The 55,029-nt window shown below is 65.3% G+C and carries 55 protein-coding genes and 1 tRNA gene (1 of these 56 running past the window's edge); 24 read left to right on the top strand and 32 right to left on the bottom strand.

The features are described from left to right. From ACWIGM_RS30700 to ACWIGM_RS30680, 5 genes are all read left to right on the top strand, one after another. On the top strand, positions 1-222 hold the end of the coding sequence (locus ACWIGM_RS30700; protein WP_454029776.1) for a decarboxylase. 2,541 nt of this gene lie to the left of the window's left edge; only the last 222 of its 2,763 coding nucleotides appear in the window; its start codon lies off the left edge, out of view; its stop codon occupies positions 220-222. 39 nt (positions 223-261) lie between these two features. Then, on the top strand, positions 262-1,953 hold the full coding sequence (gene aspT / locus ACWIGM_RS30695; RefSeq protein ID WP_454029775.1) for an aspartate-alanine antiporter: 1,692 nt from the start codon (positions 262-264) through the stop codon (positions 1,951-1,953). A 49-nt stretch (positions 1,954-2,002) separates the two neighbouring features. Then, complete coding sequence (locus ACWIGM_RS30690) at positions 2,003-3,628, top strand: bifunctional aspartate transaminase/aspartate 4-decarboxylase (protein ID WP_454029774.1); 1,626 nt, start codon at positions 2,003-2,005, stop codon at positions 3,626-3,628. 119 nt (positions 3,629-3,747) lie between these two features. After that, positions 3,748-5,430 carry an aspartate-alanine antiporter gene (aspT, locus tag ACWIGM_RS30685; RefSeq protein WP_454029773.1) on the top strand — a complete coding sequence of 561 codons (1,683 nt, stop codon included), beginning with the start codon at positions 3,748-3,750 and terminating at the stop codon, positions 5,428-5,430. Between the two features lie 289 nt (positions 5,431-5,719). After that, positions 5,720-7,423: an adenylate cyclase gene (locus ACWIGM_RS30680; protein WP_454029772.1), complete on the top strand. Its 1,704-nt coding sequence runs from the start codon at positions 5,720-5,722 to the stop codon at positions 7,421-7,423. Positions 7,424-8,415: 992 nt separating this feature from the next. Here ACWIGM_RS30680 and ACWIGM_RS30675 read toward each other — a convergent pair. Both ACWIGM_RS30675 and ACWIGM_RS30670 read right to left on the bottom strand, forming a co-directional pair. After that, complete coding sequence (locus tag ACWIGM_RS30675) at positions 8,416-8,820, bottom strand: helix-turn-helix domain-containing protein (RefSeq protein ID WP_454029771.1); 405 nt, start codon at positions 8,818-8,820, stop codon at positions 8,416-8,418. A 226-nt stretch (positions 8,821-9,046) separates the two neighbouring features. After that, entirely contained in the window at positions 9,047-9,967 is a 921-nt protein-coding gene (locus ACWIGM_RS30670) for a LysR family transcriptional regulator (protein WP_454029770.1), read from the bottom strand. Positions 9,968-10,062: 95 nt separating this feature from the next. Here ACWIGM_RS30670 and ACWIGM_RS30665 point away from each other — a divergent pair, with 95 nt between their 5' ends. The 3 genes from ACWIGM_RS30665 to ACWIGM_RS30655 all read left to right on the top strand — a co-directional run bounded on the left by ACWIGM_RS30665 (position 10,063) and on the right by ACWIGM_RS30655 (position 12,032). Beyond that, complete coding sequence (locus ACWIGM_RS30665) at positions 10,063-10,665, top strand: NAD(P)H-dependent oxidoreductase (RefSeq protein WP_454029769.1); 603 nt, start codon at positions 10,063-10,065, stop codon at positions 10,663-10,665. Between the two features lie 28 nt (positions 10,666-10,693). After that, positions 10,694-11,698, top strand: a complete 1,005-nt coding sequence (locus tag ACWIGM_RS30660; protein WP_454029768.1) for an NADP-dependent oxidoreductase — start codon at positions 10,694-10,696, stop codon at positions 11,696-11,698. A gap of 118 nt (positions 11,699-11,816) precedes the next feature. Next, positions 11,817-12,032: a DUF4287 domain-containing protein gene (locus tag ACWIGM_RS30655; protein ID WP_454029767.1), complete on the top strand. Its 216-nt coding sequence runs from the start codon at positions 11,817-11,819 to the stop codon at positions 12,030-12,032. Positions 12,033-12,211: 179 nt separating this feature from the next. On the opposite strand, the gene ACWIGM_RS30650 is transcribed toward ACWIGM_RS30655, so the two are convergent. After that, a tRNA-Leu gene (locus ACWIGM_RS30650) sits at positions 12,212-12,298 on the bottom strand. 181 nt (positions 12,299-12,479) lie between these two features. On the opposite strand from ACWIGM_RS30650, the gene ACWIGM_RS30645 reads away from it, so the two are divergent. Continuing rightward, positions 12,480-13,481 (top strand): complex I NDUFA9 subunit family protein, encoded by a 1,002-nt coding sequence (locus ACWIGM_RS30645; RefSeq protein WP_454029766.1) that lies wholly within the window; start codon positions 12,480-12,482, stop codon positions 13,479-13,481. A gap of 6 nt (positions 13,482-13,487) precedes the next feature. Here ACWIGM_RS30645 and ACWIGM_RS30640 read toward each other — a convergent pair whose 3' ends face one another. After that, positions 13,488-14,477, bottom strand: coding sequence for a quinone oxidoreductase family protein (locus tag ACWIGM_RS30640; RefSeq protein ID WP_454029765.1), 990 nt, complete (start codon positions 14,475-14,477; stop codon positions 13,488-13,490). A gap of 103 nt (positions 14,478-14,580) precedes the next feature. Between ACWIGM_RS30640 and ACWIGM_RS30635 the strand changes: the two genes are divergently transcribed. Then, positions 14,581-14,967 carry a winged helix-turn-helix transcriptional regulator gene (locus ACWIGM_RS30635; RefSeq protein WP_454029764.1) on the top strand — a complete coding sequence of 129 codons (387 nt, stop codon included), beginning with the start codon at positions 14,581-14,583 and terminating at the stop codon, positions 14,965-14,967. A gap of 8 nt (positions 14,968-14,975) precedes the next feature. Here ACWIGM_RS30635 and ACWIGM_RS30630 read toward each other — a convergent pair whose 3' ends face one another. Beyond that, positions 14,976-15,971, bottom strand: coding sequence for a 2-hydroxyacid dehydrogenase (locus ACWIGM_RS30630; RefSeq protein WP_454029763.1), 996 nt, complete (start codon positions 15,969-15,971; stop codon positions 14,976-14,978). Between the two features lie 244 nt (positions 15,972-16,215). On the opposite strand from ACWIGM_RS30630, the gene ACWIGM_RS30625 reads away from it, so the two are divergent. After that, positions 16,216-16,752: an SH3 domain-containing protein gene (locus ACWIGM_RS30625; RefSeq protein ID WP_454029762.1), complete on the top strand. Its 537-nt coding sequence runs from the start codon at positions 16,216-16,218 to the stop codon at positions 16,750-16,752. Positions 16,753-16,803: 51 nt separating this feature from the next. On the opposite strand, the gene irrA is transcribed toward ACWIGM_RS30625, so the two are convergent. Continuing rightward, a complete protein-coding gene (irrA, locus tag ACWIGM_RS30620; RefSeq protein ID WP_454029761.1) occupies positions 16,804-17,265 on the bottom strand; it encodes an iron response transcriptional regulator IrrA in 462 nt (153 codons plus the stop codon). 257 nt (positions 17,266-17,522) lie between these two features. Here irrA and fabA point away from each other — a divergent pair, with 257 nt between their 5' ends. The 5 genes from fabA (at position 17,523) to ACWIGM_RS30595 (ending at position 20,955) form a co-directional block, all read left to right on the top strand. Next, a complete protein-coding gene (gene fabA / locus ACWIGM_RS30615) occupies positions 17,523-18,035 on the top strand; it encodes a 3-hydroxyacyl-[acyl-carrier-protein] dehydratase FabA (protein ID WP_454029760.1) in 513 nt (170 codons plus the stop codon). 117 nt (positions 18,036-18,152) lie between these two features. Next, positions 18,153-19,379 (top strand): beta-ketoacyl-ACP synthase I, encoded by a 1,227-nt coding sequence (gene fabB / locus ACWIGM_RS30610; RefSeq protein ID WP_454029759.1) that lies wholly within the window; start codon positions 18,153-18,155, stop codon positions 19,377-19,379. Between the two features lie 11 nt (positions 19,380-19,390). Next, positions 19,391-19,663: a DUF3303 domain-containing protein gene (locus tag ACWIGM_RS30605; RefSeq protein ID WP_454029758.1), complete on the top strand. Its 273-nt coding sequence runs from the start codon at positions 19,391-19,393 to the stop codon at positions 19,661-19,663. Between the two features lie 108 nt (positions 19,664-19,771). Beyond that, a complete protein-coding gene (gene fabI / locus ACWIGM_RS30600; protein ID WP_454029757.1) occupies positions 19,772-20,605 on the top strand; it encodes an enoyl-ACP reductase FabI in 834 nt (277 codons plus the stop codon). Positions 20,606-20,709: 104 nt separating this feature from the next. Continuing rightward, the gene (locus ACWIGM_RS30595; protein WP_454029756.1) at positions 20,710-20,955 is read left to right on the top strand and encodes a DUF2188 domain-containing protein; all 246 of its coding nucleotides are present in this window, start codon (positions 20,710-20,712) and stop codon (positions 20,953-20,955) included. Between the two features lie 9 nt (positions 20,956-20,964). Here ACWIGM_RS30595 and ACWIGM_RS30590 read toward each other — a convergent pair whose 3' ends face one another. The 6 genes from ACWIGM_RS30590 to ACWIGM_RS30565 form a co-directional block, all read right to left on the bottom strand. After that, positions 20,965-21,330, bottom strand: coding sequence for a hypothetical protein (locus tag ACWIGM_RS30590; protein ID WP_454029755.1), 366 nt, complete (start codon positions 21,328-21,330; stop codon positions 20,965-20,967). Positions 21,331-21,384: 54 nt separating this feature from the next. After that, a complete protein-coding gene (locus ACWIGM_RS30585; RefSeq protein WP_454029754.1) occupies positions 21,385-22,578 on the bottom strand; it encodes an O-succinylhomoserine sulfhydrylase in 1,194 nt (397 codons plus the stop codon). A gap of 137 nt (positions 22,579-22,715) precedes the next feature. Further along, positions 22,716-23,195, bottom strand: coding sequence for an SRPBCC family protein (locus tag ACWIGM_RS30580; RefSeq protein WP_454029753.1), 480 nt, complete (start codon positions 23,193-23,195; stop codon positions 22,716-22,718). 118 nt (positions 23,196-23,313) lie between these two features. Further along, a complete protein-coding gene (arsC, locus tag ACWIGM_RS30575; RefSeq protein ID WP_454029752.1) occupies positions 23,314-23,733 on the bottom strand; it encodes an arsenate reductase (glutaredoxin) in 420 nt (139 codons plus the stop codon). Next, positions 23,730-24,428 carry an aquaporin gene (locus ACWIGM_RS30570; protein ID WP_454029751.1) on the bottom strand — a complete coding sequence of 233 codons (699 nt, stop codon included), beginning with the start codon at positions 24,426-24,428 and terminating at the stop codon, positions 23,730-23,732. The genes arsC and ACWIGM_RS30570 overlap by 4 nt, the downstream gene beginning before the upstream one ends. Continuing rightward, complete coding sequence (locus ACWIGM_RS30565) at positions 24,425-24,772, bottom strand: ArsR/SmtB family transcription factor (RefSeq protein ID WP_454029750.1); 348 nt, start codon at positions 24,770-24,772, stop codon at positions 24,425-24,427. Before ACWIGM_RS30565 ends, ACWIGM_RS30570 begins: the two co-directional genes overlap by 4 nt. A gap of 46 nt (positions 24,773-24,818) precedes the next feature. Here ACWIGM_RS30565 and ACWIGM_RS30560 point away from each other — a divergent pair, with 46 nt between their 5' ends. Beyond that, positions 24,819-25,340, top strand: coding sequence for a DUF6428 family protein (locus ACWIGM_RS30560; RefSeq protein ID WP_454029749.1), 522 nt, complete (start codon positions 24,819-24,821; stop codon positions 25,338-25,340). A gap of 42 nt (positions 25,341-25,382) precedes the next feature. On the opposite strand, the gene ACWIGM_RS30555 is transcribed toward ACWIGM_RS30560, so the two are convergent. From ACWIGM_RS30555 to ACWIGM_RS30540, 4 genes are all read right to left on the bottom strand, one after another. Then, complete coding sequence (locus ACWIGM_RS30555; protein ID WP_454029748.1) at positions 25,383-26,234, bottom strand: DUF4118 domain-containing protein; 852 nt, start codon at positions 26,232-26,234, stop codon at positions 25,383-25,385. Positions 26,235-26,444: 210 nt separating this feature from the next. Further along, on the bottom strand, positions 26,445-27,221 hold the full coding sequence (locus tag ACWIGM_RS30550) for an ABC transporter ATP-binding protein (protein WP_454029747.1): 777 nt from the start codon (positions 27,219-27,221) through the stop codon (positions 26,445-26,447). Beyond that, a complete protein-coding gene (locus ACWIGM_RS30545; RefSeq protein WP_454029746.1) occupies positions 27,197-27,949 on the bottom strand; it encodes an ABC transporter permease in 753 nt (250 codons plus the stop codon). Before ACWIGM_RS30545 ends, ACWIGM_RS30550 begins: the two co-directional genes overlap by 25 nt. Before the next feature lie 13 nt (positions 27,950-27,962). Next, on the bottom strand, positions 27,963-28,997 hold the full coding sequence (locus tag ACWIGM_RS30540; RefSeq protein ID WP_454029745.1) for an ABC transporter substrate-binding protein: 1,035 nt from the start codon (positions 28,995-28,997) through the stop codon (positions 27,963-27,965). Positions 28,998-29,152: 155 nt separating this feature from the next. On the opposite strand from ACWIGM_RS30540, the gene ACWIGM_RS30535 reads away from it, so the two are divergent. From ACWIGM_RS30535 to ACWIGM_RS30525, 3 genes are all read left to right on the top strand, one after another. Continuing rightward, the gene (locus ACWIGM_RS30535; RefSeq protein ID WP_454029744.1) at positions 29,153-29,623 is read left to right on the top strand and encodes an Lrp/AsnC family transcriptional regulator; all 471 of its coding nucleotides are present in this window, start codon (positions 29,153-29,155) and stop codon (positions 29,621-29,623) included. 104 nt (positions 29,624-29,727) lie between these two features. Then, positions 29,728-30,414, top strand: coding sequence for a fumarylacetoacetate hydrolase family protein (locus tag ACWIGM_RS30530; protein WP_454029743.1), 687 nt, complete (start codon positions 29,728-29,730; stop codon positions 30,412-30,414). A gap of 24 nt (positions 30,415-30,438) precedes the next feature. Beyond that, a complete protein-coding gene (locus ACWIGM_RS30525; protein WP_454029742.1) occupies positions 30,439-31,368 on the top strand; it encodes a dihydrodipicolinate synthase family protein in 930 nt (309 codons plus the stop codon). Between the two features lie 87 nt (positions 31,369-31,455). On the opposite strand, the gene ACWIGM_RS30520 is transcribed toward ACWIGM_RS30525, so the two are convergent. From ACWIGM_RS30520 to ACWIGM_RS30490, 7 genes are all read right to left on the bottom strand, one after another. Next, positions 31,456-31,884, bottom strand: coding sequence for an invasion associated locus B family protein (locus ACWIGM_RS30520; protein ID WP_454029741.1), 429 nt, complete (start codon positions 31,882-31,884; stop codon positions 31,456-31,458). 505 nt (positions 31,885-32,389) lie between these two features. Further along, positions 32,390-33,265 (bottom strand): alpha/beta hydrolase family protein, encoded by an 876-nt coding sequence (locus tag ACWIGM_RS30515; RefSeq protein WP_454029740.1) that lies wholly within the window; start codon positions 33,263-33,265, stop codon positions 32,390-32,392. After that, a complete protein-coding gene (locus ACWIGM_RS30510) occupies positions 33,262-34,269 on the bottom strand; it encodes an ABC transporter ATP-binding protein (protein ID WP_454029739.1) in 1,008 nt (335 codons plus the stop codon). Before ACWIGM_RS30510 ends, ACWIGM_RS30515 begins: the two co-directional genes overlap by 4 nt. After that, on the bottom strand, positions 34,266-35,249 hold the full coding sequence (locus ACWIGM_RS30505) for an ABC transporter ATP-binding protein (RefSeq protein WP_454029738.1): 984 nt from the start codon (positions 35,247-35,249) through the stop codon (positions 34,266-34,268). The genes ACWIGM_RS30510 and ACWIGM_RS30505 overlap by 4 nt, the downstream gene beginning before the upstream one ends. Next, positions 35,246-36,154, bottom strand: coding sequence for an ABC transporter permease (locus tag ACWIGM_RS30500; RefSeq protein ID WP_454029737.1), 909 nt, complete (start codon positions 36,152-36,154; stop codon positions 35,246-35,248). Before ACWIGM_RS30500 ends, ACWIGM_RS30505 begins: the two co-directional genes overlap by 4 nt. Next, positions 36,151-37,128 carry an ABC transporter permease gene (locus ACWIGM_RS30495; RefSeq protein ID WP_454029736.1) on the bottom strand — a complete coding sequence of 326 codons (978 nt, stop codon included), beginning with the start codon at positions 37,126-37,128 and terminating at the stop codon, positions 36,151-36,153. The genes ACWIGM_RS30500 and ACWIGM_RS30495 overlap by 4 nt, the downstream gene beginning before the upstream one ends. A 30-nt stretch (positions 37,129-37,158) precedes the next feature. Further along, entirely contained in the window at positions 37,159-38,769 is a 1,611-nt protein-coding gene (locus tag ACWIGM_RS30490; protein ID WP_454029735.1) for an ABC transporter substrate-binding protein, read from the bottom strand. A 97-nt stretch (positions 38,770-38,866) separates the two neighbouring features. Here ACWIGM_RS30490 and ACWIGM_RS30485 point away from each other — a divergent pair, with 97 nt between their 5' ends. After that, positions 38,867-39,739: a MurR/RpiR family transcriptional regulator gene (locus tag ACWIGM_RS30485; RefSeq protein ID WP_454029734.1), complete on the top strand. Its 873-nt coding sequence runs from the start codon at positions 38,867-38,869 to the stop codon at positions 39,737-39,739. 6 nt (positions 39,740-39,745) lie between these two features. Here the strand turns inward: ACWIGM_RS30485 and aroQ are convergent, their stop codons facing one another. Further along, on the bottom strand, positions 39,746-40,195 hold the full coding sequence (gene aroQ, locus ACWIGM_RS30480) for a type II 3-dehydroquinate dehydratase (protein ID WP_454029733.1): 450 nt from the start codon (positions 40,193-40,195) through the stop codon (positions 39,746-39,748). Positions 40,196-40,654: 459 nt separating this feature from the next. Between aroQ and ACWIGM_RS30475 the strand changes: the two genes are divergently transcribed. After that, positions 40,655-42,622, top strand: coding sequence for a TonB-dependent receptor (locus ACWIGM_RS30475; RefSeq protein WP_454029732.1), 1,968 nt, complete (start codon positions 40,655-40,657; stop codon positions 42,620-42,622). Positions 42,623-42,644: 22 nt separating this feature from the next. Here the strand turns inward: ACWIGM_RS30475 and ACWIGM_RS30470 are convergent, their stop codons facing one another. The 7 genes from ACWIGM_RS30470 to ACWIGM_RS30440 all read right to left on the bottom strand — a co-directional run bounded on the left by ACWIGM_RS30470 (position 42,645) and on the right by ACWIGM_RS30440 (position 51,847). After that, positions 42,645-43,610, bottom strand: a complete 966-nt coding sequence (locus tag ACWIGM_RS30470) for a succinylglutamate desuccinylase/aspartoacylase family protein (protein ID WP_454029731.1) — start codon at positions 43,608-43,610, stop codon at positions 42,645-42,647. Positions 43,611-43,637: 27 nt separating this feature from the next. Next, entirely contained in the window at positions 43,638-44,459 is an 822-nt protein-coding gene (locus tag ACWIGM_RS30465; protein ID WP_454029730.1) for an ABC transporter permease, read from the bottom strand. Positions 44,460-44,467: 8 nt separating this feature from the next. Next, complete coding sequence (locus ACWIGM_RS30460) at positions 44,468-45,403, bottom strand: ABC transporter permease (protein ID WP_454029729.1); 936 nt, start codon at positions 45,401-45,403, stop codon at positions 44,468-44,470. Positions 45,404-45,492: 89 nt separating this feature from the next. Then, positions 45,493-47,082 (bottom strand): ABC transporter substrate-binding protein, encoded by a 1,590-nt coding sequence (locus ACWIGM_RS30455; RefSeq protein ID WP_454029831.1) that lies wholly within the window; start codon positions 47,080-47,082, stop codon positions 45,493-45,495. 132 nt (positions 47,083-47,214) lie between these two features. Continuing rightward, positions 47,215-48,843 (bottom strand): amidohydrolase, encoded by a 1,629-nt coding sequence (locus ACWIGM_RS30450; RefSeq protein WP_454029728.1) that lies wholly within the window; start codon positions 48,841-48,843, stop codon positions 47,215-47,217. A 242-nt stretch (positions 48,844-49,085) separates the two neighbouring features. Then, positions 49,086-50,573: a M81 family metallopeptidase gene (locus ACWIGM_RS30445; RefSeq protein ID WP_454029727.1), complete on the bottom strand. Its 1,488-nt coding sequence runs from the start codon at positions 50,571-50,573 to the stop codon at positions 49,086-49,088. Positions 50,574-50,719: 146 nt separating this feature from the next. Continuing rightward, positions 50,720-51,847, bottom strand: a complete 1,128-nt coding sequence (locus ACWIGM_RS30440; protein WP_454029726.1) for a saccharopine dehydrogenase family protein — start codon at positions 51,845-51,847, stop codon at positions 50,720-50,722. 120 nt (positions 51,848-51,967) lie between these two features. Here ACWIGM_RS30440 and ACWIGM_RS30435 point away from each other — a divergent pair, with 120 nt between their 5' ends. Continuing rightward, positions 51,968-52,399, top strand: a complete 432-nt coding sequence (locus ACWIGM_RS30435) for an Lrp/AsnC family transcriptional regulator (RefSeq protein WP_454029725.1) — start codon at positions 51,968-51,970, stop codon at positions 52,397-52,399. 1 nt (position 52,400) lies between these two features. Here ACWIGM_RS30435 and ACWIGM_RS30430 read toward each other — a convergent pair whose 3' ends face one another. After that, the gene (locus ACWIGM_RS30430) at positions 52,401-53,204 is read right to left on the bottom strand and encodes an IclR family transcriptional regulator (protein WP_454029724.1); all 804 of its coding nucleotides are present in this window, start codon (positions 53,202-53,204) and stop codon (positions 52,401-52,403) included. Between the two features lie 178 nt (positions 53,205-53,382). On the opposite strand from ACWIGM_RS30430, the gene ACWIGM_RS30425 reads away from it, so the two are divergent. Further along, complete coding sequence (locus ACWIGM_RS30425; protein ID WP_454029723.1) at positions 53,383-54,939, top strand: ABC transporter substrate-binding protein; 1,557 nt, start codon at positions 53,383-53,385, stop codon at positions 54,937-54,939. Positions 54,940-55,029 lie beyond the last annotated feature (90 nt).

The following is a 55,029-nucleotide window of genomic DNA, read 5'->3' as shown; positions in this document are numbered from 1 at the left end:
ATCTCGGCGAACTTCGTGATCCCCTATCCACCCGGCTTCCCGATCCTGGTGCCGGGGCAGGTGGTTACACACGAAACGATCACCTTCATGCGCAAACTCGATGTGAAGGAGATCCACGGCTACGAGAAGGCAAAAGGTCTCAAGTTGCTGAAGCCGGATGCGCTGCTCAGCAAGAAAAGCCGCGTTACCGGCAACGGCCGAAAGAAATCGCAGGCGGCATAGTCAGCGCGTAGGCCCTGAACACTAAAATGAGGGATCGTCATGTTCGACTGGCTCGTCAGCACGCTGCGCACTTACCCTGAGATTGCGCTCTTCCTCTCGCTCGCCATCGGCTATTACGTCGGCGGCTTCGCCTATAAGGGCTTCAGCCTCGGCGCGGTGACCTCGACGCTCATCGCCGCGGTTATCATTGGTCAGCTCGGCATCACGATCTCCGGGAACGTCAAGTCGACCTTCTTCCTGATGTTCCTGTTCGCGGTCGGCTATGGCGTCGGACCGCAATTCGTCCGCGGCATCGCCAAGGACGGCGCCCCCCAGGCGGTGTTCGCGGTTCTCGTGACTGTGTTCTGCCTTGCGATTCCCGTCATCATCGCAAAATTCGCGGGCTATCATCCAGGCTATGCCGCCGGCCTCTATGCCGGCACGCAGACGATCTCTGCCTCGATGGGTCTGGCGACCGACGCGATCAATCGCCTGGGGCTCTCTGCCGAACAGACCAAGGAATATCTCGACGCCATGCCGGTCGCCTATGCGGTGACCTACATCTTCGGCACCGTCGGCTCTGCCATGGTACTGGCGCTGTTGGGGCCGAAACTCCTTGGCATCGATCTCGTCCAAGCCTGCAAGGACTATGAGGCGAGGCTCGGCGGCGGCAAGGAGATCGGCGGGCCGGGCTCCGCCTGGCGCCGCTTCGAGCTGCGCGCCTTCCGTCTTCGCTCCGGTGCGAAGGTCGCCGGTATGCGCGCCGCAGAAGCTGAGGCCCTGGTGCCCGACGCCCGCGTCTTCGTCGAGCGCATCCGCCGCAACGGCGCGATCGAAGACGCCACCGCCGACACGGTCCTGCAGGAAGGGGATGTCATCGCACTGGCGGGGCCGCGCGAGACCCTCGTCAACCTGATCGGCCAGAACGCCGACGAGGTCGAGGATCCCGAGTTGCTCGATCTGAAGGCCGAGGGCATCGACATCTACGTGACCAGCAAGGACGTCGATGGCAAGACGCTGACCGAGCTGTCGCATTTGCCGACGGCGCGCGGCGTCTTCCTCCGCAAGATCGTCCGTGGTGCGACCGCGGTCAGCATCCCGATCCTGCCGGAGACGGTGATTCACCGCGGCGACATTCTCACCGTCGTCGGCCGCACCCAGGACATAGCCGCGGTCTCCAAGGCTCTTGGGCATGCCGATCGCCCGAGCGATGTGGCGGATGTGGCCTTCATCGGCGGCGCCATCGTGCTCGGCGCCCTGATCGGCGCTATCGTCTTCAAGGTGTCGGGCGTTCCCCTGACGCTGTCGACGGCCGGCGGGGCGCTGATCTCCGGCCTGGTCTTCGGCTGGCTGCGCTCGGTGCGCCCATTCTTCGGCCGCATCCCGAGCTCGACCGTCTGGTTCATGAATTCGGTCGGCCTCAACATGTTCATCGCGGTCGTCGGCATCTCGGCCGGTCCGGGCTTCGTCAAAGGCCTGCAGACCCAGGGCGTCGGCCTCTTCCTCTGGGGCGCGGTCGCCACGACGATCCCGCTGATCCTGGCGATGTTCGCCGGCAAGTACATCTTCCGTTTCGACCCGGCGATCCTGCTCGGCGCCTGCGCCGGCGCCCGCACGACGACGGCTGCACTCGGCATGGTCTGCGAGACCGCCAAGAGCCAGGTTCCGGCCCTCGGCTACACCGTGACCTATGCTGTCGGAAACACGCTGCTCACGATCTGGGGCATGGTGATCATCATGCTCATGACCTAGTCGAGCACGTCATAACTCTTTGAAACAACAAATATTTCGGAGACATGTCATGGACCCCGTCACCCTGCGCAGCTTCGAGAAACTCAGCCCCTTCGAGATCAAGGACGAGCTGATCCGCCTCGCCAAGCTGACTGCCCAGAATTCCTCTATCGCGATGCTCAATGCCGGACGCGGCAATCCGAACTGGGTGGCAATGACGCCGCGCGAAGGCTTCTTCCTGCTCGGCCAGTTCGCGATCACCGAAAGCCGGCGCACGATGAGCAAGCCCGCTGGAATTGGCGGCATGCCAAAGGCCGACGGCATCGCCGCGCGGCTCGACGATTGGCTCGCGGATCACAAGGACGCGCCCGGCGCCAGCTTCCTCAAGGACATGGTCGCCTTCGCGGTCAAGAAGTTCGACTTCAAGCCCGATGCGTTCGTCCATGAACTCGTCGACTCGATCATCGGCGACAATTATCCGGTGCCGGACCGCATGCTCGTCCACAATGAGCGCGTCGTGCACGAATACCTGATGTGGGCGATGTGCGGCGAGCCGCGCCCTTCCGGCCAGTTCGATCTCTACGCCGTCGAGGGCGGCACGGCGGCGATGTGCTACCTCTTCAAGTCGCTGAAGGCCAACCGCCTGCTCAACGCCGGCGACACGATCGCGCTGGCGACGCCGATTTTCACCCCCTATCTCGAAATGCCCCATCTCGAGGATTACGGCCTCGAGGTGATCTCGGTCGCGGCGCCGCAGGAAAACCGCTTCCAGTTCACCGATGCCGAGCTGAAGAAGCTCGAGGACCCGAAGGTGAAGGCCTTCTTCGTGGTGAACCCGGGCAATCCTTATGCGGTCGCGCTCAGCGAGGAGACCATCGGCAAGATCGTCAAGTTGGTCCAGACCAAGCGCCCCGATCTCTTGATCCTGACCGACGACGTCTACGGCACTTTCGTCCCGGGCTTCCGCAGCCTGCTCGGTGCCCTGCCGCGCAACACCATCGGCGTTTATTCATATTCGAAGTATTTCGGCTGCACCGGCTGGCGGCTCGGCGTCATCGCGATCCATCGCGAGAACATCTTCGACAAAGTCATTGCCAACCACCCGGAGAAGACGCTGTCAATACTCGACAAGCGCTATGGGCCACTGACGCTCAAGCCGCGCGAGATGAAGCTGATCGACCGTATCGTCGCCGACAGCCGCGACATCGCGCTCAACCACACCGCCGGGCTGTCGCTGCCCCAGCAGGTGATGATGTCGCTGTTCTCGCTGTCCGAACTGATGGACGAGGCCAAGCTCTATCAGAAGACCTGCATGGGCATCGTAAGGGCAAGGGCGGAGCGGATGATCGAGGGGCTCGGCATCGAGGTACCCGAGAACATGCTGCACGACCGCTATTACGGTCTCGTCGATTTCGAGTTCTGGGCCAACAAATATGTCGGCCCGGAAGTCGTCGCGTATATGAAGAAGAACGTCCATCCGCTCGACATCGTCTTCCGCCTGGCGGAGGACCACGGCATCGTCCTGCTCAACGGCGGCGGCTTCCATGCGCCGGACTGGTCGGTCCGCGTCTCCTTCGCCAATCTCGATGACGAGGTCTATGGCCAGATCGGCCGGGCGACGCGCGCAGTTGCGCGCGGCTATCGCCAGGCTTTCGAGGCCTACAAGCAGGCCCTGTCGGAGAAGGCCAAGGCCTGAGCCTGCAAAGCCGTCGAAGGCGCGTGGACCGGGGCGGATCAGCGGCGGAGCCGCCCCGGCAACGATAGAGGCAGGACCGGCTCCGGTCCGGGGTTCGCCCGCTTCATTGCGAGGGGCCAATGAGCTACGTCGCCTACGCGCTCCGTGAAAGCCCCGATCTCGCAATCTTCCTGACCGTGGCTCTCGGTTTTCTGATCGGGCGGTTGAAATTTGGCAGCTTCAGCCTCGGCATCGTCGTCGGCTGTCTGCTCGCCGGCGTCCTGATCGGGCAGCTCGACATCAAGGTTTCACCACTGGTCAAGGCGGTCTTCTTCGATCTCTTCCTGTTCACCACCGGATACAAGGTCGGCCCGCAATTCTTCCGTGCTCTGAAGCGGGACGCCCTTCCACAAGTGGCGCTCACCGTGGTTCTGTGCGTGTCCTGCCTGTTGACGGCGCTGCTGTTCGCAAAGCTGCTCAGCTACGACATCGGCACAGCCGCCGGCCTGCTTGCCGGAGCATTCTCTGAATCGACGGTGATCGGCACGGCCGGCGAAGCGATCCAGCGCCTTCCCTTGCCGGAGGCGGAGCGAGCAGCGCTCATCAACAATATCCCGGTGGCCTATGCCGTGACCTATCTCGTCGGCACGGCTTCGCTGGTTTGGTTCCTTCCCAAGATCGGCCCCAAGCTGATGGGCGTCGACTTGAAGAAGATCGCCGCCATGCGCTCGCAGTCGACGGCGGCGGCGGCCGAAGCGGAGGGCGTGGTCTCGGCCGCAAGGGTTTTCGATGTCCGGGCCTATCGCATTGCCAATAGCGAGCTCTTCGGGCGAACGGTCGCCGAGCTGGAGGCAATGCCCAAGGCAGGGCGCGCCTATATCCTGCGCATCCGTCGCGGAGAGGCGCTGCTGGAGCCGTCCGCCGACCTCGCCCTTCGCCAGGACGACATCATCGCGGTGATGGCACGGCAGGAAATCCACACCGAGCGTGGCGACGCGATCGGCATTGAGGTCAGCGACCCGGCTCTCCTCGATATGCCGATCGAGTCACTCGACGTGGTCCTGAGCAACCGAGCGCTCGACGGGCGATCGCTGGCCGAGTTGGCGAAGGAGCAATTCGCCCGCGGCGTCTTTCTGTCGCGATTGATGCGCTCAGGCGTCGACATGCCGATCGGCGCCGAGAGCAGGATCAATCGCGGCGACGTGCTGTCGATCGTCGGGCCGCTGCCTAGCGTCGAGCGGGCTGCAGCCGAACTGGGTTATCCGGACCGCCGGACCTCTGCGACCGACATGGTCTTCGTCGGCTTCGGCATCTTTCTCGGCGGGCTCGTCGGCCTGTTGACCGTCGTCGTCGGCAGCGTGCCGCTGACGCTGACCACCAGTGGTGGCGCCCTGATCATGGGCCTCGTCTTCGGCTGGCTGAGGTCGGCCTACCCGTTCTTTGGCCGCATTCCCGAGCCGGCAATCTGGATCTTCGATACGCTCGGGCTGTGCATGTTCATCGGCATCGTCGGCCTGAGCGCTGGCCCGAGTTTCGTATCGGGGTTGAGCACGACCGGGCTCAGCCTCGTCGCGGTCGGCTTGGTGTCCGCGCTGCTGCCACACACGATCGGCATCCTGTTCGGCCGCTATGTCCTGAAGATGGACCCGCTCATCGTCTTGGGCGCTTGCGCCGGGGCTGGCACGATCACCGCCGCGCTCCGGGCGGTTCAGGACGAGGCGCAGAGCAATATTCCGGCGCTCGGCTATACGGTTCCCTATGCGATCGGTAATATCCTGCTGACAGCTTGGGGGCCGGTTCTCGTGGCTCTGATGTCGATCTGACCGAAGCGGTCACGGATCCGCGAATGCGAGCGGGCAATCACGGTCGAATCTTTGATATCGATCAATGCTCGAATGTTGACGATCGTTCATATTCGCCGGCAGCCAAATTGCCTAGAATTGCGCCTCCGGCGCGGACTAATCCTATTGCTCACCCGAATTAGTTAAAATACTTGGATATTTTAGTGAGATCTTATGGTTGCCTAGGTTTTGAGCCAGAAATACTATCCCCCTCATATGAGGGTACAACGTCATGAGAGCCCCTGGAGCGCACCGCGGCGATCATGACGGCGTGGACGCCGACGCGGTTCGAAAGCAGGTCGAGCGGATCTTGAAGAGCGAGGATTTCGCGGCCACAGGGCGGCTGCGGAATTTTCTGACCTTTGTCGTTGAAGAAACCTTGGCCGGGCGAGGCAATCGCCTCAAGGCATACGCGATCGCCAGGGAGGTGTTCGGCCGCGGCGATAATTTCGACACGATGAACGATCCGGTGGTGCGTATCGAAGCGGGGCGCCTCCGCCGCGCCTTGGAGCGATATTACCTGCTGTCCGGCCGCGAAGACCCGATCCGGATCGATATCCCCAAGGGCACGTATATTCCCACGCTGCAATGGACCGGCCGCGAGCTCTCGGTTGAGGCTGACGTTGATCCTGAGGGCATGCCGGCCCCGCCGACACAGACGTTCTGGGCGCGACACTGGCGCATCGGTCAATTTGCGGTCGTCCTGTCGACTGTGTTGCTGCTCATCCTGGCCGTGGTTGGAGGTCGGACTGGCTTGCCGAAGAGGCTTCCCAGCCCGGAAATCACGATAGAGGTTCTCCCGTTTGCAAACCTGTCCGGAGCACCAGGAGCGCTCTATACATCCGGAATCTCCGACGAGTTGCTCACCCAGTTGGCGCGGTTCAGAGATCTGAAGGTCGTCGGAGGCCTTCCGAACGCTCCGGGCCAGGGGGCGAGTGCCACTGATCTGGCGGCAGGCCCTCGGTATCTGCTCGCAGGCGGGGTTCGCGTCGCGGGCGAGCAACTACGCGTCTCAGCCAGGCTGATCGACCGGCAAAGCTGGAGGATCGTCTGGAGCCAGATCTACGACCGAACCTTGAGGGGAGCAGGAAGCTTCGAGATCGAGGCTGACATTGCAGCGAAGGTGGCGGCAGCGGTCGCGCAGCCTTATGGCGCGATCTTCGCGCCCGCTTCGCAGAACGCTTTGACGCAAACCGCGGGGAATGCGGAGGCCTATCTGTGTGTCCTGCGCTTCTATCATTATCGCAAAGTGCTCGACCGCGAGGAGCACGCCGCAACGCGCGATTGCCTGGAAAGGACGGTCGCCGACTACCCCGCCTATTCGACTGGCTGGGCCATGCTGGCGTATCTGTATCTGGACGAGGATCGTTTCGACCTCAATAGACGCGGGCCGTCGCCGGCTGGAACGGATCGCGCGCGCCAGGCCGCGGAGCGCGCGGTCGAGTTGGATGGCACCAACGCCCGAGCGCTCCAGGCACTCATGACAGTGCTGTTCTTCAGCCGGATGCCGGACGCTGCCCTCGAGATCGGCGCGAAAGCGCTGGCACTCAACCCGAACGATACCGAGATACTGGCCGAATTCGGCAGCCGGATTGCTCAGGCTGGCGCTTGGAAACGTGGCGCTGCGATGATGGAAGACGCTTTGGCGAGGAACCCGAGCCAGGCAAGCTATTACATGGGACTTGTCGCCCTTGCATACTACATGATGGGAAACGATCAGCTTGCCGTTGAATGGATCAAGCGAGCAGATCTTCCGCGTTTTTCATTCTATCATTTCGTTGGCGCCATCATTTTCGCTCGGGCCGGCTTGGAAAAAGAGCGCGCTGAGAGCGTCGATCAGTTCCTGAAGATGAGGCCGCGATTCTTCGACAATTTCGCGGCCGAGTTGGCGATGCGGAATTTTACCGCCAGTGACCGAGAGAAACTGACCGAAGCGGCGCGGCGAGCAGGGTTCCCGGTCGGGAAAAGCAACTGAGCGCGTCCGCCCGACACGTTGGATTGTCTGGTTCGGCGAAAGGTCGAGGAGGCGACATTCGCGACTTTGGCGGATGGCTGCCTCAACGGCGCCCAGCGCGATTGACCGGGCCGCCGCGGTTCATCGGGGTGCCCGGCCGCACGCCGACGCCTGGTGCGCCAACACCGGGCGTGGCCACGGCGCGGGCGACCGGCCGGGGGCGCAGGACAACGCCAGGTGTTGCAATACAGCCAACCGGGTAGTTGATGTACTGACAGTAGACTACGGCGCGAACCTCGCCGGCGCCTCCCATGACCAAGCCAATCAGCGCCGCCAACAGAGTGATCGAGAGCCTCATGCGTGCCTCCATCGATCGAGGTGTTATGAGCTTCAGGCGTTGATCCGGAGTCTTCTGCCGCGTCGCTTCAGATTGGCGGGTGGGTCAAGGACTCTGCCGTCGTAAGCTGTTACCAAAAAAATCGGTTTGTTGAGGCGGGCGCCGAACGCTTTCCTGCATGTATCCTGGGCCGTTGGAACTCTGCACCGCACCATCCCGTGGGACACAGGCTGTGGTCAGGATCGTGAAGAGCAGCACAATGAGGCAGTTCCGGATCACATGACCTCCGCAGGCCGGCGCGTCCGCGCGCGAAGCAATGATTTTCCGGTTCGGTTCCCGGAATTGCCTATAGGCTCCCGGTCAGAAACCGATTCCTATTGACCTTTGGGACAGGTTACTGCCGCGGCATTGCCGATACCGCTTCTGCCAGCGGGAGCACCGGATAGCTCCAAACTATGTCCGCGCTGACAGCGCCCGCGATACGTTGCTGGGCGTGAATGTCGCTCCACCTTCATTCCGCACCTGGGCGAACGGCCTCTGCCTAAACGGGCCGGATCCGTGTTCGGTAAAGGTGGCCCAGGCCCCCGCAACCAGATACCCGAACGACATAACCAAAAAGTCCGCAGAGATTAGTCTCGGCGGCCTTTCGACGTTCAAGCCCGTGGGGACGCGCAACTCAACCCTTGGCTTCATCCCTCGCGAAAAGTTCGGTCAGATGTGTCACAGCTTCAAGTTTGTCGAGATCTGAAATGATGGCAGCCGCCTGGCTCAATCGGGAACGCAATGCTTCCGCTGATTGCGGAGCGTAGCGTATCTGCTCCGCGTCAGACAGTCCGGAGGCTGCGATCTTCGTGACCATGCCTTCGTAGAAATAGGCTATTGGCACTGAGAGCGGCTCGAGAAGCTTTACCAGTACGCCTGCGCTGATCCGACTCTTGCCGTCTTCGTATCGGCCGAACTGCTGATAGCTGACTTCAATGCGATCCGCGAGCTCACCTTGGCTGAGCCGCAGTTCCTTGCGTCGCTGCCTAATTCGCTTTCCGATCTCCCGGTCAATGAGGTCGAGTCGCCCGCGTGGCATGGCGCCATTCCTTCTGAGCTATCAATCATAGCGTGCATCATCAGAAGAATGCCCGTCAAGGTGCGGGGCGCAAAGGCAGGCAGCTGGAACGATGCCTGACTAGCTGTGCTGGCAACTGGCTTGCTCGCACGCTGAAGCTGAGCTGATCCTGAGATTTGCGGAACCGGCTGCGGCCGCCAGAGCGTCCGAACAGAGCTATCCCGGCATTGCGACGGGCCTTCGCGCTTTAGCGGGGCGTCGATGACTCGGGCGCAAGTTTCGCGCGCTTCGCCACCTCCCGGATGATCCGGCCAAGTTCGAGCGCGCCGGGGCCGGCCCCGTCCGGGTCCGGATAGACGAGGTAGAGCGCGCCGCTTCGTTCGGCGCCGGTCTGCAGCGGCAAGGGCTTGAGCTGGCCGGAGCGCAGCTCCTCACGTATCCAGTCTTCGGGATACCAGGCGAAACCCATCCCCATGCAGGCGGCGTGGATCGACGTCGCCTTGTTGCTCATGGTCAGGCGCCGTTCGGCCACCTCCCAGACACTGGGCCTCACGCGCCTCGAACCGCTGTCCCGAATGACGAGGTGCCGGTGTCCCGCGAGGTCCTGAATCGCCAGTGGCCGCTGCAGCTGGTGCAGCGGGTGGGAAGGGGCGGCGGCACAGATGGCGCGATAGCTCAGCAGGACATCGCCGGTATGTCCCGCCGGCAGATTGTCGGCGCAGATGGCCAGGTCGACGGCGCCGGCCTGCAGCAACTCGTCGGTCCCGCCCATCACCGTCTCGTAGAGCTCGATCCGGGTTTCAGGATAGGTCTCGGCGAACCTGTCCAGGCATTGCAGAATGAGCCAGGTCGGGAAGAGGGCCTCGACTGCGAGACTGAGCATCTGCTCGCGCCCTTTGGCGAGATTGTGAGCTGCACGCTCGAGCCGCGTCGCCTCGTCGACCAGGGCCTTGCCGCGCCGATACAGAATCTTGCCGTCCAGGGTCAGTGAAGCCTTACGCCCCTCGATCCGGAAGACCGCCAGGCCAAGCTGTTCTTCGATCTGGCGCACGGCGTAGCTGACCGTCGATTGCGATTTGTTCAGCGCTGCCGCGGCTTGCGAGAAGCCGCCGGCTTCCACGACGCTCACGAAGGCCCGCCATTGGTCGAGTGAGATACGGGGTGACATTGATCGATTGCATCGATTAATAGGGGCGAAAAATCGAACTTTTATATCGATCAAAGCGATGGCTGAATAGCCCCATCGAAATCGAGGGGCAGGCCATGAAAGTCCTGATTGTCACAGCCGAGCCGCGCGGCAAGTCTTTTGCGACGAGGTTGGCGGAGCGCTATGTCGACGGTCTGGCGAGCTGCCGGCAGGTCGAGGTGGAATGGTTGGACCTGCTGACGGTGGGCTTCGATCCTCGCCTGCAGGCGGCTGATCTGGCGCTCTATCACGGCGCCGGTCCGGTTCCGGACGATGTCCGGATCGAGCAGCAGCGCATCGAAGCGGCCGATGCCGTGATCCTGGCCTTCCCGGTCTACTGGTGGTCGTTTCCGGCGGTACTGAAAGGGTGGATCGATCGGGTCTTCACCAAGGGCTGGGCCTTCGATTCGAAAGCTGCGCCCAAGCCGCTCGCCGGGAAGATCGTGCGCCTGATCGCCACCGGCGGCGCAGGGCCGCGCGCCTATGACAAGCACGGCCATCGCGCCGCGATCACCGCTCAGATCGAGCATGGAGTGTTCCATTTCAGCGGTATCGACGATGTCGCGACACATCTCTTCCTCGATGTCGAGAGCGGTGATCCCGCAGCCCGTGAGGCCGATCTCGCCGCAGCGTTCGCGCTTGGCGCCTCGCTTTACTGCCGCGCGTCCATCGCGGCTTGATTCTCCTCCAACCCAAAGGTCGAAGACGATGCATACCCGTAGCCGTGAGATTCACCTGAAGAGCCGCCCGTCCGGCGTGCCGACGCGCGATGCCTTTGCTTTCGTCGAAACCGCGCTGCCCGCGCCAGCGGCAGGCCAGGTCCTGGTGCGGAACACCTGGATGTCGGTCGATCCCTATATGCGCGGTCGCATGGTCGACCGCAAAAGTTACATCGCGCCGTTCCAGCTCGATGCAGTTCTGGAGGGCGCCGCGGTTGGCGTGGTCGAGCAAAGCGCCGATCCCGCCCTCGCGGTCGGCGACCAGGTCGTCCACTTTGCCGGCTGGCGTGAGCGCGTCGTGCTGGATGCACGGTTCGCGACGAAGATCACCACCGACGGCATCGCGCCGCAGACCTATCTCGGCGCGCTCGGCTTCCCCGGCCTCACCGCCTATGTCGGGCTCGTCCGGATCGCCGAGGCCAGGGCGGGCGAGACGATCTTCGTCTCGGCGGCGAGCGGTGCGGTCGGCAGCATCGTCGCGCAGATCGCAAAGTTGCTCGGCTTGCGCGTAGTCGCCTCTGTCGGGTCGCACGACAAGGCCGACTGGCTGCTGAACGAGGTCGGCGTCGACGCGGTCATCAATTATCGCGAGGTGCCGGATCTGACCGCCGCTCTGTCGCAGGCCGCGCCCGAAGGCATCGACATCTATTTCGACAATGTCGGCGGCGATCATCTGGAGGCAGCGCTGGCGGTGGCCAATGATCACGCTCGCTTCGTCCTTTGCGGCATGATAGCCGGCTACAATCAGGAGGGTGGGGCAAAAGGGCCGGCGAATGTCTTTCTGGCGATCGAGAAGCGTATCCGTCTGCAGGGCCTGATCGCCTCCGACCATGTCGATGCCTTCCCCGAGCTGATCGCGATGGTCGGCGGCTGGATCAGGGAAGGGAAGATCAAGCTCCGCGAGACCGTCTATGAAGGCCTGGACAGCGCGCCCGACGCCTTCATCGGTCTGTTCAAGGGCGCCAACACAGGCAAGATGCTGGTCAAGCTCTAGAGCCGAATTCTCATAGGAGCCGCGCCGAAAGGCGCGGCTATGCCGTGGTCCGGCGAGATCGCTGACAAGAACCGTTATGGACCTGGCCGGCTGTTGCCAGGGGGATAGGAGAACTCAGATGACTGTCGAAAAGACAAAAGGACCGGCTTCCTATTTCCCTTCGATCGAGAAGACCTATGGACAGCCGATCAGCCACTGGCTCACGCTCCTCGCCGCATTAGGCGACAGGAAGCATGGGGAGATGATCGCCGTGCTGAAGTCGGAGCATGGGATGGGGCATGGGCACGCCAACGCCCTGGTGGCCTATCATCGGGCCAAGGGCATCGGCGGCTAGCCCTTCACATGAGGCGCTGCCGACCCGTTGGTGCGGGCTGCATGGGCAGTCGACGGGCTTTGGCGCGGCACGCACCATCGACCCGGCGATCGGGTCGCTTTGCCTTGGACGCCCATGAGGGCGATGCACGTCCTTGATATCAGCTAAGGTGCTGACAAACCACCACTCTGGTAGATGAGTGGTGCCCAGGAGAGGACTCGAACCTCCACGCCCTTGCGAGCGCCAGCACCTGAAGCTGGTGCGTCTACCAATTCCGCCACCTGGGCAACGGCGGTTCGTTTACGGGGGCCGAACGCAGCTGTCAACGGGCTAAGCCGGCTTTTCCAACAACGGCCCAAAAAGCCTTGCACGGGCGGCGTCGCGCCGCCTTCACAGCTGCACCGCGATGAACTAGGACAAGCCGACGGCCTTAGTTTTCAGCGCTTCCAAACGGAGCTTTGCGTCATCATGACGGTCCTGCCTCCCGCTTCGCAACTCGTCACGGTCTTCGGCGGCTCGGGTTTCCTCGGGCGCCATGTCGTGCGGGCGCTGGCGCGTCGCGGCTATCGTGTCCGCGCCGCAGTACGCCGTCCGGATCTCGCCGGCTTCCTGCAGCCGCTCGGTATCGTCGGTCAGGTCACCGCGGTGCAGGCCAATCTGCGCTATCCCGATTCGGTCGCAGCCGCCGTGCACGGCGCCGATGTGGTGATCAATCTCGTCGGCATCATGCGGGAGAAGGGCCGGCAGAACTTCTCCTCGGTGCAGGCGCAAGGCGCGCGCTCCGTGGCGCAGGCCTGCGCGAATCTCGGTGTCGAGCGGCTGATCCAGGTATCCGCGCTCGGCGCCGATGCCGATTCGAAATCGGCTTATGCCCGCGCGAAGGCGGAGGGCGAGGCGGCCGCCCATGCTCTGGTCAAGCAGGCGATCGTGTTTCGTCCCTCGGTGATGTTCGGACCGGAGGACACCTTCTTCAACCGTTTTGCCTCGCTGGTGCGCATGCTGCCGGTGCTGCCGCTCGCGGGAGCCGAGACCAAGTTCCAGCCGGTCTTCGTCGGCGATGTCGCCGAAGCAATCGCGCGCGCTGTCGACGGCAAGGTCGATGGCGGCAAGGTCTACGAGCTCGGCGGCCCCGAGACGAAGACCTTGCGGGGGCTGGTCGATTACGTCTGCGAGATCACCGGCCGCAAGCGCCTGATCGCGCCGATGCCGTTCGGCCTCGCCCGCCTGCAGGGCCAGATCCTTGAGATCGCCGACATGCTGACGCTCGGCCTGATGCCGAGCGAACTCGTCCTGACGCGCGACCAGGTCAGCCTGCTCGAGAGCGATAATGTCGTCTCGGCGACGGCCGAGAAGGAAGGCCGGACCCTGCACGGGCTCGGCATCGCCCCGGTCTCGGCCGAGGCCGAAGTGCCAGGCTATCTCTGGCGTTTCCGCAAGGCGGGCCAGTTCGCCACCGCCCGCGCCAGCTGAGCGGCTTCAGGGCACCAGCACCAGCTTGCCGGCCGTGCGCCGGCTTTCCAGCGCCGCATGGGCTGCACCCGCCTGTGCCAGCGGGAAGCTTTCGCCGGGCAGCAGCCTGAGTTCGCCGGAAATCGCGAGCCTGAACAGTTCGCCGAGCTCGCTTGCGAGGCGTTCGGGCGCCAGATGCGGCAGCAGCGAGAAGCCGGCGATCGTGCGGTTGCCGAAGATCAGCGTCTTCAGCGCCTCGGCATCCGGCCGGAAGTCGGCGAGCGAGAGCGGGCCGTAGAGCACGAGGCGGCCGAACGGCGCGAGCAAGGTAAGGCATTGCGCCGGGATGTCGCCGCCGGACGCATCGAAGATCAGGTCCGGGCCCGCGCCATCGGTCGCGGCACGAACCTGTTCCGGCCAGTCGGACTGCGTGTAGTCGACGCCGGCATCGGCGCCGAGCTCTTGCGCCAGGGTAAGCTTCTCGGCCGAGCTCGCCATGGCGACGACCCGCTTGGCGCCGCTACGCTTGGCCAGCTGGACCAGCAGGCTGCCAACGCCGCCGGCCGCGGCGCTGATCAGAACGTTCTTCCCCGCAACTGAATGGCTCCGCAGCAGGTGCAGCGCGGTCAGGCCCTGAACCTGCAGCGTCGCGGCTGCCGCGAAACTGATCTCGTCCGGCAGGCGCACGACGACATCTGCGTTGATCGCTACGTATTCGGCATAGCCGCCGCTCTGCACGCCGGCGACGTAAAGCGCAGCGGCGACGCGGTCTCCGACCGAGAATGTGGTGACGCCTTCGCCTAGGGCCGCGATGGTGCCGGCGATCTCGACGCCGGGACGGAAGGGCAGGGATGGCGTCACGACATAGCGATCCTGCCGCATCATCACCTCGAAGAAGTTGACGCCGACCGCGCCGACCGCGACCAGCACTTCGCTGGGCTTGGGCGACGGTGTCTCGACCTCGACGATCTCGAGCACGTCGGGGCCACCGAAGCGGCTGTACTGGATGGCTTTCATGGATAGGCCTCACGCGAAGGGGATGAGCGTGGGCTGCGTTCTGGGCTAGGATGCCGGGCGGTGACTACACACCGATTTGTTTGCAGCAGACCAAGAGGTGAGCATGGCCGATCCGATGAAGCGCCTGCCGATGCTGCCGGTCGAGCGGGCGCTCAAGGTGATCTCCGGTCGCTGGAAGGCCGTGATCCTCTACCAGCTCTTCGATGGCCCCAAGCGCCTGTCGGAGCTGCAGAGGCGCGTTCCCGCCATCACCCAGAAGGTGCTGATCCAGCAATTGCGCGAGATGGAGGAGCACGGCCTCGTCAGCCGCGAAATCCTGCCGCAGGTCCCGGCCCGCGTCGACTATGCGGCGACGCCGCTCGGCCAGAGCCTCGCCCCGGTGATCGCGACGCTCTGCGACTGGGGCCGCCGCCACGCCGCCGATCTCGGCGAACTCGATAGCTTGTCGGAATGCCGCTACCGGCCAGGCGAGCAGTCCGAGGCGGCCTGAGCCTGCCTTCAGAGCATGCTGGGCAGGACGCGGTCCGGCGGCTTGTGCCCGTCCATGAAGGTCTTGATGTTGACGATGACCTTCTCGCCCATGTCGGCGCGTCCTTCGTGCGTAGCCGAGCCCATATGCGGCAGCACGACGACGCGATGCTGACGGGCAAGCTTGAGCAGGCGTGGGTTGACGGCCGGCTCATGCTCGAACACGTCGAGGCCGGCGCCGGCGAGCTCGCCGGCTTCCAGCATGCGCGACAGCGCCGATTCGTCGACGATCTCGCCGCGTGCCGTGTTCACCAGGATGGCGTCGGGCTTCATCAGCTTGAGGCGGCGGGCCGAAAGCAGATGGTAGGTCGCCGGCGTATGCGGGCAGTTGACCGAGACGACGTCCATCCGCGCCAGCATCTGGTCGAGCGAATCCCAGTAGGTCGCATCGAGCGCCTCCTCGATGCGGGCGTCGAGCCGACGGCGGTTGTGATAGTGGATCGACAGGCCGAAGGCGGAGGCGCGCTTCGCCAGCGCCTGGCCGATCCGGCCCATGCCGACAATGCCGAGGCGCTTGCCAGTGATGCGGCGGCCGAGCATCCAGTTCGGCGACCAGCCGGCCCATTCGTCGTCGGTGATGATGCGGGCGCCCTCGGCGATGCGCCGGGCGACGGCGAGGATCAGCGCCATCGTCATGTCGGCGGTATCGTCGGTGAGCACGCCAGGTGTGTTGGTCACGGTGATACCACGCTGCACCGCGCTGGCGACATCGATATTGTCGACGCCGTTGCCGAAATTGGCGATCAGGCGCAATTGCTCGCCGGCCTGGGCGATCAGCCCGGCGTCGATCTTGTCGGTCACGGTCGGGACCAGCACGTCGGCGGTTTTCATCGCCTCGACCAGGGCGGCCTGGCTCATTGGCGCGTCGTCGAGGTTGAGCCTGGCGTCGAAAAGTTCGCGCATCCGCGTCTCGACCACGGCGGGCAGCTTGCGCGTGACCACGACCAGGGGCTTCTTCTTCGACATGGGCGGCTCCTTGAAGGCCCCTCAGACTCCGACATTGCCGGCCCAGCGCCAAGCCAGGCGCGACCAGTGGCCGCACTGTCTCCATTCCGCCTCAACCCCCCATTAACCGAGGCGCATCAGGAATTGAGTCGGACAGTTTCGACGATCGGCAGCCGCCTCGTTGTCTAGCAGCGTTGCGGCGGAACACAACCTGACCCTTTGGGGCGTATTGCGCTACGGGTGGGCAGGTCGAGGAGTGGGTTGGATGACGGTTAAGAGGACGCGGGGCCCGTTCGGCCTTCTGCTTGCAGCGGGTCTTGCCCTGCTGGCGACGCGGAGCGCGGCCCAGGAGGTCGCGAACGGCCCCGTCTCCGGCCTTCCGCTGCCGCGCTATGTCAGTCTGAAGTCGGACCGGGTCAATCTGCGCGAGGGGCCGTCGAAGGAGCATCGCACCAGCTGGGTGTTCCAGCGCGCCGGGCTCCCAGTCGAGATCACCGCCGAATTCGAGACCTGGCGGCGTGTGCGCGACGCCGACGGCACCGAAGGCTGGGTGCTGCACAGCCTGCTGTCGGGGCGTCGTACCGTCCTGGTCTCCCCCTGGTCGAAGAACAAGGGCGAGGCCTTCTCGCTGCGTGATTCGGCCAATGAAAGCGCGCCGGTGGTAGCGACCCTCGAGCCCGGCGTCATCGCCAATGTGCAATCCTGCCAGAATGCCTGGTGCCGGGTTACGGTCAGCAAGATTTCCGGCTACATCAAGCAGGATCGGCTCTGGGGCGTTTACCCCAATGAGACCGTGCAATAGCGCCGCGAGGCTCGGGGCGCCGGACAGTCAGGTCTGGCTGCGGGGAAGAGGTCAGTCGGCGGTCTTGCGCAGCCTGACGACGACGTCGACCCGGCTGATCTCGTAGCCGTCGGGCGGCGGCGGCAGTTCGGCGACATCGACCGCCGAGGCCGGGATATCGATGACCTTGTCCTCGCCATCGATCACGAAATGGTGGTGGTCGCTGTTGTCGGTGTCAAAGAAGGTCTTGGCGCCATCGATGGCGAGCTCGCGAAGCAGGCCGGCCTGCGTGAACTGGTGCAGCGTGTTGTAGACGGTCGCGAGCGAGACAGGCACACGCGCCTTCATCGCCTCTTCATAGAGCATTTCGGCACTGACATGCCGGTCACCCTTGGCGAAGAGCAGCCAGCCGAGCGAGACACGCTGACGCGTCGGCCGCAGGCCCACCCGGCGCAGCTTCTGGCGTACGTCGTGGAAGGGGCAGCCCTGCCGCGCGTCCGATCCGTAGCCCTGGTCCTGCGTCAGGCCGTCCATGCCGCGCGTCAACTCCCCACATCTTTCCCCTCAGCGGGAAAGAGCCAGCTTAGAGTCGATGTAAGGCTTTGATCACCTGGCCGCAAGCATCGGCGCATGTCGCGGCTTGCTTCGAGGGCTGTGACGCCGCCAGCTGGCTGATCATCCACGTCCGAGCCGATCCTGCGCCCTTTCGTTCCGCAGCGACACCGTGTTAGGCACGTTGCATCGGGAGTTGGCCGCGCGATGCGTGACGGCCGGAATGGAGTGAAGTTGGGATGGAGCGGCAATCGTCATTCAGCTACGAGGAGATCCTCGCTTGCGGGCGCGGTGAGCTCTTCGGGCCGGGCAATGCGCAGCTGCCGCTGCCGCCGATGCTGATGTTCGATCGCATTACGCAGATCGCGGAAGAGGGCGGCGAGCACGGCAAGGGCATGGTGCGCGCCGAACTCGATGTGCGTCCGGACCTCTGGTTCTTCGATTGCCATTTCAAGGGCGATCCGGTGATGCCGGGCTGCCTGGGCCTCGACGCGCTCTGGCAGCTCACCGGCTTTTTCCTCGGCTGGCTTGGTCTGCCCGGCCGCGGCCGGGCGCTCGGCGTCGGTGAGGTCAAGTTCGCCGACCAGGTGCTGCCCTCGGTCAAGCGGGTCGTCTACGGCGTCGATTTCAAACGCGTCTTCAAGTCGAAGCTGGTGCTCGGCATCGCCGATGGCTGGCTCGAGGCGGACGGGAAGCGTATCTATACGGTGACCGATATGCGCGTCGGCCTGTTCAAGCCCGAAGCGGCCTGAGCAAAATAGTCCCGACGCCTTGCCTTCGTTGCCCGCGCGGTCCATTTGCGCGGGTATCGATCTATCATAGGTCCGGGGTTGGCCTCCCGGCCTGTCACAAAGAGCCGGAGAAGCAGCATGAGACGCGTGGTGGTCACCGGGATGGGCATCGTCTCGTCCATCGGCAACAATACGCAGGAAGTGCTGGCCTCGTTGCGCGAGGCCAAATCCGGCATCTCCTATGCGTCGGACTTCGCCGAGCATGGCTTCCGCAGCCGCGTCGCGGGCGTGCCCTCGCTCGATCCTGCGACGGTGCTCGACCGCCGCGCCATGCGCTTCCATGGCGGTGGCTCGGCCTGGAACCAGGTCGCGATGGAGCAGGCCATCCGCGACGCCGGGCTGGAAGAAAAAGAAATCAGCCATGAGCGCACCGGCATCATCATGGGTTCGGGCGGCCCCTCGACGCGCGCGCTGATCGATGCCTACGACAAGGCGCGCGAGAGCGGCTCGTCCAAGAAGGTCGGCCCGTTCGCAGTGCCCAAGGGCATGTCCTCGACCGCTTCGGCCACGCTGGCGACCTGGTTCAAGATCAAGGGCGTCAACTATTCGATCTCCTCGGCCTGCGCGACCTCGAACCATTGCATCGGCAATGCCTATGAGCTGATCCAGTGGGGCAAGCAGGACGTGATCTTCGCCGGCGGCTGCGAGGAGCTCGACTGGACGCTCTCCGTGCTGTTCGACGGCATGGGGGCGATGTCTTCCGACTTCAACGAAACGCCCGCAGTCGCCTCGCGCGCCTATGATGCGCGCCGCGACGGCTTCGTCATCGCCGGCGGCGCTGGTGTCGTTGTGCTGGAGGAACTCGAGCACGCCAAGGCCCGCGGCGCCCGCATCTATGGCGAGGTCGTCGGCTACGGCGCGACCTCGGATGGCTACGACATGGTCGCCCCCTCCGGCGAGGGCGCGGTACGCTGCATGCGCATGGCGCTCGACGGCGTGAAAGCCAAGATCGACTACATCAACCCGCACGGCACCTCGACTCCGGTCGGCGACGCCAAGGAGATCGAGGCGATCCGCGAGGTCTTCGGTGCCGGCGAGAAGAGCCCGCCGATCTCGGCGACCAAGTCGCTGACCGGCCATTCGCTCGGCGCCACCGGCGTGCAGGAGGCGATCTATTCGCTGCTGATGCTCAACAACGACTTCGTCTGCGAGAGCGCCCATATCGAGGAACTCGACCCGGCCTTCGCCGACATGCCGATCGTGCGCAAGCGCATCGACAATGCCGGCCTCGGCTGCGTGCTCTCGAACTCATTCGGCTTCGGCGGCACCAACGCCACCATCGTGATGAAGCGCCTCGAAGCCTGAGGTAACCGGCCATGCTCTTCATGGTGATCGAGCATTTCGACCAGGCACGGGTGAAGGAGATCTACACCCGCTTCCACAAGCATGGCCGGATGATGCCGGAAGGCCTCACCTATATCGACAGCTGGATCTCGGCTGATTTCGCCCGCTGCTTCCAGGTGATGCAGTGCGACGACGTCACCAAGCTGCAGGAATGGGTGCTGGCCTGGGGCGATCTCGCCCGCTTCGAGATCGTGCCGCTGGCGAGCTCGAAGGATACGGCCGAGGCCGTGAGGAAGCATTTGTAGTGGCCACGGCGGCGCGCTTGCGCTTAATGGTTGACTGATCGTGCCAGCGGCACTGTAGCGTCCTTCCTCCGTTCCCTCCCGGTTCCTGAATCCGTTCGAGACAGGCATATGCTCCCCCTGATGCACAATAAGCGCGGCCTCGTCATGGGTGTCGCCAACCAGAACTCGATCGCCTGGGGCATTGCCCGGACCCTGCATGCGCATGGTGCCGAAATGGCCTTCACCTACCAGGGCGAGGCGCTCGGCAAGCGCGTCAAGCCGCTGGCCGAGAGCATCGGCTCGAAGCTGGTCATCCCCTGCGACGTCGAGGATGTCGGAACCGTCGATGCCGCCTTCGCGGCGATCGACGAGGCCTGGGGCGGCGATCCCGAGCGCAATACGCTCGACTTCCTGATCCACGCCATCGGCTTCTCCGACAAGAACGAGCTCAAGGGCCTCTATGCCGACACCAGCCGCGAGAATTTCTCGCGGACGATGGTGATCTCCTGCTTCTCCTTCACCGAGGCCGCCAAGCGCGCCGCGCAGCGCATGCCGCAGGGCGGCAGCATGATCACGCTGACCTATAGCGGCTCGAACCGTGTGATGCCGAACTACAATGTCATGGGCGTTGCCAAGGCGGCGCTGGAGGCGAGCATGCGCTATCTCGCCGCCGATTACGGGCCGAAGGGCATCCGCGTGAACGCGCTCTCGCCCGGGCCGGTGCGGACGCTTGCCGGAGCCGGCATCTCCGACGCCCGCGCCATGTACTCCTGGCAGCGCGCCAACTCGCCGCTGCGCAAATCGGTGACGCTGGAAGAGATCGGCGGCTCGGCGCTCTACTACCTCTCCGACCTCTCGGGCGGGGTAACCGGTGAGGTCCACCATATCGATGCCGGCTACCACATCACCCAGATGCCGGTGCTGGAGGGCCTGCGCGCCGCCGATACCGGCAACGGCGACTAAGTCGATCGAGCCCTTCCGCCGCTCGCGTGGCAGGGCTATCCTCCTCTCCGGTGGAACCTGGGGCGTGTGCCGTCGGTTCGATCAGTGAGCCATGGAGGACGCTCATGGTCACGGTGAAATACGAGATCGTCCAGCACGATGGCGGCTGGGCCTACAAGGTCGGCGACGCTCTTTCGGAAACCTTCCGCTCGCATGACTCGGCGCTGAAGGCGGCCAACAAGGCCGCCGCTCGTCAGAAGCGGCCTGGAGTCACCGATGGCATCGTCTACCAGGATGCCGACGGTGAATGGCACGAAGAGCTCGCCGATGGCCGTGACCGGCCGAACACGCGGATCGTCGACGGCGGCTGAGGCGGCGCCTCAGCGCTGTGTGAAGAAGGTCAGCAGCACCTTGCCCTTCTCGCCGAGCAGGCAGAGGAAGCGGCGCGGCTTGTCGGTCTTGTCGGTCTTCAGATAGGCCTCGCCCATGATGATGCGCGTCACCGGGGTATCCTCGACTTTGGTCTCCGCCACCGCGATCGTCAGCCCATCCTCGTCGATATAGATGTCCTTGATCTCGGGCTCGCGCGCCGTCAGCGCCGCCATCGCGGTCGACTTGCAGGCCGAGAGCTCGGGCGATGACGGTTTCTCCGGAGCGGCCGGAGAGGCGGGGGCGGCGTTCTGGGCGAGCGCCGGAGCAAGGAAAAGCGCGAGCAGCGCGGTCGTGCAGGCGATATGTCGAAGCATCTGAACCTCGGTTGTTGCCGAGGTTCAAACGCACGGTCGCAATTCTGGTTCAGATCAGGCGTCCAAAGCCTGCTTCAGATCGGCGATCAGGTCGTCGGCATGCTCCAGCCCGATCGAAAGACGGATCAGCCCGTCGCTGACGCCCATGCTGGCGCGCACCTCCGGCGTGAAGCGCTGATGCGTCGTCGTCGCCGGATGGACGATCAGGCTTTTGGCGTCGCCGAGATTGTTCGAGATGCGGATCAGCTTGAGCTTGTTGAGGAAGCGGAAAGCGCCATCCTTGCCGCCTGCGACCTCGAAGGCGATCAGCGTCGACGGGCCGCTCATCTGCTTGGCGATGATCTCAGCCTGCGGGTGCTCGGGATCGCCGATGAAGGCGACATGCGGCAGGTCCTTGCGGCCCTTCAGCCATTTGGCGACCGCGGTTGCGCTCTGCGCCTGTTGGCGGATGCGCAGGGGCAGCGTCTCCAGCGCCTTCAGCATCACCCAGGCGTTGAACGGCGACATGGCCGGGCCGGTCTGGCGCAGGAAGGTCTGGATTTCGCCCTCGATCAACTCCTTCGAGCCGAGCACGAGCCCGCCGAGACAGCGGCCCTGGCCATCGATGTGCTTGGTGGCGGAATAGGCGACGAGGTCGGCGCCGAGCTCGAGCGGACGCTGGAACAACGGTGTCGCGAAGACATTGTCGACGATCAATTTGGCGCCGGCTTCCTTGGCGATCGCGGCGACGGCGGCGATGTCGATCACCTCCAGCGTCGGATTCGCCGGGCTCTCCAGGAAGAACACTTTTGTGTTCGGCCGCACCGCGGCGCGCCAGGCGACAAGGTCGGTGCCGTCGACCAGGGTCGAGGCGACGCCATAACGCGGCAGATGATCCTCGACGATGTAGCGACAGGAGCCGAACAGGGCGCGCGCGGCGACGACATGGTCGCCGGCCCGAACCAGGCTCGACAGCGCCGCGGTGACGGCTGCCATGCCGGTCGCGGTGGCGCGGCAGGCTTCGGCGCCCTCGAAGGCGGCCATGCGCTGCTCCAGCATGGTGACGCTGGGATTGGAGAAGCGGGCGTACTGGAAGCCCGGATCCTTGTTGAGGAAGCGCGCCTCGCACTGCTCGGCGCTGTCATAGACATGGCCCTGGGTCAGGAACAGCGCTTCCGAGGTCTCGCCGAACTGCGAGCGCAGCGTGCCGGCATGGACCAGGCGGGTCTCAGGATGGAGCGCTGCTGTGTCTGCCGCTTCGATTGTCATGGTCTGTCGCCCAGTCCGTTCGATATAACGGACAGAGGGAATATCACCGTCGCTTGCGTTCGTAAAGGCGAACGAATTTTCCTTTTGGGAACGCCGAGGCAATGCCCGGCGTCCCTCATTTTCAGGCGCTCGATAGTTCAGGCGGCGAGAATGCGCTCACTCTCGGTCATGGCCTCGCCGACATTGGGGCGGCCCTTGCCGGTCGTGATCAGCTCGCGGAGGCTACCTTCGACATACATTTGCCAGCCCTGCGAGCAGGCTTCGTAGCACTCATAAGCCGGCACCAGGCCGCGATGAATGAAGGCGACCTCGGTGACATCGCCCTTGCTGGCGATGTCGAAGACGACGTCCGTGCCCTTCCACTCGGTTTCGTCCTGCGTGAAGCTGAAATAGTTGTCGAGCACGTGCCAGACGATCTTCTTGCCCGGGGTCGCCTCCATGACCGCGATGCTGCAGCGATGCAGATCCTGGTAGCGGTAGGCGAAGACGTCGCCGACATGCTCGGTGCCGCCGCTGATCTCCTGCGACCACCAGCCGCGCACATTGGTGATGGCGGCGAAGACGACATCCGGCGACTGCGGGACGGTGAAGCTGAGGGTGTAGTCGTGATGGGCCATGGCGCTCTCCTCTCGTGTGGTGCGATGGGGAGAGCGTAGCCGCATGCCTCGGACGGCTGTGAGTAACAAGTCGGGCGCGAAATCGAGCCGGACATCGCCGCGTCGCGTAAGCGCGATATCAGGTCCGCAGGCTCTCAGCCGGGATGACAATCTCGCCGTCTTCCTTGGTGAACGGGCCGATGTCCGGGTTCGGCAGGATTGCCAGAACCTGCTCCGAAGGCCGACAGAGTCTTGTTCCCTTCGGCGTCACGACGACCGGGCGGTTGATCAGGATCGGATGCGCCAGCATGAAATCGATCAGCTCGTCGTCGCTCCACTTTGCATTGCCGAGACCGAGCTCGGCATAGGGCGTGCCCTTTTCGCGCAGGAGCCCGCGCGCGCCGATCCCCATGGCCGCGATCAAGTCGACGAGCCGGGCTCGGCTTGGTGGCTCCTTCAGATACTCGACGACGACAGGCTCTTCGCCACTCTGCCGGATCATGGCGAGGGTGTTGCGGGAGGTGCCGCAATCCGGATTGTGGAAGATCGTGATCGTCATGGTTTTTCCTCGGCGGCTTGCATTGCTGTGTTGTCGGCTGGCGCTTGCAGCAGCCATGTCATCGCTGCCAGGGCACAGAGCGCGCCTGCGAGCTCCGCAAGGATGAACCCCGGCAGGTCGAAGGCCCGGATGCCGGAGAATGTGTCGGTGAAGGACCGTGCGATCGCGACGGCCGGGTTGGCGAAGGAGGTCGAGGCGGTGAACCAATAGGCAGCGCAGATATAGAGGCCGACCAGCCAGGGGATGGCTTTTCGCTCGAAGCGCAGGCCGGCGAGGATCGTCGCGGCGAGGCCGAAGCTCGCCACCCCTTCCGAAAGCCATTGGGCGCCGCCGGCGCGAATTTTCAGGGACGTCTGGAACAGCGGCAGCGCGAACATCGCATGAGCGACGATGGTCCCGGCGATGCCGCCAGCGGTCTGGCCGAGGGCGTAGAGGCCCGCTTCCCGGCGCGGCAGATCCCCTTTGAGCGCAAAGATCAGACTGATCGCCGGATTGAAATGCGCGCCAGAGATCGGCCCGAGCGTCGTGATCAGAACCACGAGCATCGCCCCTGTCGCAAGTGTATTGGCGAGAAGGGCCAGCGCCGCGTCGCGGGCGAGCGTGTCCGCCATGATCCCGGAGCCGACCACGGTCGCGACCAGGAACGCTGTGCCGAGCGTTTCGGCGGCGAGGCGTTGAGGGAGCGGACTGGTCACGGCGCGGCCGGCTCGCAGCAGGTCGCGAGGGCGGCCATCGCCGGGCCGCAGACTTCAGGATGTCCCTGACAGCAATCGCGCATCAGGAAGGCGACGAGCCCCGACAGGGCCGGATAGGCCACGCTGTAGATGATGGAGCGCGCCTCGCGTCGCGACTGGATCAGGCCGGCGTGCTCGAGATGGTTCAGGTGGAAAGACAGCCGGGACGAGGAGGCCCCGACCGCTTCGCCGATCGCGCCGGCGGCGAGGCCGTCCGGTCCCGCCGTCACCAGCAGCCGGACGATACGCAAGCGCGTCTCCTGCGACAGGGCCGCGAAGGCGTCGAGGGCTTGCGCTTCGGTCATTCTTATCTCAACATCTCAAGAGTAGTTGAAATAAAGATAGCTGACGATGAACCCGGAAGCCAGCCCCTCGCCGATCGATTTTCAGGGCGACGCCCTGCTGGGAGCGCTTCTGGATGCGCTGGAGCCGCACGCATCGAAACCGCTGCTGCTGGAATACGCGGACCGCATGATCCAGCCGGGCTACCATGTGACCGAGGTGAAGGCCGGCTCCTTCGTCACGCTCGACTGCGGTGGGAATCCCGACCGCTGGCAAGAAACCATTCTCCAGGTCGAGGACCTCCCTTCGCATGACGGGCGCGGCCATATGCTCGCCGGCAAGTTCCGGGCGATCCTCGCTCAGGTCGCGGAGCGGATCGCCCTGGCGCCGGGAGCTCGCCTGACCTTCGAGGTGGGCAGGCCGGATGAGCCGATGCGGGTTTTCGATGTCGGCGCCGTGCTGCCGCAGGTAGACCGCGTCGTCTTGCGGCTAATGACGCGGCCGGCGATCTGCAAGCCGCGCCACCGGGCGGCGGAGCAAGAAACCAGCATAGCGTGCTGCGGGCCGTCGTCGGGACCGGGCTGTTGCTGACCGGCTCCGGTCTGTCCGGCGGCACGGCCATTCGCCGAATGGTTATCCGCGATTGCTCGTACGCAGATGCTGGCGGTCGAGAGCGAGAGCCATAAGGCTCGCGACGGTTTCGACGAGCGTGCCGGGCTGCGGCGGGCGCTCCTGCGGGTCGAACGCCAGGCCGATGACTGCCGGGTCGCCTGTGGACGTCTGCACAGGCCAGAAATCGAAGCGCGAGGCATCGAATGGATAGACGTCCGCGACGGCGACCTTGCCGGTCGCCAGGGACGAGCGCGCTGCCTCGATATCGATCGGGGCAGGCTCGATGCTGCCGCGCCTCAGGGTGAGATCGACCGAGCTCTCCGAGATCAGCATCAAGACGACGGGAACCTTGAAGAGCGCTTCGAGCGCATCGGCCGTGCGGGAGAAAATCGCCTCTGGACCATCGGCTGCGATGAGGTTCTGGCCGTAGGATCGGACGAGCGCGGCTTGCCGCTTGGCAAGCGCTGCATCATCCGCCCTGCGACAGGCGGTCGATGCCACGGCGCTCGCGATCACGCCGATGACGAAGAGCAGGCCGATCGCCCAGATATTCGCGGGGTCGTCGACGCGGAGCGTGAAGCGAGGCTCGGTCAGGAAGAAATTATAGGCGAGCGCGCCGAGAACGGCCGAGCACAGTGACGGGCCCAGGCCGAAAGCGACGGCCGCGATCAGCACGGGCACGACGAAGACGAGGGACAGGTTCGGAATCGTCACCGCGCTGTCGAGCCCGACCGCTACCACCGTCGCCATGGCGGTCATCGTGGATGCGGCAAGATAGCGAACGACGACGGGAGCGTTCGACAACTGCAAAGCGGGCAGCGTATCGGGCTCAGGGAGGAGCTTGAACTCCTGCGGAGTACTTTGAGCACTCATGGCCGCGCCTCCTTCTGCCGTTGCCTGTGCGCCTATAAGTGCACCGGCACTATCGGCGGCGATCCAGCCTCCGAGACAAGCCGGATGATCGCTCACAACGGCATTAGCCCGCCATACGATCCAGCTACGGGCCGCATAAAGCCGGCATAAGCGCTTTTCAGGGGCGCCCGGCGATAGATCGGACGCTGCTCTTGCCTCGCGGCGAAGCGCTCAGATCGCTGCGCCGTCGGCGACGATGTCCGCCCCGAGATCGATGCGCACCGCCCTTACGATCTCCGCTTCCGCCTCGGCGCCACGCCGGCGCGGATGGGCGGCGGAGATCTTATGTTCGGCAATGATCTGGCCGGGCGCGCCCGAGAGCACCACGACCCGGTCGGCGAGATAGGCGGCCTCGTCGATGTCGTGGGTGACGAATAGCACCGTCTTGCCGGTGCGGCGGCGGACTTCGATCAGCTCGTCCTGCAAGGTCTCGCGCGTCAGCGCATCGAGCGCCGAGAACGGCTCGTCCATCAGCAGGATCTCGGGTTCGACCGCGAGCGCGCGCGCCAGCGAGACGCGCTGGCGCTGGCCGCCGGAAAGCTGGTGCGGCCAGCGCTGGGCGAGATGGCCGAGGTCGACGAGATCGAGCATCTCCTGCGCCTTGGCGAGGCGCTCAGCTCTCGGCTTCTGGCCTTCGAGGCCGAAGCCGACATTGGCGATCACCTTGCGCCAAGGCAGCAGTCGCGAATCCTGGAAGACCAGCGCGACCGGGCGCCTCGTATTGTCCTTGGCGTTGATCACAACCTCGCCGCCGCTTGGCCGAGCGAGCCCGGCGATGACGCGCAGCAGCGTCGACTTGCCGACGCCCGACGGGCCGACGATGGCGAGGAACTCGCCCGGCGCTACCGAGAGGTTGAGCTTGTGCAGCACCTCGGTCGCTTCGCCGTCGCGGGTGAAGGTGAGCGACAGCCCCTTGATGTCGATCACGCTTTCCAACGCAGCACCCATCCCTGGAAGGCGACGAACAGCGTGTCGAGCAGGCCGTAAAGCGCCGCCATGGTCAGCATGTAGATGACGACGAGATCGGTCGCGAGCAGGCTGGAGGCCTGCATCATGCGCTGCCCGACGCCGGCGACGCCGAAGATCTCGGCCGCGACCACCGCCATCCAGGCCTGGCCGAGCGCAGTGCGCACGCCGATGAGGATGCCGGGCAGCGCCGCGGGCAGCAGGATCTTGGTCAGGCGCTGGAGCGGCGAGCGGAAGCCGAAGGCATCGGCGACCTCGATCAGGTCGCGGTCGACGCCGCGGATCGCGCCCTGCGCCGCGAAGAAGACGATCCAGAACACGCCGATCGCGATGATGAACACTGCCGCCTGCGGGTCGACGCCGAACCAGATGATCGCGAACGGCACCCAGGCGAGACCGGGGATCGGCCGCAGCAAACGGACCACCCAGGCGGTCGTCTCCTCGGCGATCCTCGACATGCCTGTGAACACGCCGAGCGCGATGCCGAGGCCCGCGCCGGTGGAGAGGCCGATGAAATAATGGCCGAGCGAGCCCATGATGGCCGAGAGCCAGGCGCCGGACTTCACCTCGCGCAGGAAGGCGCTGGGCAGGGCGCTCGGGCCCGGCAGGAAGGCCGGATTGACGATGCCGAAATAGGGGATCGCCTCCCACAGCAGGAGGAAGGCGACGAGGCCCGTCAGGGCAAGGGCCGGAGCCCGCAGTGAACGCAAATCGGTAGCCCCGTCAGCCCTTGAGCGCGCGCTCGTAATACTGCGTCTCGAACAGGCCGTCGAACGGAAGTTCCTTCTCGAGCGAGCCGAGCTTGACCTGATAGGCCTGCATGGCGCGCGCCGGCTCGATGATCTTGCGCGGGTCGATCTCGAAGCGGGTTGCCGGTGAGACCAGCGCCTTCTCGATCAGAGCGGGGTCGACGATGCCCTTGCCAAGCGCGGCGCCGACATGCGGCGCGGCCTTGGCAGGCGTCTTGATCAGGACATCGGCGGCCTTGACCAGGCCGGAGACCAAGCCCTGCACGGCCGCGGCGTTCTTGGTGGCGAAGGCGCCGGAGACGGCGACGACCGTGCCGGGCTGGCCGGGGAAGACATCTTCGCCGCCGGCGATCAGCTTGATGCCGGGATTGCGGGTCTGGACGATGGTGAGAGCGGGCTCGCGCACAATCGCGCCCTCGACAGCGCCGGCGAGCACGGCCTGCTGCGTCGCGTCGATGCCCATCGGCACGACCTCGACATCGCCCTTGTCGGCCTTGGCGACCTCCCAGAGCCAGTATTGTAGCACGGTATTGGGCACCGAGCCGGCCGGCTGGGTGGCGAGACGCGCCGGCTTGCCGGTCGCGGCCTTGTGCGCCTTGAAGGCGGCGGCCGCGCTCGTGCCCGTCGTGAAGAACTTCGCCAGAGCGGGGGCGGCGACGAAGACGTTCTCGCCGGTCGCGGTGGAGGCGACGACGCGGATGTCGACGCCGCGGGAGCGGGCGACGGCGAGCGGGGCGACGCCGGCGACGTAAAGGTCGATCGTGCCCGAGGCGAGCGCCTGGATCATGTTAGGGCCGGATTCGAACACCGTGAACGTCGGCGCGATGCCGGCCTGCTTCAGCCAGCCCTCGCCATTGGCGACGAAGATCGGGGCAGTGCCGATGACCGGGATGTAGCCGATGCGGGCTGGGACCGCCTCCTGGGCCAACGCATTAGAAAAGGACGCGCCGGCGAAGGGCAGCGCCGCGGCGAGCGACGAGCCGGCGAGCAGGAACTGGCGGCGGTCCATGATCTAATTCCCCAGACGGTGTGTGATATCTAGCCTATTGACGTCTGATAAAAGGATTTTCTATCTAAAGACAAGCATTGCCCTTCAAAAAGAAGAAAATTCTCCATTGCCTGAATTTGGAAAAGAGAATTTTCTCTATTGCCATGGATCGAGAGATGGACGCCATCGACCGCAAGATTCTGACCGTGCTGCAGGCAGACGCCAATATCTCGATCGCGGAGCTCGCCGATCGGGTCGGACTGTCGCAGACCCCGTGCTGGAAGCGCATCCAGCGCCTCGAGCAGACCGGGGTGATCATCAAACGCGTCGCCCTCGTCGCGCCGGAGAAGATCGGGCTCGGGCTCACCGTCTTCGTCCAGATCGAGACGGCCGATCATTCCGGCCCGTGGCTGGAGAAGTTCGCGCAAAGCGTCGCGGCGATGCCCGAGGTGATCGAGTTCTACCGGATGGCCGGCGATGTTGATTACATGCTGCGCGTCGTCGTCGCCGACATGGCCGCCTATGACACCTTCTACAAGAAGCTGATCGAGACGATCCCGCTCAAGAACGTCACCTCGCGCTTCGCCATGGAGCGGATCAAGGCGACGACGGCCTACAAGGTACCAGACCTGCCGAAGGCATCGTAGGCTTCATTGCGAGGAGCGCAGGCCCGCCAAGCGACCTGAGGCACTTGCCCCGGCGGGCGCGCTCCCGCATGAACGCTCCCGAATTTCTCGAACGGGGCGTGCCCATGTCCAGCTATGTCATCGACCAGCCGAAGATCGCCGCCATCCCGGTGGCCGGCGGCGGGCTCTTCCCGGTGCGCCGCATCTTCTGCGTCGGCCGCAACTACGCCGAGCACACCCGCGAAATGGGCGGCGATCCCGATCGCGAGGAGCCGTTCTTCTTCACCAAGCCGTCCGACGCCGTGCTGATCGGCGGTGCCGACATGCCGTATCCGCCCAAGACCGCCGACCTGCACCACGAGATGGAGCTCGTCGTCGCGATCGGTAAGGGCGGCAAGGATATCGCCGAGGCCGACGCGCTCTCCCATGTCTTCGGCTATGCCGCCGGCTTCGACATGACCCGCCGTGATCTGCAGGGCGCCGCCAAGAAGGCCGGCAAGCCCTGGGACATGGGCAAGGGCTTCGATTCCTCGGCGCCGATCGGCGAGCTCGTCGCGGCCGCCAAGGCCGGCCATCCCGACAAGGGGCTGATCGAGCTCAAGGTCAACGGCCAGGTCCGCCAGAGCTCCGATCTCGCCAAGATGATCTGGAACGTGCCTGAGACGATCGCCTATCTCTCCGGCTTCGTCACGCTGGCTCCGGGCGACCTGATCATGACCGGCACGCCCGAAGGCGTCGCGGCCGTCGTCAGGGGTGATGTGCTCGAAGGTGTGATCGCCGGTGTCGGCACCGTCCGCACCAGGATCGTCTGAGCGGCCGGCTTCAGGAGAATTGCAATGCCTTTGACCACCGAAGCCTCCGGCGTCTTCCCGATCGCCCCGACTCCGTTCAATCCGGATGGCAGCGTCGACTGGACCTCGGCCGACCGGCTCTTCGAGTTCTATCACGGCATCGGCTCGGACGGCGTCACCGTGCTTGGCATCATGGGCGAGGCGCCCAAGCTCGAGCCGGAGGAATCGATCGGCCTGGTCAAGCGCGCCGTTGCGAAGATGGGCGGCAAGCCGATCATCGTCGGCGTCTCCGCCCCGGGCTTTGCGGCGATGCGCTCGCTGGCGCGGCAGGTGATGGATCTGGGCGCCGGGGGCGTGATGATCGCTCCGCCGACGAACCTGCGCACCGACGACCAGATCACCGGCTATTACGCCCAGGCCGTCGAAGCGATCGGCGCCGACATTCCCTTCGTCATCCAGGACTATCCGCTGACGCTGTCGGTGGTGATGACGCCGGCGGTGATCCGCAAGATCATCCAGGACAATCCGTCCTGCGTGATGCTGAAGCACGAGGACTGGCCGGGCCTCGAGAAGATCTCGACCCTGCGCAAGTTCGAGGCGGACGGGACGCTGCGCCGCGTCGCGATCCTGACCGGCAATGGCGGGCTCTTCCTCGATTTCGAGATGGAGCGCGGTGCCGACGGCGCCAATACCGGCTATGCCTTCCCGGAGCTGCTGATCGACGTGGTCAAGGCCAGCAAGGCCGGCCGCCGCGACGATGCCCACGACATCTTCGACGCGCATCTGCCGCTACTGCGCTATGAGCAGCAGCAGGGCGTTGGCCTGGCCGTGCGCAAATATGTGATGATGAAGCGCGGCATCCTCAGCCATGACGCGCAGCGCAAGCCGGGCCCGGGCCTGACCGCCGCCGCCAAGGCCGAGGTCGACTACCTGCTCGGCCGCCTAGCGAAGCGCGATCCGCGCGCGAAGCTGTAGCCGTCATTCTCGGGCGGAGCAAAGCGCAGACCCGAGAATCTTCTGCAAGAGATGCTCGGGTCCATGCCCGAGCATGACGCCTTCCGGTCAATTCGCCAGCTGAACCAGCCGGTCGAGCGCCGGGCCGAACCCGTTCAGCGCGATGTTGAACGAGACCACGTCATTGTTCGACAGGTTGAGCGCCGCCGCGGTCAGCGTCTTGCCGCCCTTCATCGCGTCGGTCGCGACGGTCGGGAAGGAGACCGGCAGCAGGCAGCCTGCGGGCGAGCAGGTCGAGAAGCGCAAGCCCTGGCCGAGATCCCTGTCGTCGAGCTTCAGCACCGCGCCGTTTTCGAGCTTGAGCCAGAACGGCATCAGGATCGTGCCTTCGGCGCGGCCGTCCTTGGGGGCGCGCAGCTCGATCGCGAAGACACGCTGATTGGTGCGGCTGTCGCCTTGCGATTGCGTCAGCACGCACAGCTTCTGGCCGTCATTGATGCGGCAATCGACCGTCCAGTCGCCATAGACCTCGTTCACCGCCGAGGCGCCGTTCGGTAGCCGCGCGACCTGGCCGGCCGGCTGGCTTACGGTCGGCGCTGCGGCCGGTGCCTGGGCCGTGGCAGGGCGAGCGGGCGGACTCGCCGGGCGAGCCGGGGGATTCGCCGTCGCAGGCCGAGCCGCTGGTGCCGGGCGCGCCGCGGGAGCGGTGCGAGCGGCCGGTGCGCGCGGTGCCGGTTCAGCCTGCGGTTCGGCCTCCTCCGCCTGCTCGGTCGCTTGTGGCTCCCGCTGGGCAAGCGCTGGAGATACCAGCAATGCGAAAGCGAGGAGAGCAATGGAGAGGGGCGTGCTGGATCGGGTCATGACATCGCGTTTCGATGGAGGCTGAAGCATCGGCCGATTGCTGAAGGTCGATGCCGCCGTTTTAACGAAAAGCGAGAAAGTGTCTACCGCCGGATGCTTGCGACAATTGCGGTCTGTGATCCAGATTGCTGGTTTTATACTATAGTAATTCCAAATTCTGAATCTTCTTCATGGCCTCGGTTCAGGCCACGTGAGCAGCTTCGCTCCTCAACTCCTCCACTGACGGGATGCGGCCTTCATACCACCAGGCCGCGGCGGCGCGCGACATCGCCGCGCCGTCATGACCGATGCCGGGCACGGTGATCAGTGTCCAGTTGCAGGGCAGGCCGCGCCTGGCCGCTTCCGCCTTGGCAAAGTCGAGCATGAAATGGGCGCGGGCATAGCGCATCGGGCCCTGCGCCAGCGCCTCTGCTTGCGCCGGCAGGTTGGGATCGCTGGTGACGATGTCCTGGTCGCCGGCGAAGATCACCATCGGCCAGGCGAGCCAGCGCGCCAGCTCCGCTTCGCCCAGGCCGAGCCCGCCGAGCCCCTCCGGGAAGCGCCGCTCCAGCGTCGGCAGCGTGTACCAGCCGGAATTGGCGGCGAAGGCGGTCTCAAAGGGCGTCTCAGCTTGCGTCGCCAGCAGGCGGTGGACGAACTGGCCGCCGGCGGAATGGCCGAACAGCTTGACCTTGTCGCGCCTGGTGACGCCGGCCTTGCGTAGCGCCGCCAGCACGCGGGCGGGCACGGCATAGAGCCAATCGTCCTGCGCAGCGATGGTGCCGTCCTCGCCGACGACGAGGCCGTTATTGTAGCCCTCGGCCTTGGGGTAGTGCTCGTTGCCGAAGGTCGGCGCGACGATCAGAAGGTTGTGTTTCTCGGCGGCCTCGATCCAGAAGTCGCGATAGTCGTCGCCATTGCGCAGCATGCCGTGCTGGACGAAGACCACTTCGTCCTCCGGGCGATGCGAGGCCGGACGGTAGAAATTGACCTCCAGCGGCCGCTGCGGATGGCGGGCGTCGATGAAGGGCAGGTTGCTGCGGCCCTGCGGCGGATCGAGAGTAAGCGTCGTGGTCATGCGGCTTTCGCTGTCGTATGCAGGTGGCAGGCGGCGCTGCGGTCGGGCGCGATCTCAGTGAGGTCCGGACGGACTTCGCGGCAGACCGCCATGGCGTGCTCGCAGCGCGGGTGGAACGGGCAGCCAGAGGGCGGGGCTAGCGGCGATGGCAATTCGCCCTTGAGCGGCTGGAAGCTGCTCTTGCGCCGTGCCGCCGAGGGGATCGCCTTGATCAGGGCGGCGCTATAGGGGTGCGCCGGCTCGGCGAAGATCGCGGTCGCGCTGCCGATCTCGACGATGCGACCGAGATACATGATTGCGACCCGGTCGCTGATATGGCGGACGAGGCCGAGATCATGGCTGACGAAGAGATAAGTCAGCCCGTGCCGCTCGCGGACATCCATGAACAGGTTGATCACCTGCGCCTGGATCGAGACGTCGAGCGCCGAGACCGGCTCGTCGCAGACCAGGAAATCGGGCTTCACCGCGAGCGCCCGGGCGATGCCGATGCGCTGGCGCTGGCCGCCGGAGAACTGGTGCGGGTAGCGCTCGCGATAGGCGAGATCGAGCCCGACTTCGGACAGCGCTTGGTCGACCGCGCCGTCGATCTCGCTCTTCGGAACCAGCTTGTGGACCGAGAGCGCCTCGCCGACGATGCGGCTCACCCGCATGCGCGGATCGAGGGAGGCATAAGGGTCTTGGAAGATCATCTGCACCTTGAGCAGATAATCGAGCCGGTCCTTGCCCTTCAGCGCCGCGGCGGAGCGTCCTTTGTAGAAGACCTCACCCTCGGTCGGCGGCAGGATGCCGGTGGCGATCCGCGCCAAAGTCGACTTGCCGCAACCGGATTCGCCGACGAGGCCGAGCACCTCGCCCTTGCGGACGCTGAGATCGACGCCGTCGACCGCCTTCAGGGTCGAGGGCGGCGCATGACGGCCGATCGCGGTCAGGATGCGCTCGGCGATGTTGGCCTTGCCGCGGAAATATTTGCGGACGCCGCGCAGCTCGAACAGGGTTTCGCTCATGCCGCCACCTGATCCGGCACGGGATTGTGACAGCGCAGCGTGCGGCCGTCATGGGCCTGCGGCTGCGGATCGCTGTCGGCGCAGACGGGAAGCGCCCGCTCGCAGCGCGGCCGGAACGGGCAGCCGGAAGGGCGAGAGTCGATGCGCGGCGCCATGCCGTCGATCTGGTGCAGGCGCTCGCCCGGCTCCACCATGGTCGCCGAGGAATTGAGCAGGCCGAGCGTATAGGGATGACGCGGCCGGTCGAGCACAATCTCGACCTCGCCGATCTCGACGATGCGGCCGGCATACATCACCGCGACCCGGTCGGCGAGCTCGGCGACGACGGCGAGGTCGTGGGTGATCCAGATCACTGCGGCGCCGCTCTCGCGCGAGAGCTTCTGCACCTCGTAGAGGATCTGCGCCTGGATGGTGACGTCGAGCGCGGTGGTCGGCTCGTCGGCGATGATCAGGTCGGGATCGTTCAGGAGCGCGGTCGCGATCGCGACGCGCTGGCGCATGCCGCCGGAGAATTCGTGCGGATACTGCTTGAGGCGGGTTTCCGGCGAGGAGATGCCGACCCGGGCCAGCGCCTTCGCGGCCTTGGCGAGTGCCTCCTGCCGGCTGCAGGCGCGATGCTCGAGGATCGCCTCGCTCATCTGCTCGCCGATGCTGAGCACCGGGTTCAGCGTCATCAGCGGGTCCTGGAAGATCATCGCGATCCGGTCGCCGCGCAGTTGCCGCAGGCGCTCCTGCGAGGCGGCGCGCAGATCGTCGCCATCGAACAGCACCTCGCCGGCGACGACCTCGCCGGGCGGGTCGATCAATTGCACCAATGAGAAGCCGGTCACCGATTTGCCCGAGCCGGATTCGCCGACGAGGCCGAGCACCTCGCCCTTGGCGACGCTGAAATCGACGCCGTCGACCGCCGGCCAAGCGCCGTCCTGCGCATGGAACACGGTCTTGAGGCCGCGCACGGAGAGGAGGGGAGCCTCGCTCATGCGCGCACGTTGAAGCTGCGGCGCAGGCGATCGCCGACGAGGTTGAGGGACATGATCAGGAGTACGAGCGCGATGCCGGGGAAGACGGCGATCCAGTATTCGCCGGAGAGCAGGAATTCGAAGCCGTTGGCGATGAGCAGGCCGAGCGAGGGCTGCGTCACCGGCACGCCGACGCCGAGGAAGGAGAGCGTCGCCTCCAGCGTGATCGCCGAGGCGATGCTGATGCTGGCGACGACGAGCACGGCGCCGACCGAGTTCGGCAGTAGATGCGCTAGCATGATGTGGCGGGTCGGCAGGCCGAAATTCACGGCCGCCTCGATATATTCCTTGCGCCGCTCGACCAGCGCCGCCGCCCGCATCAGGCGGGCATATTGCGCCCATTGCACCAGCACGATGGCGAGGATGACCTTGTCGACGCCGCGCCCGATCGAGGCGAGCAGGACCAGTGCAACCAGGATCGAGGGGAAGCCGAGCATGAAGTCGACGACGCGCATGATGATCGCGTCGACCACGCCGCCGAACTGCGCCGCGGCGAGCCCGGCGAGGATGCCGATCGAGAGCGCGCCGATGGTTGAGGCGAGGCCGACGAGCAGGCTGGTGCGCAGCCCGTAGAGAATGGCACTCAGCATGTCGCGCCCCTGCGCGTCGCTGCCGAGCCAATAGGTGAAGCCGCTCATGCCCTGCTCGCCCGGCGCCAGCCGGTTATCCATCACGCTGAGCGAGCCCAGATCGTGCGGGTTCTGCGGTGTGATGAACGGAGCCAGCAGAGCGAGCGCCACCATGATCCCCAGCAGGATCGCGGCGCCGCGTGTGGTCGGGCGGTTGCGCAGATGGCGCAGCACCTTCTCGCGTAGCGGCGTATCGGCCTTGATGGGACCGGCGAGGCGGGACGTATCCACGCTCATGCCTGCTCTCCGGCGAGCTTCACCCGCGGATCGAGCGCGGCATAGAGCACGTCGACGAGGAAGTTGACGGTGACGAAGAGCAGCGTCGCCAGCAGGACATAGGCGACGACCACCGGGCGATCGAGCTGGTAGACCGAGTCGATCAGCAGCTTGCCCATGCCCGGCCAGGCGAAGACGGTTTCGGTGATGGTCGAGAAGGCGACGAGGCTGCCGAACTCGACGCCGACCACGGTGACGACCGGGATCAGGATGTTGCGCAGGATATGCCGGTTGACGATGCGCCTGGGGCGGACCCCCTTGGCGCGAGCGTATTTCACGTAGTCCAGCGTCATCGTCTCGGTGGTGCCGGCCGCGACGAGCCGGATGATCAGAGCAAGGTTCGGGATCGCCAGGTTAAGTGCGGGCAAGGCGATGTGCTGCAACCCGTCCAAGGTCAAAAGGCTGGTCTGGATGCCGAAGAAGGAGACCGTCTCGCCGCGTCCCGCAGTCGGTAGCCAGCCGAGCCAGACGGCGAAGAGCAGGATCAGCATCATGCCCTTCCAGAAGCTCGGCAGCGAGAAGCCGAGCACCGTGCTGGCCATGACGATCCGGGCGCTCCGGCTGTCGGGATTGAGCCCCGCCATCAGCCCGAGCGGGATGCCGGCGGCAAGCGCCAGCGTCATCGCCAGCAGCACCAGTTCAAAGGTCGCCGGCAGTCGCTGCAGGATCAGCTGCAGCGCCGGCACACCATGCACGAAGGAGCGGCCGAGATCGCCCTTCAGCGCATTGGCCATGAAGGTCAGGTATTGCTGCCAGACCGGCAAATCGAGCCCCAGCCGGCGGATCAGCGCCTCGCGCTCGGCCGCACTGGCCGAGGGCGAGACCAGGAGTTCGATCGGGTCACCGATGCCATAGACGGCAAGGAAGACTACGATCGAGACCGCGAGCAGCACGAGCACGCTCTGGATCAGCCGCTGCAGGACGAAGGCGGTCATGCGCCGAACCCCGGTGAGATGATCGCCGGCTTACTTCGCCGGCTTCACCGACATGGCGAGCATGAACTGGTCGGCGCGGCCGACGACCTGGAGTTCGGCCTTGTGGGCCCAGATGCCGCTTTCGAAGTGCAGCGGGATGAAGGCGCCATCGTCGAGGACGAGCTTCATCGCCTGCTGCAGCAGTTCGGCGCGCTTCTTGTCGTCGAGCGTCGAGACCGCGGCGCGGATGACCTTGTCGAACTCGTCGTTCTTGTAGCCGCCATAGTTCGAGCCGCCGAGGGTCTTGGCCTCGTTCGGGGTCGGCGGCCACTGGCGCAGGAACGACGCGGCCTCGCCGGTCGCCGAACCCCAGCCGCCGATCGCGACGCTGAATTCCTTCTTGGCACGGCGCGGGAAGTAGATCGCGCGCGTCATCGCGTCGACCTCGGCCTTGATGCCGATCTGGGTCAGGTACTGCGCGACCGCCTGGGTGATCTGGCTGTCGTTGATGTAGCGGTCATTGGTCGAGGATAGCGTCAGCTGGAAGCCGTTCGGGTAGCCCGCTTCGGCCAGCAGCTTCTTGGCGGCGGCCGGGTCGTAGGCGAGCTTGGGCGGGTTCGCCAGCGTGCCGAACATGCCGGTCGGCAGGTACTGGTAGGCCGGCTCGGCGGCGCCGTCCATGATGCGCTTGACGATCGCGTCGCGGTCGATGGCGAGCGACATCGCTTTGCGCACGCGCGCATCCTTCAGTGGGTTCTTGCCGTCGGGCGCCTTGACGAAGGGGCTCTCGTCGCGGGCGACGTCGAGCTGGAAATAGACCACGCGGGTCGAGGGCGTGATGACCGAGCCGAAGCGCTTGTCGCTCTTGATGCGGGCAAGGTCGCGCGCCGCCGGGTTCTCGATCACGTCATAGTCGCCGGCGAGCAGGCCGGCGAGGCGCGGGCCGGCATTGGTCACCGGCAGGAAGCGCACGCTCGCCCAGGGCTGCTGGCCGCCCCAATGGTCGGGGTTGCGCTCGAGCTCGATCGCCGAGCCGCGGACATAGGACTTCAGCTTGTACGGCCCGGTGCCGATCGCCATCGTGCCGTCGTTGAAATTGTTGACCGCCGGCCAGGGGCCGGCGACGCCGCAATTGCTGGCGATGTCGTACTTGATCTCACCATGCTGGACGATCGAGGCGGAGAGGATCGGCAGACCCGAGAGCAGGTTGGGCAGCAGCGGCTCCGGCTCCTTGGTCTCGATCACCAGCGTGCTGGCGTCCGGCGTCTCGACCTTGGCGAAATTGCCGGTGATGTCGGCGAAGGAATCGGAGACCTTGGTTTCGTTCTTCAACGTGCGGCAGAAGGTAAAGACCACGTCCTGCGCGCCGAAGGGCTGGCCGTTGGTGAACTTGACACCCTGGCGCAGCTTGAAGGTCCAGCGGTTCTTGCCGTCATTCTCCCAGGAGGTGGCGAGACCGGGCTGCAGCGCCTGCTTCTCGTCCTGCCGGACGAGATTGTCGAAGATGTGCTGGGCGAGCGCATTGTTGGGGGTAAGGTCGTGATAATGCGGGTCGACCGCGGTCGGCTCGGAGGCGAGCGCAATGCGCAGGGTCTGCGCCATCGCGGGCGCGCTCAGCATGCTGGCGCCGAGCAGGATGGTGATGAGCGCGCGCTGACGCATCGGTCGGTCTCCGTTCCCGTAGCTGGTCGTTTTGACAGCTTTATTTTCACGCGGTAGCAAACATGAAAATGATCCGACGTCAATCAGCAGGAGAGCCATGTCACGCGCCCTGAAGCCGACGACGGACCTGGCCAACCGCATCGCCCGGATCTACCCCTCGCTGAGCGAGGGCCATCGCAAGGCGGCCGACTTCGTGCTGCAGAGCCCGCTCGACTCGGCGACGGTGACAATCGAGGGGTTGGCCGAGAAAAGCGGCACCTCGACCGCGACTGTGACCCGCTTCGTCCGGGCGCTGGGCTATCGCAATTATGGCGATTTCCGCGCGGCGCTGTCGACGGCGCTGAAGGTCGCTTTGGGACCGGTCGAGGGCCTCGCCGATGCCCGCGCCACAGCTGGTTCGGTTTTCGCCACAATGGCGACGACGCTGAAGGGCGAGGCCGCCAATCTCGACGAGGCGATCGCGACGCTGGAGGAGGAGACGGTCAACCGCGCCATCGCGCTGATGCTGAAGGCGCGCCGGATCTTCATCGTCGGCTCCGGCGCCAGCCATTATGTCGGCGCCTTCCTCGAGGATGGGCTGGCGCTCTACCTCGATGCCGAGGTCGTCTTCGCCTCCTCGCGTGGCGGACCCGAGCGCGCCGTGCGTCACATGCTCTCGGCCGGGCCGGAGGACGTCGTCATCGCGATCTCGCTGCCGCGCTATTCACGCGCTACGCTGGAGCTCGCGAGGTTCGCCAAGAAGCGCGGCACGGTCCTGATCGCGCTCACCGATGGCCCTTCATCGCCGCTGGTACCGCTGGCCGACATGACGTTCTTCGCGCCGGCCCGCAACAGCTTCCTGCCGAACTCGCCGACTGCGGCCTTCGCCGTGGCTGACGCGCTGATCACCACGCTGGCGCGTGAGCGTCCCGACGCGGTCGAGGCGCTGAAGGGGTTGAGCGAGAGCCTGCTCTGGACCTTCCACTACTGAGCGGTCTCAGGCCTTCTTCTCGTCGGCGAGCCTGGCGACCCGGCGCAGCGAGAGCAGGTAGCCCTGCGTGCCGAAGCCGGCGATGACGCCGTCGGCGCGCAGCGACATGTAGGAATGGTGCCGGAAGCTCTCGCGCTTGTGGACGTTCGAGATATGGCACTCGATCACCGTGCCATCGAAGGCGTTGAGCGCATCGAGGATGGCGACCGAGGTGTGGGTGAAGGCGCCGGGATTGATGACGATGCCGACGGCCTGCTCGCGCGCCTCATGGATCCAGTCGATGATCTCGTATTCGCGGTTCGACTGGTGGAAGCGGATCTCGAGATCGAGCTCCTTCGCCAATGCCCGGCAGGCATCCTCGACATCGGCCAGCGTCTCCGAGCCGTAGATATGCGGCTGGCGCTTGCCGAGCAGGTTCAGGTTCGGGCCGTTCAGGACGTAGACGAGGCGGGACATGGGAACTCCCTTGGCGGGTTTCGGTCGGCGGATGATCGGGCAGTCGGCTCTTCGCTTAGTCCGCTCTCCGTTTCAAATGGATTTGCACCACAGCTGGTCGACAGCGCGGGACAATGGCACTGCGGCGTGATTCCCACAGTTTAGAATTCGACTAGAGAAATACTTTCTAGGCGAAAGGGTTAGACTGTTGACTGTTCGTATCGATCGAGGCGATGAGCGTCACCTCTCCGATCCGGCCAGAAGACTGAAATAATGACAAGGTATCGCCTTCCCCTGGTCGCCACATTGCTGACCTCGGCAGGATCGCTCGCCCTCGGGTCGGCCGTAGCCATCGCTCAGCAACCGGCCGAGACAGGGCGGGGTGGAGCCCGTACTACTGCAGCGGCAGATGCGATCGAACTCGGGACCATCGAGGTGCGGGGCGAAAGCGAGACGGCCATTGGTTATTATGCGCCTGTCGTGACGACGGGCGCCAAGCTGCCGATCCTGGCTCGCGACATCCCGCAGACGGTCTATGCTGTTCCTCGCCAGCAGCTCGACGAGCAGAACGCGCTCAGCCTGCAGGACGCTCTGCGCTACACGCCCGGCGTCAGCGTCGCGGTCGGTGACGGCCAGCGCGACGAGGTGCGCATACGCGGCTTCTCGGCGCTGGCTGATCAGTACGTCGACGGATTGCGAGACGATGCCTACTACTATCGCGATCTTTCGAACATCGAGCGGGTCGAGGTGTTGGAAGGGCCGGCTTCGGTGCTCTATGGCCGCGGTTCACCCGGCGGCCTCATCAACCGCATCACCAAGAAGCCGCTGGCCGAGCCGGTCAATACGATCGGCCTGACGCTCGGCTCCGGCGGGCAGCGCCGGACCGAGTTTGATTTCGGCATCAAGAGCGGCAACGATTTCGCCCGTTTCCGCTTGACCGGAGCGGTCGAGGATTCCGAGAGCTTCCGCAATCAGTTCTTCCTGCAGCGCCAGGCCGTGGCGCCGTCGCTGCTGCTGAACCTCACGCCGGACAGCAAGCTGACGATTCAGGGCGACTATCTGCACGATGACCGCCTCGCCGATCTCGGCATTCCATCCTTCAACGGCAAGCCGGCGCGCGTGCCGCGCTCGACCTTCTACGGCTCGGCGATCGGCGACAAGCAGACCAAGAACACCTTCGACGTCGGCGGCGTCACGGTGACCTTCGACCACCGCTTCAACGACAGCCTGTCTTGGCGCAGCGGCTTCCGCTTCTACGACTTCGCGCTCGACCGGAACTATGTGACCTGGAGCACGCCGACCGCCGGCGCCTACCCTACGATCACGCTCGATCTGGCGCATCGGACCCGCCGCGAGACCGGCGCCACCTGGCAGAACGAGCTGACGCAGAAGACGACCATCCTCGGCCTGAACCACACGCTGCTCTACGGCATCGAGGTCAACGGCCAGGACAAGCGCGAGCAGAATTTCGGCCGCAACGGCGTCGCGACCTACTCCCTGTTCGCGCCGCAGTTCGTCCCCTTCCAGGCGATCTCGCCGGCCATCCTGCCGGGCACCAATGCCCGCAACCAGCTCCGCACGGTCGGCCTTTATGTCCAGGACCTCATCGAGCTGACCCCGCAGCTCAAGCTGATGCTCGGCGGCCGCCTCGACTGGATCAGCCAGAAGCGCAACGACAAGACCGCGGCCAACATCGATCTGGAGCGCACCGACCGGACCTTCAGCCCCCGCGCCGGCCTGGTCTACCAGCCCTGGCAGCAGCTCTCGCTTTATGCCTCCTACAGCCAGTCCTTCCAGCCGCTCGCGGATTTCGTCGCCTTCCGGCGCGGCGCCGACGCCTCCTCGCCGCAGCGGACGACGGGCTATGAGGTCGGCGCCAAATACGACCTCAACGACAAGGCCAATATCTCGCTTGCTCTGTTCGACATGGAACAGAACCATGTCCAGGGCTCGGATCCGTCAAACCCGACTGTCGCGATCGACATCGGTACGCAGCGGGTGCGCGGCGTCCAGCTTTCGGTCGCGGGCGAGATCCTGCCGAACTGGTCGGTGACCGGCGGCTACACCTATCTCGACGGCGAGATTCGGAACTTCGGCGATCGCGGTCCGACCGGCCTGCCGGTCAACGGCAACCGGCCGGCGCTGCTGCCGCAGCACAGCGGCCATCTCTGGATCAAGCGCGAACTGCCGAAGGGATTCTATGTCGCCGCCGGCGTCCATGCCGAGAGCGAGCGCTTCGCCTCGCAGTACAACATCACCCGGTTGCCGGGCTATGTGACCTTCGATCTCGGCGCGGGCTGGCGCAATGAGCGCTGGGACGTGACCGCGACCATGCAGAACGTGCTCAACCGGCGCTATCTCGTCTCCGCTCTGGGCACGACCGAGGGCTACAACATGCCGGGCGCGCCGACGACCTTCATGCTCTCGGCGCGCATGAAGATCTTCTGATCGTCGAGCAGGACCGGGCGCTCTACGGCGTCGCGACGCGCCGGCTGCTGGCGACGCCGAAATGGCAGATCGCCTCGCCGAGCTTAGGCGCGGTGTTCGGGAAGATGATGTAGCCGTCGCGCGGCGCCGTCACCTTGGTGCCGTCGGCGCGGTGGGCGAGGGTGGCGCCGGCCTTGATCGCATCGCCGGTGCGCCAACCGGCCTCGGCGCGGTCGCCCTCGGCCTCGCAGAGCAGGACCTCGACCATCTCGATCACGTCGCGCAGCGCCGGCTGCGGCAGTGGCGCATCGACCAGCTGCAACTGCGCCAGCGTGTTGCGGATCGCTGCATAGCCGATATCGGCTGCCTTGGGATCGTCATGCGTGCCGCATTCCAGCGTCACCGCATAGCCGCCGCTGAAGCGCATGAACTCGGTGGTGCCGTAGCCCTCGGTGACGTTGAGCTTCGGCACCGGCAGGCGGGCGCGGATGTCGAGCAGCCTGGCATAGTTGTCGAGCCAGCCATGGATCGCGGTGGAGACGCCCAGGCACGAGGCGAGCGCCATCTCCTCCTCCGCCCGGGCGAAGGGTTCGAGCGCGCCGCGGTTGTTCGAAGGGCCGAAAAAGACGAAAGGCTCGCCCTCCTGCCGGAAGGAGTGGATGTCGAGCAGCGCATCGTGCCGGCGCAGCAGCGCGCAGACGGGGTTGCCGATCCGGTCCTCGTAATCGCCGGCCAACGGCCGCTCGCGCAGGTCGCGGTTGAAGTTGCGGTCGCCCTCGCGGGTCTTCTGACGGAAGGCTTTCGGGTTGGTCACGGGCAGGAAGGTGACCTCGCCGCGCAGGATCTTGATCTTGCCGGTGCGGCACTCCTCGATGACGCGGCGGATCGCGGTCGGCCCGCAGGGCTCGTTGCCGTGGACGGCGCCGGTCACGATCAGCTTGGGGCCGGGCTTCAGGCCGATGAAGCTGACGGTTTCGAGCGGGCCGTCGTCGAGGTCGATGGTGGTCACGGTATAGGCTCTCGTCGGAAGGGGAGTTCAGGCCTTGCGGGTCTGCGAGTGCGGGTCGAGGATGTCGCGCAGTCCGTCGCCGAGCAGGTTGAGACCGAGCACCGTCAGGAAGATGGCGAGGCCCGGGAAGATCGAGATCCACGGCGCGGTCGAGATCTGGTCACGCGCGTCGGAGAGCATCGAGCCCCAGCTCGGGAAGGGCGGGCGGATGCCCAGGCCAAGGAAGGACAGCGAGGCTTCGGCCAGCACGGCGCCGCCCATGCCGAGCGTGCCGATCACGATGATCGGGCCGGCGATGTTCGGCAGGATCTGGGTGAACATGATCCGGAATGTGCCGTAGCCGAGAGATTTCGCCGCTTCGACATAGCCGAGCTGCTTGACCGAAAGCGTCGCGGCCCGCGTCAGCCGGCAGGTGAACGACCAGTTGGTCAGGCCGAGCGCGATCAAGAGGCTGGTCAGGCCCGGCTGCAGGATGGCCATGATCGCCAGCGCGAAGATCAGCGAGGGGATGGCGAGCATCATATTGGTGAGGCCGTTGACGAAATCGTCCCACCAGCCACCCCAATAGGCGGCGGAGAGGCCGAGCGCGACGCCGATGCAGGTGTTGATCAATTGCGAGACGATGCCGACCGTCAGCGAGATGCGCGCGCCATGCAGCACGCGGCTGTAGATGTCGCGGCCCTGCGCGTCGGTGCCGAACCAGAATTCGGAGCCGGGCGGGACTTCCGCATTCATCAGATTGGCGTCCATCACCGGGTCTGTGTGGGCGAGCCAGGGTGCGAACACGCCGCCTGCCACGACGAGGGCGAAGCAGGTGGCGCCGATCCAGAGGTTGGCACGGAACTTCATGAGGCGACCTAGCTGTACTTGATGCGCGGGTCGACGACGGCGCAAAGCACGTCGACGGCGATGTTCACGACGAGGAAGAAGAGCACGATCGTCAGGATGCAGCCCTGCACTGCCGGGATGTCGCGCCAGGTGACGCTGTCGACCAGGAGCGAGCCGAGGCCCGGCCAGGCGAAGAGCTTCTCGACCACGACGGCCTGGCCGAGCACCGAGCCGAACTGCAAGCCGAGCGTGGTCAGCACGATGACGAGCGCGTTGCGCGCCACGTGCCAGCGCATGACGCGATAGGAGCTCGCTCCCTTGGCCCGTGCGGTGCGCACGAAGTCTGCGTGCAGAATCTCGAGCACGGCGGCGCGGGAGGTGCGCGCCAGCAGGGCCAGTGGCGAGACGCCGAGCGCGATCGCCGGCAACACGATGTAGCGCGGATCTCCGTTGCCATAGCCGAAGCTCGGGAACCAGTTCAGCGTCAGCGCGAAGGCGTACATCAGCAGCAGGCCAAGCCAGAACATCGGCAGCGACAGCCCCGAGACCGCGAAGACCATCGAGAGCATGTCGACCCAGCTCCCCGGTTTCAGTGCTGCGAAGAAGCCGAGCGGCACGCCGATGACGATGGCGAAAGCCATGGCCGCGAGCGCGAGCTGCAGGCTCGGCCAGAGCCGCTCGCCGATCAGGGCGGTGACCGGCTGGCGGGTGCGGAAGGAATCGCCGAGATCGAAGGTCGCGAGCCCGCCGACATATTTGGCGAAGCGCAGCGGCAGCGGATCGTTGAGGCCGAATTGCTCGTTCATCCGAGCGATCGTCGCAGCGTCGATATTGCTGCGGCCATCGGCCATCTGACTGGTGGCGAAATTGCCGGGGATGACGCTGAACATCACGAAGATCAGCGCGGCGACCGCGAGCAGGATCGGGATGGCCTGCAGCAGCCGGCGAAAGACATAAGGCAACATGACGATAGGCTCCTGAGCGTCGGGCGTGACCGACGGGCGGAGGCGGATAAGCCCCCGCCGCCATGGGATGGCGGGGGCTAAGGATGGGATTACTTCGCCGCTGGCGAGGTGGTGTCGACCCAGAGCTCCTCATAGCGCTGCAGCGCCAGCTCGGTCGAGTTCGGCTGGAGGCCGTGCAGCCAGGGCTGATAGGCCAGCACCGCCTTGTTGTAGTTGAAGAACCAGACCGGCGCCTCTTCCTGCAGGAAGGCGTTGGCCTTCTTCAGGAGGTCGAGCTGCTTGGCCGGATCGGCCTCGTTCGAGGCGTCGTCGATCAGCTTGTCATAGGCCGGGTTCTTGAAGGTGGTGTAGTTGCAGGACGAGCGCGGCGTCGAGGAGTGGAAGCACTTCAGCGCCGTCAGCGAGTCCGGGCCCGAGGTGTTCGACCAGATATAGGCTTGGAAGTCGCCGCCCACGACGACGCCACCGAGCGCCGAGGTCTCGACCGGCTTGACCTTCACCTTGATGCCGACCTTGGCGAGCATCGGGATCGTGGCCTCGACGATCGGCACGCCCCAGCTCTCGTTCGGCGTCGCGGTCCACTCGAACTCGAAGCCATCGGGATAGCCGGCCTCGACCAGGAGCTTCTTGGCCTTGTCCGGGTCGAAGGCGTAGGGCTTGGCGTCCTTGTCGAAGGCCGGCGAGGACAGCGGCAGCCAGCTCGCAGCGCGGTAGGCCTTGTCGCGGACGAGGCGCTTGATGATCAGCTCGCTGTCGATGGCGTAGTTAATCGCCTGGCGCACGCGCTTGTCGGAGAAGGGCTTGAAGGTCGGGTTCATGCCCATATTGCGGGTGAAGACCTCGGCGACCTCGAGGATGCCCTTCGACAGGTTCGGGTCGGCCTTGTAGGCGACGTACTGGGTCGAGCCCAGGATCGAGACGTCGACCTCCTTGTTGCGGAAGGCGACGTCGCGCGCCGCGGCCTCGCCCATCGGCGAGATCACGAGCTTGTCGGCATAGGGCTTGCCGGCGAGGTAGTACTTGTCCCAGCGCTCGAAGGCCATGCGCGAGCCCGGCACGTGCTCGACGAACTTGAAGGGGCCGAGGCCGATCGGCTTGTCGAAGAAGCCGGCGGCCTGCGCTTCCTTGGCCGGCAGGATCGCGGTCTGCGCCTGGAACAGGAAGTAGCCGGGATCGGCCTTGTCGGTCAGCGTCATCGAGAAGCTGGAATCGTCGATCTTCTTCAGGCCGGAGATCTCCTTGGCCTGGCCCTTCTGGACCTCAGTCGCGCCGACAATGCGGGCGACATAGCGCGCGCCCGGATAGTTCTTCGACCCGTCCATGATGCGGGTATAGGACCAGATGACGTCGTCCGAGGTCAGCTTGCGGCCGTTATGGAAGAGCGCGTTGTCGCGCAGCTTGTAGGTATAGGTCTTGCCGTCGGCCGAGACCTGGACGCTCTCGGCGATGTCGAGCACCGGCTTGCCGTTCTTGGCATCCCATTTGTAGAGCATGCCGTGCAGCGCATAGCCGTAGATCTCGTCCTGGATCTGGTTCGAGACATGGCTGTCATTGCTGACGAAGGAGGCGCCATAGGGCGCGGTGAAGCGGATCGTGCCGCCGCGGCGCGGCTCCTGGGCCTGCGCCTGCAGGGTGAAAGCCGCGAATGTCAGCGCGGTCGTGAAGGCAAGCTTTTTCAACACGTCGAAACCTCCCATTATGTTGGTGAACTCTTCCGAGGTCGGCGCCGTTGATCGGCGCCGGTATTCGTTCCATTTGAAACCATAGCGGGCTTTCACGCCCTGTCTTCTTGTTTCCATTGTGCAGCGCGTTCAGGCGCTGCCTGAACGCTGGTACACGACCTTGCCGCCGCGAATGGTGAGGTCGCAGCGCGTATCCTTCAGAATGTCCTCCGGCGAGGCCGAAAGCAGGTCGCGCGAGAACACGGCGACATCGGCGAGGAAGCCGGGCTGGAGCTTGCCCTTCACCGCTTCCTGCTTTTGCGAGAAGGCGCCGTATTCGGTGTAGGCCTGTAGGGCTTCCTCGATCGAGACGCGCTGGCGCTCGTCCATGACCGTGCCGCGCCAGGTCTGGCGTGTCAGCATGGTGTGGAAGTTCGGGAACGGGTTGGGATCGCAGACCGGCGCATCGCTGCCGGTCGCCGGCTTCAGTCCGAGATCGAACCAGGTCCGGAACGGATAACTCGGCAGCGCCCGCTCCTTGCCGAGCACCTTGACGTAGGCGTCACCGAAATCGTGGATGAAGACCTGCTGCGGGCAGGGGTAGATGCCGGCCTTGACCATCCGCTCGTGCTGCTGCGGCGTCGAGAAGCCGCAATGCTCGATGCGGTGGCGCCGATCAGGATCGGGGTAGGCCGCCAGTGCCTTCTCATAGGCGGTGATCAACTGCTCGATCGCCGCGTCGCCGATGGCGTGGCAGGCGAGCTGGTGGCCCTTGGCGTGGGCATCGAGCACCTGCCGCTCCAGATCCTCGTCCGAGAGCATCTGGACGCCGGTGGTCTTGTCCTCGCCGAGATAGGGCTCGCTCATCCAGGCCGTGCGCCCGCCGGCCGAGCCGTCGAGGAAGATCTTGACCGCGCCGATCATCAACATCTCGTCGCCGGTGCCGGAGATCAGGCCCGCCTCATGGCACTGCGGCACGATCGAGCGGCCCTCGTCGCCGAGCAGGGCGAGCCAGGTTCGGACCGGCAGGCGGCCGTCGCGTTTGGCCTTGTGATAAGCCGCGATCTCGTTGAAGCCGGTCACCATCCCGACCGCGGCATCCATGCAGCTGGTGATCCCGAGCGAGAGCAGGTACTGCCCGCCGCGCTCGATCGCGGCCAGGAGCTGCTCCTCGCTCGGCGCCGGGATCGCGGCCTTGACCGGGGCGCGGGCATTTTCCGCCAGCAGGCCGGTGAGCCGGCCATTCTGCTGCTCGATCAGCCCGCCCGGAGGGGTCGGCGAGGTCTCGTCGATGCCGCCGAGCTTGAGAGCCAATGAATTGACGATCGAGATGTGGCCGCAGGTCCTGACCAGCATCACCGGGTTGTTCGGCGAGGCGCGGTCGAGCTCCTCGCGGAACGGGTGGCGGCCGGTGTCGAGCTTAGTCTGGTCGTAGCCGCGCGCCAGCACCCACTCGCCGGGCTTTGCCTTCGCCGCGCGAGCGGCGATCTGGCCGAGCAGAGCGTCCAGCGTCGGCGCCACCGCAGGGCGGGCGTCGACCCAGTCCATGGTCAGGCCGACCGAGATCAGATGGAGATGGGAATCGTTCAGCCCCGGCGTCGCCAGCCGGCCGGCGAGGTCGATGACCTTGGTCGAGGGGCCGATCAGGCTGGCGATCTCGGCGTCCTTGCCGGCGGCGAGCACCTTGTCGCCCCAGAGCGCCAGCGCCTCGACCACGCCCTCCTCGCGCCCGCACCAGATCGGCCCGTTGCGCAATACGATATCGGCCTGAACCACCATGGTCTTCTCCTGCCTATACTGTCTTCGCCGGCACCTTGCGGCCGGGCCTCAGATGAGGTCGGTCGGCCGGCCAAAAAAGCCAACGCAACTCATTGATTTTATAGCGTTCATCCGAGCCGCATCCGTGATGGTCACCGCTGCAGACGATAGGTCGCGATCTGGCATCGAGCGCGACCAAACGGGCCATATCTTTTCGCAGATCGGGCCAATTTTTGTGGGGTTGTCGGTCAGCACCTCGCCTCTCAGATATCGTCGAGCGGGAAGATGGGGCGGCGCACCTTCTTGTACGGCCGTTCCTTGAAGTTCTTGGTCGAGAGCGCGCCAGTGTCGACCTCGATCACCTCGCGCGCGATCGGCTCGAAGGCGGCACGGAAATGCTGCATCGACTTGACGATCACGGTCGATTTCCGCGTCGGGTCGACGCCGAGCGAGGTAAACTGGGCAAGGTCGGTCGCCTGGCCATTATGGGTGATGACGATGATCTCGACATCATCGACCCGCAGCAAGGCCGAGAGCCCGTAATTGCGCCAGACACCACCGGCCATCGGGCCGTAGCAGATGAAATGCCCGTCGGTCAGCGCCACGACATGAGCATCGAGCTCGAGCGGACCACCGCCGGTGTTTGGGTCGACCTTACCGCCGAGCTTGAGCCTGACGCGATTGCCGACGCCGGCCGCCTGCGCCGCGAGCGCCGCCTCGGGATCGCGGATGGCGTGGAAGCCGACATTCTTCAGCCCAGCGTCGAGCACGGCGCGTAGCAGATTGGTGGCATCACCATAGGCGCCCGAGCCCGGATTGTCGGAATAGTCGGAAATCACCAGCGGCTTGCCGCCGGCCTCCGGCCCGAGCGTGCCCTCGCCCGCCTTGGCCTTGGCCATCGCCTCCTTCAGAGGCGTGAAGTGGATCGAGGAGAAATGCCGCTGCTCCCAGGCATAGTCCATCAGCTCCTCGGCGATGGCCTGCGCCTTGCCGCGGTCGTCATGGGTGACGGCGATGGAGGGGCCGATGTCGTGCACGTCGGCCGAGGAAAAACCGGCCTGGACGCTGACGACGAGCGCATCGCCTGCCGCCTCCAGCACATCGCCGCGGCGCAGCAGCTCCATGAAGGGCGGCGAGGTCGTGCGCCCGCCATCGAGTGCATAGAGGATCGGCCGGCGCGCTACTGCGACACGTGGCTTGATCTCGCCCTTCATTGCGCGGTCCAGCAGTTCGGCGCCCTGCCAGGTCCGCTCATACTGGTCGATATGAGGATAGGTCCGGTAGGAGATCAGCGCGTTGGCATTGTCGGCCATGAGCTGGGTGAGCGTCGCGTGCAGGTCGAGCACGGCGACGACCGGCACGTCGGGTCCGACCTTGGCACGGATGCGCTTCAGCAATTCGCCTTCGCCATCGTCGGAGCTCTCGGTCGCCATCGCCCCGTGCAGATGCAGCAGCATGCCGTCGAGCCGCTCGCAGGCGGACAGGATCATCCCGGCGAAGACGTCGAAGGCCGCGTCGGTGACGCGGCCTGACGGATTGGCTCCGGTGACGAGCGGGTGGACGAGACTCCAGCCGAACTTCTCGGCGGCTTCGAAGGCGGCGCCCATCGAGGTCCGGGTGCCCTGGAAGGCTGTGGGCACCTCATTGTCGCGGAAGACGCCGTGATGGCGGAACACCGCCTCATCGGTGAGCTGAACACTGAACGTGTTCGTCTCGTGCATGAATTCCGCGATCAGGACGCGTCTGGCCATTGTTTGGTCGTTCCCCCGGAAACGTTCCCTATGGAACTATTTTTCTTGTTCTAGCGCGGGAGCGGGCCACTGCCAGCCCGCACCCGCTCATGCACCCCTTGCGTTGGCCCGCTTGCGGGCCGGGGAGGATTATGCTTGGCGCGAGCTCAGGCGGCGCGGGCCGCGTGGCTCTCGCCGGGGGCGTTGCCGAGATCCTCGGGCCGGGCATAGGCACGGCCGAAGCGGTTGGCGAGGAAGGCGTCGAAGCCGATCTCCTCCTGCTTGACGAAGCCCTTCTGCGGCAGCTTTCCCTGTGCCAGCAGGTCGAGCACTGCGCAGATGCCAGACGCCGTGGTGATCTGGATGGCGCTGCGCATCACGCCGCCGACCATGGCGCTGTAGACCTTGTTGGCATAGGTCTGCTGGGTCAGCCGGCCGTTCAGCCGGCCGCTGGCGGTGACGAAGATCACGACCACGTCCTGCAGCGTGCTCGGCAGGGCGTTCTCGAAGATGTCCTTGAGCACATCGCGGCGTTCGCTGAGGCGCAGATCCTGCAGCAGCGCCTTCATGATCGCGCAATGGCCGGGATAGCGAATGGTGCGGTAGTTGAGCGTGCGCACCTTGCCGGCGAGCGTGTCGCAGAGCGTGCCGAGCCCGCCGGAGGTGTTGAAGGCCTCGTAGGTGACGCCGTCGAGCGAGAACTCCTCGCGCTCCTCCATCGCCGGCACCAGCACGCGCTCGCCGTTGACGACGGCTTCGCAGGGCTCGCAGTACTCGTTGATGACGCCGTCCGTGCTCCAGGTCAGGTTGTAGTTCAGCGCGTTGGACGGATATTGCGGCAGAGCGCCGACCCTGAGCTTCAGGCTATCCAGTTGGTCGAAATCGCGGGCGAGATCGGCGGCGACGATCGAGATGAAGCCCGGCGCCAGCCCGCATTGCGGGATCAGCGCCGCCTTGGCGGTCAGCGCCAGTTCCTTGACGCGGCGGGTCGAGGCGACGTCCTCGGTCAGGTCGAGATAGTGCACGCCTTGGGCCGCTGCGGCCTCGGCGATGCGCGTCGTCAGGTCGTAAGGGGCGGCCGAGAGCACCGCGAAGGCGCCGTTCAGCACCTGGGCGAGCTCGGCGGCGTCGGTGATGTCGACCCGGCGGGTCGAGATCGTCGGGCTGGTCCTGATCGCGGCAAGCTGTTCGTTGGAGCGGTCGGCGATCACCACGCGGTAATCCCCGGTTGCGCCGAGCAGGTCGGCGATGGTTGCGCCGATCTTGCCGGCGCCGATGACGACCACGTTTTTCATGGTTCCCCCGATGAATCTGTTTCTGGGAACCAGAGTCACCGAAGGCTTCGTCGGTTAGAAGCCGGCGACACGACGATTCATATGGGAATTTTCGACAGAACGCCGTAAGCTCTCGTCATTATGACGACTGACCAGACGGATCGCCAGCTCCTCACCCTGCTTACCGAGAACGCCCGCGCCCCGGTGGCCGAGCTCGGCCGCAAGCTCGGCCTGTCGCGCACGACGGTGCAGAGCCGGATCGAGCGGCTGGAGCGCCGCGGCGTCATCGCCGGCTATACGGCGCGGCTTTCGGAGGACTACGAGAAGGGCCAGGTCAAGGCGCATGTGCTGATCACCGCCCTGCCGAAGCTCGCGGTTCGGGTCGAGGCGGAGCTGCGCCGCATTCCCGAGATCAGGACGCTGCATTCGGTCAGCGGGCAGTTCGACATGATCGCGGTGGTGGTGGCGCCCTCGATCGGTGAGCTCGATGGGCTGATCGACCGGATCGGCGCGCTCGAGGGGGTCGAGCGCACCATGTCCTCGATCATCCTCTCGACGCGGATCGAGCGCTAGTTCACCCCGGCAAGACCCGTACCCCGATCCGTGCCGCAGCGTCCCGCAACGCGTCGAGATGCACCGGGCGCCCCTCCGGCGCGACGATCGAGGTCAGCGAGGAGATGCTGAGTGCTCCGGCGAGTGCACCCGAGCGGTCGAAAATCGGCACGCCGACGCCGGTCAGGCCGATGAAGAAGTCATCGGCCGCCAGCTCCCAGCCCTGCGCGCGGATGCGCTCGGCCTCGCGCCAGAGCAGCTCCGGATCGGTCTGGCTCGCCGGCGCGCGCTTGGGCAGGTCGAGCGAGAGGGCGAGCCGGCGTTGCTCGTCGTCGAGATAGGCCAGCAGGACGCGCGGGCCGCCGCCGCAGTTCAAAGGCGCCTGCGCGCCGACGGCAAACCAGGTCGCGTCGACATGCGGCAGCGAGGCGCGGACGCGATCGACGCAGAGGCCGCGCCCGGCGATATGCACCCAGATGAAGGCGGTCGCGCCGGTCTTTTCGGCGATTTCGGTCAGATAAGGTCCGGCGATGTCGCGCAGCTCGCGGCCGGTTGTCACCGCACTACCGAGCTCGATCAACCCGACGGCCAAAGCATAGCTCTGTGAATGCTCGTCATATTCGACGAGTTCGTTGAGCTGCAAAGTCAGCAGCAATCGCCGCGCCGTGCCCTTGTCGAGCCCGACCTGGCGCGCCAGTTCGCTCAGGCCAAGCCGGGGCTGCTCCGGGCGGAAAGCCCGGAGCAAAGCGATGGCACGATCGACGGCACGGACGATCGGCACGCCCGGCGGCAATTGCGCGGCCCTGTCCCCGTCTTTCTGGTTCATCGCAGATGAAAGGTGCGCCATGTTCGTTTGCTGAGCGTGTCGCCTAATAACACGCCATGTCAAGCATTGACACGGATTTTGTCTCTCGCTTTCATGGCTGCCGAGCTTGCCAAGGGACGCATGATGGAGTGCGATCCCTGGGAACTGGCCGCGAATGAAGAAACGGGGGAGAACGACGATGACCGGATTGAGATTTGGCCTGGCGCTCGCCGCCTCCGTCCTGGCGCTCGGCCTGGCGCAGGCGCAGGAACCGAAGAAGGGCGGCACGGTGCATGTCGTCGTGCAGCCCGAGCCGCCGATGCTGATGCAGGGGCTCAATCAGAACGGCCCGACCAACATGGTCGCCGGCAATATCTACGAGTCGCTGCTGCGCTATGACGAGAAGCTCAATCCGCAGCCTTCCCTGGCCAAGAGCTGGGAGATCTCGCCGGACGCCAAGGTCTACACCTTCAAGCTGCAGGAGGGCGTGACCTGGCATGACGGCAAGCCGTTCACGGCCGACGACGTCGTCTTCACGCTCGACAAGTTCCTGCGCGAGGTCCATCCGCGCTGGCGCCCGATCGTCAACGCCCAGGTCGAGAAGATCGAGAAGGTCGACGACCTCACCGTGAAGATCACGCTGAAGCAGCCCTTCGGCCCGATGATCATGACGCAGGAGGTCGCCTCCGCGCCGATGATCCCCAAGCACATCTACGACGGCACCGACTACCGCGCCAATCCGGCCAACAACACGCCGATCGGCACCGGCCCGTTCAAGCTGAAGGAGTGGAAGAAGGGCTCCTACATCCACCTCGTCAAGAACGAGAACTACTGGCTGAAGGGCAAGCCGAACCTCGACGAGATCTACTGGCAGATCATCCCCGACGCGGCGGCGCGCGCCGTCGCCTATGAGACCGGCAAGGTCGACGTGCTGACCGGCGGCTCGGTCGACGTCTACGACGTCGCCCGCCTCGCCAAGCTGCCCAACACCTGCATGACCACCAAGGGCTGGGAGATGTTCGCTCCCCATGCCTGGCTCACCCCGAACGTCCGCAACGGCATTTTGGGCAACAAGCAGTTCCGCCAGGGGTTGATGTACGCGATCGATCGCGAATTCGGCCGCGAGGTGGTCTGGGGCGGGCTCGGCAAGCTGCCGACCGGGCCGATCTCGTCGAAGACCAAGTTCTATTCGGACGACGTGCCGAAATACGCCTTCGACCCGAAGAAGGCGAAGGAGCTGATCAAGGCCTCCGGCTACAAGGGCGAGACGATCCGCCTGCTCAACCTGCCCTATGGCGAGACCTGGACGCGCTGGACCGAGGCGATCAAGCAGAACCTCGAGGATGTCGGGGTCAAGGTGCAGGTCGAGAACACCGACGTGCCGGGCTGGACCCAGAAGGCCAGCAACTGGGACTTCGACCTCAACTTCAACTTCCTCTACCAGCTCGGCGACCCCGCCATGGGCGTGGCGCGCAGCTACATCACCAGCAACATCGCCAAGGGCAATCCCTTCGCCAATGTCGGCGGCTACTCGAATCCCGAGGTCGACAAGCTCTTCGCCGAGGCGGCGATCGCGCCGACGGACGGCGCGCGACAGGAGCTTTACACGAAAGTGCAGAAGCTCCTGGCCGACGAGCTGCCGGTGCTCTGGCTGCTCGAGATGGATTTCCCGACCATCTATCGCTGCAACGTCAAGAACCTCGTCACCACCGGCATTGGCGTCGACGACGGCTTCCGTGATGCCTGGAAGGAGTGATGGCAGCAGCCGTCGCACCACGCCGTCATGCTCGCCCTTGTGGCGAGCATCCACGTCTTGAACACCGCCCTCGATCCATGAAGACGTGGA

The sequence above is a fragment of the Allobosea sp. NPDC055332 genome, from assembly GCF_053645455.1.
The sequence above is the reverse complement of the archived record's forward strand: the minus strand, read 5'-3'. Positions and strand labels throughout refer to the sequence as shown.

Excerpts from the sequence above, each read along its gene's own strand:
- aspT (WP_454029775.1), top strand. The coding sequence starts at position 262 with ATGTTCGACTGGCTCGTCAGCACGCTGCGCACTTACCCTGAGATTGCG.
- ACWIGM_RS30690 (WP_454029774.1), top strand. The coding sequence starts at position 2,003 with ATGGACCCCGTCACCCTGCGCAGCTTCGAGAAACTCAGCCCCTTCGAG.
- aspT (WP_454029773.1), top strand. The coding sequence starts at position 3,748 with ATGAGCTACGTCGCCTACGCGCTCCGTGAAAGCCCCGATCTCGCAATC.
- ACWIGM_RS30675 (WP_454029771.1), bottom strand. The coding sequence starts at position 8,820 with ATGCCACGCGGGCGACTCGACCTCATTGACCGGGAGATCGGAAAGCGA.
- ACWIGM_RS30670 (WP_454029770.1), bottom strand. The coding sequence starts at position 9,967 with ATGTCACCCCGTATCTCACTCGACCAATGGCGGGCCTTCGTGAGCGTC.
- ACWIGM_RS30665 (WP_454029769.1), top strand. The coding sequence starts at position 10,063 with ATGAAAGTCCTGATTGTCACAGCCGAGCCGCGCGGCAAGTCTTTTGCG.
- ACWIGM_RS30660 (WP_454029768.1), top strand. The coding sequence starts at position 10,694 with ATGCATACCCGTAGCCGTGAGATTCACCTGAAGAGCCGCCCGTCCGGC.
- ACWIGM_RS30655 (WP_454029767.1), top strand. The coding sequence starts at position 11,817 with ATGACTGTCGAAAAGACAAAAGGACCGGCTTCCTATTTCCCTTCGATC.
- ACWIGM_RS30645 (WP_454029766.1), top strand. The coding sequence starts at position 12,480 with ATGACGGTCCTGCCTCCCGCTTCGCAACTCGTCACGGTCTTCGGCGGC.
- ACWIGM_RS30640 (WP_454029765.1), bottom strand. The coding sequence starts at position 14,477 with ATGAAAGCCATCCAGTACAGCCGCTTCGGTGGCCCCGACGTGCTCGAG.
- ACWIGM_RS30635 (WP_454029764.1), top strand. The coding sequence starts at position 14,581 with ATGGCCGATCCGATGAAGCGCCTGCCGATGCTGCCGGTCGAGCGGGCG.
- ACWIGM_RS30630 (WP_454029763.1), bottom strand. The coding sequence starts at position 15,971 with ATGTCGAAGAAGAAGCCCCTGGTCGTGGTCACGCGCAAGCTGCCCGCC.
- ACWIGM_RS30625 (WP_454029762.1), top strand. The coding sequence starts at position 16,216 with ATGACGGTTAAGAGGACGCGGGGCCCGTTCGGCCTTCTGCTTGCAGCG.
- irrA (WP_454029761.1), bottom strand. The coding sequence starts at position 17,265 with ATGGACGGCCTGACGCAGGACCAGGGCTACGGATCGGACGCGCGGCAG.
- fabA (WP_454029760.1), top strand. The coding sequence starts at position 17,523 with ATGGAGCGGCAATCGTCATTCAGCTACGAGGAGATCCTCGCTTGCGGG.
- fabB (WP_454029759.1), top strand. The coding sequence starts at position 18,153 with ATGAGACGCGTGGTGGTCACCGGGATGGGCATCGTCTCGTCCATCGGC.
- ACWIGM_RS30605 (WP_454029758.1), top strand. The coding sequence starts at position 19,391 with ATGCTCTTCATGGTGATCGAGCATTTCGACCAGGCACGGGTGAAGGAG.
- fabI (WP_454029757.1), top strand. The coding sequence starts at position 19,772 with ATGCTCCCCCTGATGCACAATAAGCGCGGCCTCGTCATGGGTGTCGCC.
- ACWIGM_RS30595 (WP_454029756.1), top strand. The coding sequence starts at position 20,710 with ATGGTCACGGTGAAATACGAGATCGTCCAGCACGATGGCGGCTGGGCC.
- ACWIGM_RS30590 (WP_454029755.1), bottom strand. The coding sequence starts at position 21,330 with ATGCTTCGACATATCGCCTGCACGACCGCGCTGCTCGCGCTTTTCCTT.
- ACWIGM_RS30585 (WP_454029754.1), bottom strand. The coding sequence starts at position 22,578 with ATGACAATCGAAGCGGCAGACACAGCAGCGCTCCATCCTGAGACCCGC.
- ACWIGM_RS30580 (WP_454029753.1), bottom strand. The coding sequence starts at position 23,195 with ATGGCCCATCACGACTACACCCTCAGCTTCACCGTCCCGCAGTCGCCG.
- arsC (WP_454029752.1), bottom strand. The coding sequence starts at position 23,733 with ATGACGATCACGATCTTCCACAATCCGGATTGCGGCACCTCCCGCAAC.
- ACWIGM_RS30565 (WP_454029750.1), bottom strand. The coding sequence starts at position 24,772 with ATGACCGAAGCGCAAGCCCTCGACGCCTTCGCGGCCCTGTCGCAGGAG.
- ACWIGM_RS30560 (WP_454029749.1), top strand. The coding sequence starts at position 24,819 with ATGAACCCGGAAGCCAGCCCCTCGCCGATCGATTTTCAGGGCGACGCC.
- ACWIGM_RS30555 (WP_454029748.1), bottom strand. The coding sequence starts at position 26,234 with ATGAGTGCTCAAAGTACTCCGCAGGAGTTCAAGCTCCTCCCTGAGCCC.
- ACWIGM_RS30550 (WP_454029747.1), bottom strand. The coding sequence starts at position 27,221 with ATGGGTGCTGCGTTGGAAAGCGTGATCGACATCAAGGGGCTGTCGCTC.
- ACWIGM_RS30540 (WP_454029745.1), bottom strand. The coding sequence starts at position 28,997 with ATGGACCGCCGCCAGTTCCTGCTCGCCGGCTCGTCGCTCGCCGCGGCG.
- ACWIGM_RS30535 (WP_454029744.1), top strand. The coding sequence starts at position 29,153 with ATGGACGCCATCGACCGCAAGATTCTGACCGTGCTGCAGGCAGACGCC.
- ACWIGM_RS30530 (WP_454029743.1), top strand. The coding sequence starts at position 29,728 with ATGTCCAGCTATGTCATCGACCAGCCGAAGATCGCCGCCATCCCGGTG.
- ACWIGM_RS30525 (WP_454029742.1), top strand. The coding sequence starts at position 30,439 with ATGCCTTTGACCACCGAAGCCTCCGGCGTCTTCCCGATCGCCCCGACT.
- ACWIGM_RS30515 (WP_454029740.1), bottom strand. The coding sequence starts at position 33,265 with ATGACCACGACGCTTACTCTCGATCCGCCGCAGGGCCGCAGCAACCTG.
- ACWIGM_RS30510 (WP_454029739.1), bottom strand. The coding sequence starts at position 34,269 with ATGAGCGAAACCCTGTTCGAGCTGCGCGGCGTCCGCAAATATTTCCGC.
- ACWIGM_RS30505 (WP_454029738.1), bottom strand. The coding sequence starts at position 35,249 with ATGAGCGAGGCTCCCCTCCTCTCCGTGCGCGGCCTCAAGACCGTGTTC.
- ACWIGM_RS30500 (WP_454029737.1), bottom strand. The coding sequence starts at position 36,154 with ATGAGCGTGGATACGTCCCGCCTCGCCGGTCCCATCAAGGCCGATACG.
- ACWIGM_RS30495 (WP_454029736.1), bottom strand. The coding sequence starts at position 37,128 with ATGACCGCCTTCGTCCTGCAGCGGCTGATCCAGAGCGTGCTCGTGCTG.
- ACWIGM_RS30490 (WP_454029735.1), bottom strand. The coding sequence starts at position 38,769 with ATGCGTCAGCGCGCGCTCATCACCATCCTGCTCGGCGCCAGCATGCTG.
- ACWIGM_RS30485 (WP_454029734.1), top strand. The coding sequence starts at position 38,867 with ATGTCACGCGCCCTGAAGCCGACGACGGACCTGGCCAACCGCATCGCC.
- aroQ (WP_454029733.1), bottom strand. The coding sequence starts at position 40,195 with ATGTCCCGCCTCGTCTACGTCCTGAACGGCCCGAACCTGAACCTGCTC.
- ACWIGM_RS30465 (WP_454029730.1), bottom strand. The coding sequence starts at position 44,459 with ATGAAGTTCCGTGCCAACCTCTGGATCGGCGCCACCTGCTTCGCCCTC.
- ACWIGM_RS30460 (WP_454029729.1), bottom strand. The coding sequence starts at position 45,403 with ATGTTGCCTTATGTCTTTCGCCGGCTGCTGCAGGCCATCCCGATCCTG.
- ACWIGM_RS30450 (WP_454029728.1), bottom strand. The coding sequence starts at position 48,843 with ATGGTGGTTCAGGCCGATATCGTATTGCGCAACGGGCCGATCTGGTGC.
- ACWIGM_RS30445 (WP_454029727.1), bottom strand. The coding sequence starts at position 50,573 with ATGGCCAGACGCGTCCTGATCGCGGAATTCATGCACGAGACGAACACG.
- ACWIGM_RS30440 (WP_454029726.1), bottom strand. The coding sequence starts at position 51,847 with ATGAAAAACGTGGTCGTCATCGGCGCCGGCAAGATCGGCGCAACCATC.
- ACWIGM_RS30435 (WP_454029725.1), top strand. The coding sequence starts at position 51,968 with ATGACGACTGACCAGACGGATCGCCAGCTCCTCACCCTGCTTACCGAG.
- ACWIGM_RS30430 (WP_454029724.1), bottom strand. The coding sequence starts at position 53,204 with ATGAACCAGAAAGACGGGGACAGGGCCGCGCAATTGCCGCCGGGCGTG.
- ACWIGM_RS30425 (WP_454029723.1), top strand. The coding sequence starts at position 53,383 with ATGACCGGATTGAGATTTGGCCTGGCGCTCGCCGCCTCCGTCCTGGCG.